Origin of the sequence: Thauera sp., assembly GCF_047601425.1 — a bacterium.
Classification (GTDB): Bacteria; Pseudomonadota; Gammaproteobacteria; order Burkholderiales; family Rhodocyclaceae; genus Thauera.
The window spans coordinates 954,119-1,011,789 of record NZ_JASGJL010000001.1; the positions used below are offsets into that span (position 1 = coordinate 954,119).

General features: G+C 68.5%; 44 protein-coding genes and 1 tRNA gene (2 of these 45 running past the window's edge). 19 read left to right on the forward strand and 26 right to left on the reverse strand.

Annotation, left to right across the window (positions count from 1 at the left end; translation table 11 throughout):
- The 6 genes from QM748_RS04645 to QM748_RS04670 all read left to right on the forward strand — a co-directional run.
- Window positions 1-207, forward strand: the end of a protein-coding gene (locus QM748_RS04645) for an ABC transporter ATP-binding protein (protein ID WP_415245878.1). Its footprint begins 597 nt before the window's first position; only the last 207 of its 804 coding nucleotides appear in the window; its start codon lies beyond the left edge, outside the window; the stop codon is at window positions 205-207.
- Window positions 204-923, forward strand: a complete 720-nt coding sequence (locus tag QM748_RS04650; RefSeq protein ID WP_415245879.1) for an ABC transporter ATP-binding protein — start codon at window positions 204-206, stop codon at window positions 921-923. The genes QM748_RS04645 and QM748_RS04650 overlap by 4 nt, the downstream gene beginning before the upstream one ends.
- A 365-nt stretch (window positions 924-1,288) precedes the next feature.
- Window positions 1,289-3,649, forward strand: a complete 2,361-nt coding sequence (locus tag QM748_RS04655) for an ATP-binding protein (protein ID WP_415245880.1) — start codon at window positions 1,289-1,291, stop codon at window positions 3,647-3,649.
- Between the two features lie 18 nt (window positions 3,650-3,667).
- Window positions 3,668-4,108 (forward strand): response regulator, encoded by a 441-nt coding sequence (locus QM748_RS04660; protein ID WP_415245881.1) that lies wholly within the window; start codon window positions 3,668-3,670, stop codon window positions 4,106-4,108.
- Window positions 4,105-6,159 (forward strand): putative bifunctional diguanylate cyclase/phosphodiesterase, encoded by a 2,055-nt coding sequence (locus QM748_RS04665; protein WP_415245882.1) that lies wholly within the window; start codon window positions 4,105-4,107, stop codon window positions 6,157-6,159. The genes QM748_RS04660 and QM748_RS04665 overlap by 4 nt, the downstream gene beginning before the upstream one ends.
- 164 nt (window positions 6,160-6,323) lie before the next feature.
- Complete coding sequence (locus QM748_RS04670; protein ID WP_415245883.1) at window positions 6,324-6,968, forward strand: O-methyltransferase; 645 nt, start codon at window positions 6,324-6,326, stop codon at window positions 6,966-6,968.
- 46 nt (window positions 6,969-7,014) lie between these two features.
- On the opposite strand, the gene QM748_RS04675 is transcribed toward QM748_RS04670, so the two are convergent.
- Window positions 7,015-7,347 (reverse strand): hypothetical protein, encoded by a 333-nt coding sequence (locus QM748_RS04675; protein ID WP_415245884.1) that lies wholly within the window; start codon window positions 7,345-7,347, stop codon window positions 7,015-7,017.
- Window positions 7,348-7,549: 202 nt separating this feature from the next.
- Here QM748_RS04675 and QM748_RS04680 point away from each other — a divergent pair, with 202 nt between their 5' ends.
- Entirely contained in the window at window positions 7,550-9,253 is a 1,704-nt protein-coding gene (locus QM748_RS04680) for a VRR-NUC domain-containing protein (protein ID WP_415245885.1), read from the forward strand.
- Window positions 9,250-11,550 (forward strand): helicase C-terminal domain-containing protein, encoded by a 2,301-nt coding sequence (locus tag QM748_RS04685; RefSeq protein ID WP_415245886.1) that lies wholly within the window; start codon window positions 9,250-9,252, stop codon window positions 11,548-11,550. The genes QM748_RS04680 and QM748_RS04685 overlap by 4 nt, the downstream gene beginning before the upstream one ends.
- 79 nt (window positions 11,551-11,629) lie before the next feature.
- Here QM748_RS04685 and QM748_RS04690 read toward each other — a convergent pair whose 3' ends face one another.
- The 23 genes from QM748_RS04690 to QM748_RS04800 form a co-directional block, all read right to left on the reverse strand.
- Complete coding sequence (locus tag QM748_RS04690) at window positions 11,630-13,105, reverse strand: phospholipase D-like domain-containing protein (RefSeq protein ID WP_415245887.1); 1,476 nt, start codon at window positions 13,103-13,105, stop codon at window positions 11,630-11,632.
- A gap of 205 nt (window positions 13,106-13,310) precedes the next feature.
- Window positions 13,311-16,733 carry a DUF4157 domain-containing protein gene (locus QM748_RS04695; protein ID WP_415245888.1) on the reverse strand — a complete coding sequence of 1,141 codons (3,423 nt, stop codon included), beginning with the start codon at window positions 16,731-16,733 and terminating at the stop codon, window positions 13,311-13,313.
- Window positions 16,714-18,999, reverse strand: coding sequence for a DUF4157 domain-containing protein (locus QM748_RS04700; RefSeq protein WP_415245889.1), 2,286 nt, complete (start codon window positions 18,997-18,999; stop codon window positions 16,714-16,716). Before QM748_RS04700 ends, QM748_RS04695 begins: the two co-directional genes overlap by 20 nt.
- Entirely contained in the window at window positions 18,996-21,050 is a 2,055-nt protein-coding gene (locus QM748_RS04705; RefSeq protein WP_415245890.1) for an ATP-binding protein, read from the reverse strand. Before QM748_RS04705 ends, QM748_RS04700 begins: the two co-directional genes overlap by 4 nt.
- Window positions 21,047-22,666 (reverse strand): hypothetical protein, encoded by a 1,620-nt coding sequence (locus QM748_RS04710; RefSeq protein WP_415245891.1) that lies wholly within the window; start codon window positions 22,664-22,666, stop codon window positions 21,047-21,049. The genes QM748_RS04705 and QM748_RS04710 overlap by 4 nt, the downstream gene beginning before the upstream one ends.
- 4 nt (window positions 22,667-22,670) lie before the next feature.
- Window positions 22,671-24,581, reverse strand: a complete 1,911-nt coding sequence (locus QM748_RS04715; protein ID WP_415245892.1) for a hypothetical protein — start codon at window positions 24,579-24,581, stop codon at window positions 22,671-22,673.
- A complete protein-coding gene (locus tag QM748_RS04720) occupies window positions 24,578-26,302 on the reverse strand; it encodes a hypothetical protein (RefSeq protein ID WP_415245893.1) in 1,725 nt (574 codons plus the stop codon). The genes QM748_RS04715 and QM748_RS04720 overlap by 4 nt, the downstream gene beginning before the upstream one ends.
- A gap of 16 nt (window positions 26,303-26,318) precedes the next feature.
- Window positions 26,319-28,832 carry a methyltransferase type 11 gene (locus QM748_RS04725; protein ID WP_415245894.1) on the reverse strand — a complete coding sequence of 838 codons (2,514 nt, stop codon included), beginning with the start codon at window positions 28,830-28,832 and terminating at the stop codon, window positions 26,319-26,321.
- Window positions 28,833-28,841: 9 nt separating this feature from the next.
- Window positions 28,842-29,780 (reverse strand): hypothetical protein, encoded by a 939-nt coding sequence (locus QM748_RS04730; protein WP_415245895.1) that lies wholly within the window; start codon window positions 29,778-29,780, stop codon window positions 28,842-28,844.
- A gap of 22 nt (window positions 29,781-29,802) precedes the next feature.
- The gene (locus QM748_RS04735) at window positions 29,803-32,247 is read right to left on the reverse strand and encodes a phage tail protein (RefSeq protein WP_415245896.1); all 2,445 of its coding nucleotides are present in this window, start codon (window positions 32,245-32,247) and stop codon (window positions 29,803-29,805) included.
- A gap of 10 nt (window positions 32,248-32,257) precedes the next feature.
- Complete coding sequence (locus tag QM748_RS04740; protein ID WP_415245897.1) at window positions 32,258-34,456, reverse strand: putative baseplate assembly protein; 2,199 nt, start codon at window positions 34,454-34,456, stop codon at window positions 32,258-32,260.
- Between the two features lie 32 nt (window positions 34,457-34,488).
- A complete protein-coding gene (locus tag QM748_RS04745; protein WP_415245898.1) occupies window positions 34,489-34,881 on the reverse strand; it encodes a GPW/gp25 family protein in 393 nt (130 codons plus the stop codon).
- Between the two features lie 2 nt (window positions 34,882-34,883).
- Entirely contained in the window at window positions 34,884-36,536 is a 1,653-nt protein-coding gene (locus tag QM748_RS04750) for a hypothetical protein (RefSeq protein WP_415245899.1), read from the reverse strand.
- A complete protein-coding gene (locus tag QM748_RS04755; protein WP_415245900.1) occupies window positions 36,533-37,174 on the reverse strand; it encodes a phage baseplate assembly protein V in 642 nt (213 codons plus the stop codon). Before QM748_RS04755 ends, QM748_RS04750 begins: the two co-directional genes overlap by 4 nt.
- A complete protein-coding gene (locus QM748_RS04760) occupies window positions 37,171-38,220 on the reverse strand; it encodes a phage late control D family protein (protein ID WP_415245901.1) in 1,050 nt (349 codons plus the stop codon). Before QM748_RS04760 ends, QM748_RS04755 begins: the two co-directional genes overlap by 4 nt.
- Window positions 38,207-38,371, reverse strand: a complete 165-nt coding sequence (locus tag QM748_RS04765) for a hypothetical protein (RefSeq protein ID WP_263461789.1) — start codon at window positions 38,369-38,371, stop codon at window positions 38,207-38,209. Before QM748_RS04765 ends, QM748_RS04760 begins: the two co-directional genes overlap by 14 nt.
- Entirely contained in the window at window positions 38,371-39,069 is a 699-nt protein-coding gene (locus QM748_RS04770; protein WP_415245902.1) for a hypothetical protein, read from the reverse strand. The genes QM748_RS04765 and QM748_RS04770 overlap by 1 nt, the downstream gene beginning before the upstream one ends.
- A gap of 10 nt (window positions 39,070-39,079) precedes the next feature.
- Complete coding sequence (locus tag QM748_RS04775) at window positions 39,080-39,541, reverse strand: phage tail protein (protein ID WP_415245903.1); 462 nt, start codon at window positions 39,539-39,541, stop codon at window positions 39,080-39,082.
- A complete protein-coding gene (locus QM748_RS04780) occupies window positions 39,534-41,156 on the reverse strand; it encodes a hypothetical protein (RefSeq protein WP_415245904.1) in 1,623 nt (540 codons plus the stop codon). The genes QM748_RS04775 and QM748_RS04780 overlap by 8 nt, the downstream gene beginning before the upstream one ends.
- 4 nt (window positions 41,157-41,160) lie before the next feature.
- Window positions 41,161-41,619 carry a phage tail protein gene (locus QM748_RS04785; RefSeq protein WP_263461785.1) on the reverse strand — a complete coding sequence of 153 codons (459 nt, stop codon included), beginning with the start codon at window positions 41,617-41,619 and terminating at the stop codon, window positions 41,161-41,163.
- 17 nt (window positions 41,620-41,636) lie between these two features.
- Complete coding sequence (locus QM748_RS04790) at window positions 41,637-43,352, reverse strand: phage tail sheath family protein (RefSeq protein WP_415245905.1); 1,716 nt, start codon at window positions 43,350-43,352, stop codon at window positions 41,637-41,639.
- A gap of 38 nt (window positions 43,353-43,390) precedes the next feature.
- Window positions 43,391-44,158, reverse strand: a complete 768-nt coding sequence (locus QM748_RS04795; protein WP_415245906.1) for a hypothetical protein — start codon at window positions 44,156-44,158, stop codon at window positions 43,391-43,393.
- Between the two features lie 5 nt (window positions 44,159-44,163).
- Window positions 44,164-44,748 (reverse strand): DUF4255 domain-containing protein, encoded by a 585-nt coding sequence (locus tag QM748_RS04800; RefSeq protein ID WP_415245907.1) that lies wholly within the window; start codon window positions 44,746-44,748, stop codon window positions 44,164-44,166.
- Between the two features lie 342 nt (window positions 44,749-45,090).
- Here QM748_RS04800 and QM748_RS04805 point away from each other — a divergent pair, with 342 nt between their 5' ends.
- Together QM748_RS04805 and QM748_RS04810 are read left to right on the forward strand one after the other, a co-directional pair.
- Window positions 45,091-45,582, forward strand: coding sequence for a hypothetical protein (locus QM748_RS04805; RefSeq protein WP_415245908.1), 492 nt, complete (start codon window positions 45,091-45,093; stop codon window positions 45,580-45,582).
- 16 nt (window positions 45,583-45,598) lie between these two features.
- On the forward strand, window positions 45,599-46,147 hold the full coding sequence (locus QM748_RS04810; protein WP_415245909.1) for a hypothetical protein: 549 nt from the start codon (window positions 45,599-45,601) through the stop codon (window positions 46,145-46,147).
- A 42-nt stretch (window positions 46,148-46,189) separates the two neighbouring features.
- On the opposite strand, the gene QM748_RS04815 is transcribed toward QM748_RS04810, so the two are convergent.
- Complete coding sequence (locus tag QM748_RS04815) at window positions 46,190-46,990, reverse strand: inositol monophosphatase family protein (RefSeq protein ID WP_263461780.1); 801 nt, start codon at window positions 46,988-46,990, stop codon at window positions 46,190-46,192.
- A gap of 84 nt (window positions 46,991-47,074) precedes the next feature.
- On the opposite strand from QM748_RS04815, the gene QM748_RS04820 reads away from it, so the two are divergent.
- The 5 genes from QM748_RS04820 to QM748_RS04840 all read left to right on the forward strand — a co-directional run bounded on the left by QM748_RS04820 (window position 47,075) and on the right by QM748_RS04840 (window position 51,959).
- Entirely contained in the window at window positions 47,075-47,809 is a 735-nt protein-coding gene (locus QM748_RS04820; RefSeq protein ID WP_415245910.1) for an RNA methyltransferase, read from the forward strand.
- 101 nt (window positions 47,810-47,910) lie between these two features.
- Window positions 47,911-49,410 (forward strand): glycolate oxidase subunit GlcD, encoded by a 1,500-nt coding sequence (gene glcD, locus QM748_RS04825; RefSeq protein ID WP_415245911.1) that lies wholly within the window; start codon window positions 47,911-47,913, stop codon window positions 49,408-49,410.
- A 189-nt stretch (window positions 49,411-49,599) separates the two neighbouring features.
- Window positions 49,600-50,478, forward strand: a complete 879-nt coding sequence (glcE, locus tag QM748_RS04830; protein WP_415248017.1) for a glycolate oxidase subunit GlcE — start codon at window positions 49,600-49,602, stop codon at window positions 50,476-50,478.
- Between the two features lie 17 nt (window positions 50,479-50,495).
- Entirely contained in the window at window positions 50,496-51,716 is a 1,221-nt protein-coding gene (glcF, locus tag QM748_RS04835) for a glycolate oxidase subunit GlcF (RefSeq protein ID WP_415245912.1), read from the forward strand.
- Window positions 51,717-51,883: 167 nt separating this feature from the next.
- Window positions 51,884-51,959: transfer RNA gene (locus QM748_RS04840), tRNA-Gly, on the forward strand.
- Between the two features lie 143 nt (window positions 51,960-52,102).
- Here the strand turns inward: QM748_RS04840 and QM748_RS04845 are convergent.
- Window positions 52,103-53,395, reverse strand: a complete 1,293-nt coding sequence (locus QM748_RS04845) for a hypothetical protein (RefSeq protein ID WP_415245913.1) — start codon at window positions 53,393-53,395, stop codon at window positions 52,103-52,105.
- 429 nt (window positions 53,396-53,824) lie between these two features.
- On the opposite strand from QM748_RS04845, the gene QM748_RS04850 reads away from it, so the two are divergent.
- From QM748_RS04850 to QM748_RS04865, 4 genes are all read left to right on the forward strand, one after another.
- Window positions 53,825-55,375 (forward strand): phospholipase D family protein, encoded by a 1,551-nt coding sequence (locus QM748_RS04850; protein ID WP_415245914.1) that lies wholly within the window; start codon window positions 53,825-53,827, stop codon window positions 55,373-55,375.
- A 290-nt stretch (window positions 55,376-55,665) separates the two neighbouring features.
- Window positions 55,666-56,517: a transporter substrate-binding domain-containing protein gene (locus QM748_RS04855; protein WP_415245915.1), complete on the forward strand. Its 852-nt coding sequence runs from the start codon at window positions 55,666-55,668 to the stop codon at window positions 56,515-56,517.
- A 22-nt stretch (window positions 56,518-56,539) separates the two neighbouring features.
- The gene (locus QM748_RS04860; RefSeq protein WP_415245916.1) at window positions 56,540-57,193 is read left to right on the forward strand and encodes an amino acid ABC transporter permease; all 654 of its coding nucleotides are present in this window, start codon (window positions 56,540-56,542) and stop codon (window positions 57,191-57,193) included.
- Between the two features lie 4 nt (window positions 57,194-57,197).
- On the forward strand, window positions 57,198-57,671 hold the 5' portion of the coding sequence (locus QM748_RS04865) for an amino acid ABC transporter permease (RefSeq protein WP_415245917.1). It continues 192 nt past the right edge of the window; the window shows 474 of its 666 coding nt (coding positions 1-474); the start codon lies at window positions 57,198-57,200; its stop codon lies off the right edge, out of view.

The following is a 57,671-nucleotide window of genomic DNA, read 5'->3' on the forward strand; positions in this document are numbered from 1 at the left end:
CGCCTGAACGCGCAGGGCATGACGCTGGTGATCGTGGAGCACGACATGCATTTCATCCGCGACGTGTGCACCCGCTGCGTGGTGCTGGACCGCGGCCACATCGTCGCCAGTTGCCGCCCGGACGAACTGGCCAGCAACGAGCGCGTGCTGCAGGCCTACCTGGGCACGGCAGGGGCCAAACCCGTTGCGATGGAGAACGCCGCATGATCGACATCGACAGCGTGGTGGCAGGCTACACCGCAGAGATCGACATCCTGCGCGGCATGACGCTGAACGTGCAGGAAGCCGAGATCGTCACCTTGCTCGGCCCCAACGGCTGCGGCAAGAGCACGTTGCTCAAGACCATCGCCGGCTTCCTGCTGCCGCGCAGCGGCACGGTGTCGCTGCGCGGCGAGGACGTCTCGCAGATCCCGGTGCACCGCAAGATCCGCCATTGCGGCCTGGGCTTCGTGCCTCAGACCGAGAACGTGTTCAGCGCACTCAGCATCCGCGAGAACCTGCAGGTCGGCGGCCACTACATGGACAAGGCCGACTGCGCGCGGCGCATGGAAGAACTCTGCACGCTCTATCCCGTCCTCGCCAGGAAGTTCGAAGCGCGTGCGTCGTCGATGTCCGGCGGCGAACGGCAGATCCTGGCGCTGGCGCGCGCGCTGATGCCGCGGCCCGGCATCCTGCTGCTGGACGAACCCTCGGCGGGCCTGTCGCCCAAGGTGCTGCACGAGGTCTTCGACGCCATCGTCCAGGTGCGCGAGCAGGAGCGCGTGACCATCCTGATGGTGGAGCAGAACGCGATGGAGGCGCTGCGCATCTCCGATCGCGCCTACGTGCTGTCGATGGGCACCGTCGCGCTCACCGGGCGCGCCGACGAACTGCTGCGCGACGAGAAGGTGCGGGAGCTGTACCTGGGAGGACGCGCGCACTAGGAATCGAGTTCTCCAGGGATCGTTCCATGCAGCGCCCATCCCTTGGCTGGCGGCCGATGGGCTGGCTGGTAAAGGAGCAGGCTGCCTCGTATCACGGGATCGAGGGATTCCGGCAGGGCAGGGGGAGGGGCAGCAGACCGTCGTTTCGCGCGATATCGCACGCTTACACTTTTCTCATATCCAGCAAAGCGGTTTATGCTTTCCCCATCGCTGTTGACGGCCGAGCAGTCCATGGAGTTCGAGGTTTCATTCCCCGCAGGGCACCTGGAAATCGCCATTCCCGGCCATCTCCCTTCATTCTTGCCGCCCTTGTCTATCGCCATCTTCCGGCTGGCTGCCGCCCGCACCGGAGCAGGGGCGCGCGCATGAACACCATCGTCCACGCGATCGAGGAAAGCTTCGCGGCCGTTCCGCTGCCGCTGCTCGAAGTCTGGGGCCGGCTCGGCTATTGGCTGGGCTTCGGGCTGATGCTGCTGGCCTTCGGCAGGTTCACGCTGCGGCCCGGCGGACGCTGGAGGCTGGGCCGGGAACGCCAGACCTGGAATACGAAGGCCTTCTCCAGCATTCCGCTGACCTTCGTGCTGATCATCCTGACCGGCTGGCTCGGTTCTTTCTTCGTGCTTGTGCCGGGGGCGCAGACTTTCGAGTCGCTGAAGGATCTGGTCGTGTTCCTGTGCATCGTGCTGTTCGGCTACCCGGCGCTGATCACGGTGCCGTTCGCCTACGGCCTGTCCGACCTGATCGAAGGTGTGCCGCCCGGTTTCCTGGTCGATTGGCTGCCCGGGTATTTCATCAATGCGGCCTGTTTCTGGGTCGCCTATCAACTCATCGGCAGGAACCCGGACTTTCGGCGCGCCCGCACCTGGGGCGCCTACCTGGGCTTCGTACTGCTGTTCCTGGCCATCGAGCCGGTGCTGTGGGGCCATCTCAGTGCGGCGCAGTTCACGCCGGAAATTTCCTACCGTACCGTCACGCCGGCGCTGATCTTCACGACCGGCGTCACCTGGGTGCTTGCACCGCTGATCATGCTGGCTGCGCTGCCGCTTGCGCGTCGATCGGGTTTCTTCTGGGCCGACATCGGCGGCCATGTGAAGCAGCGGTCGCTGGGCCAGAAGCAGTGGATCTGGGAATCCGGCCATGACCGGCAGGACACGGCGCCCGGCGCGGGGGAATCCGGCGTTCCGCTGCGCATGGTGATCCTCGCCCCCTTCATCGTGCTGGTGCTGTTGATGGTCGGCGCGACTGCCTACGTCACGCTGCGCAGCGCTGCGCAGGATGCGAACCGGCTGGCCGAGTGGCTGCATCAGGAAATCACCGAGAACATCGATCTGCGGCTGGACGAACAACTGTCGCGTCCGGGCGCGGTGGGCGACATCGCTGCCATTGCCGGGCTGCTCGGGGAACTGCCGGTCGCCGCGCACGGCCGCGCCTTCATCGTGGACCGGGCCGGCAGCCTCGTCGCATCGTCGGCGCCTGGCACGGATCCGGTGGTGGCCACGGCGATCGGCCATCTCGCGGGGGGCCTGCAGCAGCTTGCGCCGGATCACCAGTTCCGTTTCGTCCAGATCGACCCCAAGCCCCTGTCGCGTGAAACCTGGCTTGCCCGTGCCAAGGCCTATCAGGACCGCAGCGGCGGCCACGACGACTGGATCATGGTCACGGCCATGCCCGAGTCGTACTACCTGAGCGGCATCCAGACCGGCAACAGCCGCTCGGCCATGATCTTCGCGCTGGCCTTGTTGCTGTCGCTCGCAGTCGCCGCGGTGCTGGCCTCGAAGCTCACCGCGCCGATCCGCCGCATCTCGCGTGCCACCCGGGCGCTGGCCGCCGGCGACCTGGCCCAGCAGCTGCCGGGCAGCCCGCTGGAAGAAATGGACATGCTGGCCCGCTCCTTCAACGACATGGCCGAGCGCCTGAAGCGGAATTTCGACGCCCTGTCCACCGAAGTGGAGATGCGCACGCGCGCCGAGAGCACGCTGCAGCAGGCCCAGATCCAGCTGCTCGCCTTCAATGCCGAGCTCGAGCAGCGCGTGGCCCAGCGCACCTGGGAGCTGCAGGCCTTGAACCACGAGTTGGAGACGTTCTGCTATTCCGTTTCGCACGACCTGCGCGCGCCCTTGCGCGGCATCGCCGGCTTCACCGAGGTCCTGGCGAAGAACCATGCCGGCGCACTCGACGACAAGGCACGGGGCTACCTCGGCCGCGTGCAGGCCGCGACGAACCGCATGGGTGAACTGATCGACGACCTGCTCAAGCTCTCCCGCGTCTCGCGCGACCAGATGCAGCGCGAAACGGTCGATCTCAGCGCCATCGCCAACGAGGTGCTCGGCAACCTGCAGAACGCCGCCCCGGAGCGCGAGGCCGAGCTGTTCGTCGAAGAGGGTCTGGCGGCAGAAGGCGATCCGCGCCTGCTGCGCATCATGCTGGAAAACCTGCTCGACAACGCCTGGAAGTTCACCTCGAAGACGCCCGTTGCCCGCATCGCCTTCACCGCCGACAGCGAAGACGGCGCGCCGCTCTTCACCGTCCGCGACAATGGCGCCGGCTTCGACATGCGCTATGCGGACAAGCTGTTCGGGCCGTTCCAGCGTCTGCACCGCATGACGGAGTTTCCCGGCACCGGTATCGGCCTGGCCACGGTCCAGCGTATCGTGAACCGCCATGGCGGGCGCATCCAGGCCGAAGCCGAGCTCGGCAAGGGCGCGACTTTCCGCTTTTCACTATGAGATCGAGGGCATCGACCCATGACCGACAAGACCATCCTGCTCGTCGAGGACAACCCGGACGATGAAGAGCTGACGATCCTCGCGTTCGAGGAAAACCGCATCTCCAATGCCATCACCGTGGCGCGCGACGGTGCCGAGGCGCTGGATCTGCTGCTGGGGCCCGACCGCGAGGGCGGCAGCGTTTCGCCCTCCATCATCCTGCTCGACCTCAAGCTGCCCAAGATCGACGGGCTGGAAGTGTTGCGCTGCATCCGTGCCGATGAGCGCACCAAGCTCCTGCCGGTCGTGATCCTGACGTCCTCGCGCGAGGAGCAGGATCTGGTCTCCAGCTACAGCCTGGGCGCCAACAGCTACGTGCGCAAGCCGGTGGACTTCGCCCAGTTCATCGAAGCGGTGCGCCAGCTCGGCCTGTACTGGCTGCTGCTCAACGAGCTGCCGGCCGGAAAATCCGCACCATGACGTTGCTGCGTGCCCTCATGGTCGAGGACAACGAGGACGACTCGATCCTCGTCCAGGAGGCCTTGCGAAGTGCCGGCTACGACGTGCGTGCGCAGCGCGTCGAGACCGAGGACGATCTGCGCCACGCGCTGCGCAGCGGGCCGTGGGACATCGTGCTGTCCGACTACATGCTGCCGTCCTTCGATGCCCGGGGTGCGCTCGGTGTGATCAGGAACAGCGACGCCGGCCTGCCGGTGATCGTGATCTCCGGCACGGTCGGCGAAGACGTCGCGGTCGAGACGCTGAAGCTCGGCGCCGACGACTATGTGCTCAAGGAAAACCTGACCCGCCTCGTTCCCGCGGTGGCGCGTGCGCTCGATGCGGCAGAGAACCGGCGCCAGCAGAACCGGCTCGAGCACATGAAGACGCTGATCCTCGAGAATTCGCTGGATCTCATCTGTACGCTGGATACGCAGGGGCGCTTCCTCGAAGTCAGCGCCGCGGCACAGGCCATGCTGGATTACGAACCCGCCGAACTGATGGGCTCTCACATCGAGAGACTGATCCATCCCGATGCGCTGCGGCCCTTCCAGCACGAATTCCAGGCCGTGCTGCAGGGGCAGCGCATGCGTGATTTCGAATGCAGCTTCGTGCACAAGTCCGGCTGGGTCGTGTTCCTGACCTGGTCGGCCGTGCTGTCCCGGGACCACGGCGTGATCGTCTGCGTCGGCCGCGACGTCACCGAGCGCAAGCAGGCCGAGCAGCGCATCCGCTACCTTGCCACCCACGACGGCCTGACCGGCCTGCCCAACCGCAACCTGGTGCAGGACCGCATCCAGCAGGTCATTGCGCACGTGCGCCGCAGCGGCCGCCTGCTCGCGCTGCTGTTCCTCGATCTGGACCGTTTCAAGGTCATCAACGACTGCTACGGCCATCCGTTCGGCGACGCGGTGTTGAAGGCCGCTGCCAGGCGGCTGGCATCGCTGGTGCGCGAAGGCGATACCGTGGCCCGGCAGGGCGGCGACGAATTCCTGATCCTGCTGACCGATCTGCGCCAGACGGCGGATGCCCATGAGGTCGCACGGAAGATCGTCCAGGCACTGAAAACCCCGCTCGTCGTGCAGGGCCGCGAGGTTCACCTGACCGGCAGCATCGGCGCCGCCGTGTTTCCGCAGGACGGCGAATCCGCCGATGCCTTGATCGGCAACGCCGACGTGGCGATGTACCGTGCCAAGAGCCTGGGCCGCAACACCTGCCAGTTCTTCACGCGTGAAATGAGCATGGAAACGCAGCGTCGGGTCAATCTGGAAACCAGGCTGCACGACGCCCTGGCGCTGGGCCAGTTCCAGCTCGCCTACCAGCCCAAGGTGGATCTGCGCACCGGCCGAATCACCGGCTGCGAAGCGCTGCTGCGCTGGCACCATCCCGAACTGGGCATGGTGCCGCCGGGCCAGTTCATTCCGATTGCCGAGGATTCCGGCCTGATCGTGCCGATCGGCGACTGGGTGCTGCGTACCGCGTGTGCCCAGGCCAAAGCCTGGTGCGAGGCCGGACTGCCCCCGGTCACGGTGGCGGTGAACATCTCGGCGCGCCAGTTTCTGCAGCAAGACGTGGTTGACTGGGTGACGGGCACGCTGCACAGCACCGGCCTGCCGCCCGAACTGCTGGAACTGGAACTGACCGAGAGCCTGATCGCCCAGGACGTCGAGAAAGTCATCGCGACCTTCGGCCGGCTGCGCGACGCCGGCGTCAAGCTGTCGATCGACGACTTCGGCACCGGTTACTCCAATCTGGGTTATCTGAAGCGCTTTCCGGCCGATACGCTGAAGATCGACCAGTCTTTCGTGCGCGACATGCTGACCGACCCGGAGGACGCGACCATCGTGCTGGCCGTCATCTCACTGGCCCACAACCTCGGCTTCAAGGTCATCGCCGAAGGCGTGGAGACCGAAGCGCAGCGCGACTTCCTGAGCCGCAACCGCTGCGACGAGATCCAGGGCTACTACTTCAGCAAGCCGGTTTCGGCAGCAGCATTCGAGGATCTGCTGCGTGGCGACAAGCGCCTGCCTTGAATGCATTCGCCTGCTGATGAATGCCGCGCGTGAGCGACGGCAAGCGCGGCAGCCAGGGGAAGGGCAGATGCGCGGATAGCGAAGCCTGCCGGGTGAACGTCAGCGGGAACGTAGGCGCAGCAGACGGCTCCAATGCGCATCGCCACCTCCGCAGGGAGTTGCCCATGGCTCGCATCGCTCACATTGCTGCCGTTCTCCTCGCCGCCCTGATCGCGCCGACCGGTGCATCGGCGCAAGCCGCTGCCGACGTCGAACGCGACCGGCGTGTGCAGACCTTCCTCGACGAGCGTCGAGGCAGCTGGCGGGATCTGAACATACCCGAGATCGATGGACGGACGATGCACGAACTGATCGTCGACAATGGCTTTCGCAACGCCGTGGAGATCGGCACCTCGACGGGCCACTCTGGAATCTGGATAGGCTGGGCCTTGAGCAGGACCGGCGGCCGTCTGACCACCATCGAAATCGATCCGCGGCGGCACGGCATCGCCGTGGAGAACTTCGCCGCGGCGGGGCTGGATGGCGTCATCGACGCGCGGCTGGCCGACGCCCACGAACTCGTGCCGCAGCTGGAGGGGCCGATCGACTTCGTGTTCTCCGATGCGGACAAGGACTGGTACATCAACTACTTCGATGCGCTGTGGCCGAAGATCGCCCCCGGCGGCTGCTTCACCGCGCACAACGTGTCGATGAACCAGCGCGGCATCCGCGAGTTCCTCGACCACATCCAGCGCGTGCCGGACGCCGTCACCATGATCGACACGCGCAGCCGGGCGGGGCTGTCGATCACCTGCAAGCGGAAGCCGTAGCTCAATGGCCGTTCTTGTCGACTGGACAGATTACCCGTCAATCCGCTCATGTCCCCGGCGTTGGCTGCGCCGATACTTCCACGTCGCACGGAAGGCGCTTTTCCACCCGCATCAGGCCGGGTTCGCTGCAGGGGGCGATGCGCCATGTCCGTGCCGCGACCGTCGTCCTGCGTTGGGTGCGGTAGCCGGGCATCTGCAGCACCGCTGCACCCGATCCTGATTCTGCCTCCAGCAGGCGTCCGCTGACGTGCATGCCGTCGCTGAACTCCACCACCAGGTCATCGCCCGCCGAGAAGCTGGCGTCGCCGGGGGCGTCGAGCCGGCGCAGCAGAGCGCCGGGGTACAGGTGCGTGTTGTTGGCAGAGAAACGCCAGAGCATCGGAACCTCCTGTCGTGCCGGTCACCATTCGTGGACCGCCTTGCCTGTTACGTCATCATAGTCCGGGAATCAGCGCCGATGCGCGCTTGGGCCGAGCGTGCAGCGGATGCGTGAATACTGTATATTAAGACAGTTAAAGTGGTCTGGAGAGAAGCATGCGGATCAGCGCGATCCACGAGATGAATAGCGGGATGCATCAGGCTTGAGCACCCTGCCTGTCGCCTTGCCGGCATCGATGTTCCCGCCTCACCGCTACTACTACCTGCACAATTTCCAGCGAGCGCTGGCCTGGGTCGGCGAGCGCTACGACGATCTGCTGGATGAGGCCGGGCACAGCTTCCTGCAGCGGTTCGAGCAACTGCCCCAGCCTTCTCAGGCATTGATAGTCCGCCTGCTGATGCGCCGTGGACCGTGGTTCCGCGCGGACAGGCTCGCGTACGAGGAAATCCCGGACATCGGCGGCGCAGCCGGACCGCTGCTCGAACTCGGCTGGCTTGATGAGGATCAGCCGATGGGCCTGGATGAGTTGTTTGCGCTGCATACCAAACCCGAACTGCTGCGCCTGTTCGCGCGCGAGCCGATCCATACGGGGATGCGCAAGGCAGAGATGCTGGCGGCGCTGCAGGCCATTCATGCAGACCAAAAGAGCTACGCCGAATGGAACCCACAGGCATCGGCGGCGGCTTGGCGGGTGACGGTGGGAGAGATCTGCGAGCGCTTCCGGCTGATGTTCTTCGGCAACCTGCACCAGGACTGGTCGGAGTTCGTGCTGGCCGATCTCGGCGTGTTCCGCTACGAGACGGTGGAGTTCGATGCCGCTTCGCGCGCTTTCCAGTCGCGCGTGAACGTGGACCGCTATCTGGCGCTGCAGGCCTGCCGCCAGGCGCTGGATGAGGGTGTGGAGGCTGCTAGCCTGCTGCAGGCCGTTGCACAACATGCCTGTTCCAATCCCTGGCTGGAGAATCGCCGTGCAAAGGTATTGCTGCGCATCGGCCAGGCCTGCGAGAAGGCGCAGGATTGGGCGCTGGCCGAACAGGCTTATGCGTCATGCCCTTATCCCGGCGCGCGGCACCGGCGCATCAGGGTGTATGAGCGCATGGGGCGCTCCGCCGATGCCCTGGCGCTGGCGCTCGCCGCCCAGGCTGCGCCCGAGAGCGACGAGGAGAGCCAGCGTGTGGCGCGCATGCTGCCGCGGCTGCGGCGCAGCGTGGGGCAGGGCGGGCGTGGGCGTTCGGCCAGCCTCGCTTCCGAGGTGGCGCAGATGCGCATCGAACTGGAACTGGACTGGCCCGGCCAGCCGGCATCGGTCGAATTCGTGCTGAGCGAGCACTGGCACGGCGAATCCGCGCCGGTGTTCTATGTGGAGAACGCGCTGATCAATTCCTTGTTCGGCTTGCTGTGCTGGCCGGCGATCTTCGCGCCGCTGCCGGGCGCTTTCTTCCACCCTTTCCAGAGCGGGCCGGCCGATCTCGGTGCGCCGGATTTCGTCCAGCGTCGTGCGGCGCTGTTCGATGCCTGTATGTCGCGGCTCGACGACGGCAGCTATCGTGATGCGATCCGCCAGCGCTTTGCCGACAAGCAGGGGCTGCAGTCGCCGTTCGTGTTCTGGGGCACGCTGAGCGAAGAGCTGCTGGGGCTGGCGCTGGACTGCATTCCGGCCGCGCACCTGAAGCTGTTCTTCACGCGCCTGCTGCGCGACGTGAAGGCCAATCGCACGGGTTTTCCCGATCTGGTGCGCTTCTGGCCGGATGAGCGCCGCTACGAACTGGTCGAGGTCAAGGCGCCGGGCGACCGGCTGCAGGACAACCAGATCCGCTGGCTGCAGTATTGTGCTGGGCACGGCATTCCGGTCAGCGTCTGCCATGTGCGCTGGCGCGGGCAGAAGGCTGTGGAGGGGGTAGCGTGAGCTACACGGTGGCCGTGCGAGCGCTGTGCGAGTTCACCGCGCGCACGGGCGACCTGGACCTGCGCTTCACGCCTGCGCCCAGCGCGCTCGAAGGCATCGCCGGCCACGGCGTGGTGCGCTCGCGCCGCGGCGAGGGCTACGAGAGCGAGATCGGCCTGACGGGGGCCTACCGCGACCTGCAGGTGCGTGGCCGCGCCGATGGTTTCGATGCGCGGGCTGGGCAGGTCGAGGAGATCAAGACCTACCGTGGCCGGCTCGATGGCATCCGCGCCCACCACCGCGCGCTGCACTGGGCGCAGGCCCGCATCTATGGCCATCTGCTGTGCGAGGCGCGAGGATTCGAGCGCCTGCGTGTGGCGCTGGTGTATTTCAACGTCGGCACCGGCGAGGAGACGGTGCTGGCCGAGACGCAGGAGGCCGCGGCGCTGCGCGCCTTCTTCGAGGAGCAGTGCGAACGCTTTCTGGCCTGGGCGCAGGCAGAGGCGGCCCACCGCAGCGCGCGTGATGCGGCACTGGCGGCGCTGCAGTTTCCGATGGCGGGCTTCCGCACCGGGCAGCGCGAACTGGCGGTTGCCGTCTGGCGCTGCGCCAGCCAGCAGAGCGGCGGCCAGTGCATGATGGCGGAGGCGCCGACCGGCATCGGCAAGACCCTGGGCACGATCTTCCCGATGCTGAAGGCCGCGCCGGGGCAGGGGCTGGACAAGCTGTTCTTCCTCACCGCGAAAGGCACCGGCCACAACCTCGCGCTGCAGGCGCTGGCGGCGGTGGACAGGCAGTTCGCCGCGCAGGCGCAAGCCTTCCGCCTGCGCGTGCTCGACGTGCAGGCGCGCGACAAGGCCTGCGAGCATCCGGACAAGGCTTGCCACGGCGAGTCCTGTCCGCTGGCAGAAGGGTTTTACGACCGTTTGCCGGCCGCGCGTGCCGCAGCGATCGCCCAATCCCAAACTTGGGATGCGCCGGCGATGCGCGGCGTGGCGCTCGCGCACCGGGTCTGTCCCTATTATCTGGCGCAGGAGCTGGTGCGCTGGAGCGACGTCGTCGTGGCCGACTACAACTACTTCTACGACAGCACGGCGATGCTCCATGCGCTGACCGCGGCGCAGCAATGGAAGGCCGGCGTGCTGGTGGACGAAGCCCACAACCTGGTCGATCGCGCGCGGCGGATGTATACCGCCGAGCTGTCGCAGTTCGCGCTGGCCGATGCGCGCAAGGCGGCGGCCGGTGCGGCGCGCAAGGCGCTGGACCGGCTGCAGCGCTGCTGGAATGCGCTGAACCGGGCGCAGACGGAAGACTACAAGGCCTATGACGAGGTGCCGGATGAGCTGCTCGGTGCCCTGCAGCGCGCCATCGGTGCCATCGCCGACGACCTCGCCGACAAGCCGATCCCGCCCGGCGATCCGGTGCTGGGCTTCCATTGGGAGATGCTGCGCTTCCTGGCCTTGGCCGAGCAGATGGGTGGCCATGCCCTGTTCGATCTCAGCCTGGCGGCCGGCCATGCGGGGCGCCAGCGGACCCCGGCTTCGACGCTCTGTATCCGCAACGTGGTGCCGGCGCCGCACCTGCAGGAACGCCATGCGCTTGCCCACGCCAGCGTGCTGTTCTCCGGCACCCTGAGGCCGCAGCATTTCTACCGCGACATGCTGGGCCTGCCCGCGGACACGCACTGGATCGAAGCCGATTCGCCTTTCCAGGCCAGCCAGCTGGAGCTGCGGGTTGCAGGGCACATCTCCACCCGCTACCGCGACCGCGAGCAGTCGCTGCAGCCGATCGCCGAACTCATTGCGGATCAGTTCGCGCGCCGGCCCGGCAACTACCTGTGCTTCTGCAGCAGCTTCGACTACCTGCAGCGGGTGGCCGACACCTTGCAGCGCCTGCAGCCGGAACTGCCGGTCTGGCGGCAGACGCCGTCGATGGACGAGGCCGGGCGCAGTGCCTTCCTGGAACGCTTCACCGAGCAGGGGCAGGGCATCGGTTTTGCGGTGCTCGGCGGCGTGTTCTCCGAAGGCGTCGACCTGCCCGGACGGCGCCTGATCGGCGCCTTCGTCGCCACGCTGGGGCTGCCGCAGCTCAACCCGGTCAACGAACGCATGCGGCAGGCAATGGCGGCATATTTCGGCGCCGACAAGGGCTACGACTACACCTATCTCTACCCGGGCCTGCGCAAGGTGGTGCAGGCCGCCGGGCGGGTGATTCGCAGCGAGCAGGATCGCGGCGTGGTGTTCCTGATCGACGACCGCTATCTGCGCAGCGAAGTCCGTGCGCTGCTGCCGCGATGGTGGCGGGTGCAAGGCCGATGAAGGCAGCTCCGCTGCTCCGGGTGATCCATGGCTGCGATGGCGCCAGCCGGCGACATGGAATCCCGCCGCCGGCCGTGCTTCAGGCCTTCCGCCGCCAGTGCGGAAAATGCCAGCCCTTGAACAGCTTGCGCTTGTGCAGCGGCTCGAACATCGCGTCCGGCCCTTCGGGGTCGAGGATCTGGTTGTCGGCGATCCATTCCTCGGTGTCGCTGAGTTCAGGAATCTCGTAGTCGATCAGGGTCCGCCCCTCGCCGCGCAGATGGTCGATGGCGGCGATCAGCGAGCCGCGGCGTTCATGTTCCTCGGCAACCTTCTCCGGCTCCGTGCCCAGGTGCTCGGCGATGAGGTCGTAGCGGATTTCGGCGATGCGCTTTCGCTTTTCCTCCGCCTCGGCGCCATCGGCGGACAGGATCACGTCGCACTCGGTATCGAGCCGCAGCGAGCGGTTGTTGAAGTTCGACGAGCCGACGCGCAGGTAGTCGTCATCCGCGATCATGATCTTGGCGTGGACGTAGATGTCGGTACCGCCCTTGGTCCGCGGATGGTAGATGCGGAATCGGCCACGCTTGTCGATGCGATGGATCGCCTCGACGAGGCGGGCCCTGGCCGTATCCATCGCCATCGGTTCGAGCCAGCCTTCGGCGCCGACCGGGTTGATGACGACGATTTCCGGGCCGTCCTCCTCCGCCAGCCGCTGGGCGATCGCCCGTGCGATCTTGCGCGAGGCGAAGTACTGGCTCTCGGCATAGATCAGCCGCTTCGCCTGCGCGATCAGATCGATGTACATCTGCTCGATTTCATGTATCGCGTCCTCGCCGTCGAGCTCGGGCTTGGTACGTGCGATGCCGAGCCGGACGTCGTGGAAGCTGGGTTCCAGCCCCTCCGGCCAGCAGTCATGGGCGTCGTCGACCGGCATCAGGCGTTCATCCGAGGCTGCCAGCCAGCGGTCGCGCGCCAGATCGCCGATCGCGCGGGCGGCAGCGCCGTCGAAGGCGCTGGTCGCGTCATGCCAGGGCTCATAGGGTTTGCCGCCCGGATCGATGCGCTGCGGATCTTCGTCTTCGTGTTCACGCCGGTCCCAGCGGCACATCGTCATGTCGATGCCGCCGCAGAAAGCCAGGCAGTCGTCGATGACGACGATCTTCTGGTGATGCGAGCCGGCAAAGGGGTGGGCGGCGTCCAGCCGCAGCGTGATGCGGCGGTGCATCTTCCAGCGCAGGATGGTCAGCAGGGTCTTGCCGCGGAACAGCGCCTTGAAGGCGCCGGTGTCCCAGCGCAGCAGCCGGATTTCCAGTTCGCGCGAGCGTTTGGCCAGCCACATGACGAAATCGCCCAGGTTCGCCGGGCCTTCGTCCTTGCGATCGCCCAGGTCGATGCGGGCATCGAAATCCCAGCCGACCAGGAAGATGCTCTTGCGCGCCGCCAGCATCGCCTTGCGCGCGACGACGAAATAATCGGCCGCGTCGACGATGAAGGCGAAGCGGTCGGCCTTCTCGACCCGCCAGCAGTTCTCGCCGGGACGGAACAGGCTCCCCTCTTTGTTCTTCTCGCTCATGACATCCCCCAGTGCTCAACATGGTTTATGGATGGAGCCAGGCGCCGAGAACCTTCGTTCACCGGCCTTGCCCATGTACTACCACGAATGCCTGCCCGCGGGCCACCGGGGATATCCCGCGGAAAAGTCTGCTTGCATTGTTCCGTTCTGAACATGCGTTGCATCCCGCAGGGTGAGCCGCATGCGTGGCGAGGCGCAGCACGCTTCAGAAGAGTTGCGCGCTGAGTTGGTCGACCAGTGCGACGGGATCGACATCGGGTATGTCGAATTCGAGATCATCGAGCGAAAGATCGAAAGGCTCGCCTTCACGATACCTGACCGGGAAGCGCACGCCGAATTCGAGGCCGGAACCGAGTTCGAGGGCAGCGAGCTCGAAGCGCTCGTCGTACAGGCTGGCGCCGAGCGCGGTGACGGCGACATAGCCGGATACGTCGAAGCGGAAGCTGGGCTGGGCGTGAAGGGCCGCCTCGGCATCGATCTCCAGGCCCTGCGAGGGCATCCAGTCGATATGCACGCTTGCCTCGGCGGCACCCGAGATGCCCAGCATGCCGCCGATCTCCAGGCCACCGGTGGCGCTCGCGCCGGTGATGCCGAGACCGATACCGGCGCGGGCGCCCAGGCGCAGGCCGGCCTGGGCCGGCACGTTGAGATGGGCGTCGCCGGTGACGTGGGTGTTCTCCTCGTGCGAGGGGTTGTACTCGATGCCGATCCGTAGCTGATCGAACGCACCCGGGCCGACGCTGGCGTTGGCGCTCAGGTTGCCGCCCACTTCGGCGACGACGCCGGGGACGATGGGGATCTGCGTCGCCAGGCCGAACAGGCGCTTGTCGTATTCGAGCTTCGAGAAGATTTCGAGCTGGCCCGGCAGTCCGATTTCGCCCGACACGGTGACCTCGCCGTTCGGATCGAGCCGCAGGCCGGCCGTCCCCTGCAGCCATGGCGCGATGCGCACCGTCGCCGAACCGCTGCCGTAGACGATGATGGGCGCGCCGGGCGCCGCATCGCCGCTGGGCTGGCCGTCCTCACCGATGCTGCGGTTGGTCGCGCCGGCGGTGATCCGGCCCGACAGCATGCCGCGGCTGAAGGCGCCGCTGAAGCTGGCGTCGAAGGCGCCGTCGGCGTAGCTGACGGAGAGCTCGGAATCGACACCGGGAATGGCCGGCTGCGCCGTGCCGCTGGCCGAGACTTTCCATCCGCCCTCGGACTGTTCGCACTCGACGTGGATCGAGCCGGAGCGGATCGCCGGGTTGGCCGCGAGCCGGACGTCGCCGGCGATGTTCAGGCCGTTCTCGCCCTGCGTGATCGCGATCGAGGCTTCATCGACGCCGGGCACCGAAAGCGCCGCGCTGCCGGCGAAGGCCCAGCGGCCTTCCTCGACGCTGACGGTCGCGGTCGCGCTCTCGATGCCGCGGATCTTGTCCGGCGTGTCGATGCCTATGGTGCCGTCGGCACCGAACTGGCCGTTGCGCCACCAGGCCCGCACCCGGGCGCGATCGAACAGCGAGGGCTCGAAGGTGAAGCCGCCTTCGAACACGAGGCCGCCGGTCGTGGATGACGACGCGGCAAGCTCGCCGCTGCCCGCGCCTTCGATCGAGAAAAGAATCTGGCCGCCGACGCCCAGGCCGCGCATGGTCGAATAGAAGATGCTGACGTAGGCGTCGTCGATGGTGGTGCGCGGAATCGGCAGGCTGACCTGATCGGGGCCGTAATCGAGCGAAAACGTCAGGTCGCGTCCGCGCAGGCGCACGGTGATCGGCGCGTCGAGGATGGGAATCGACGGGGTCAGCGTGCCTTCGGCGGAGAGCTCGCCGTCTTCGGTCGATACGTTTTCGAACAGGACCGGACTGAGCTTGCTGTATTCGAGCTCGAGTGTGGGCAGGGCGGAAGGGTAGCCGCAATACTCGCCGTCACCGTTCAGCGAAACCGTGACCATGGGAGTCTTGGGCTGCCAGTCGGGAGGCAGATCCCATTTCGCCGACATCGAGCCGATCGGCCCTTCCGGGTTGCCCGTGTTGTCGGTCAGGCTGATCGCGGTGATCTCCAGGCCGGCCAAGGCGCGTGCCTGGCTGCGGCCGACCACCGGTGCGGCGCCGGGGCTGTGGCGGAAACGGCCGACGGTGATGCCGCCGGGGCCGGAAGTCAGGACGAATTCCTCGGCCGAGCCCTGCGCGTCGCCGTCCTCGGCCGGATTCGGTGGGCTCGCGGTGCTCAGCGGATCGGCGCCTTCGATCTCGGTCTTTGTCCACCAGGCCGAAGCGCCCGCAGCCGAGCCGGCGCCTGTGGCGGCGACGCTGGCGAACACGAGATCGTGCCGGCGCAGGAAGCTGGCGCGGTCAGGCCTGGGCTCGAAAGTGTCGAGGAAGGCATCGACCTTGCGGTAGATACCACTGCGTATCGTGCCGCCGGAACTCGAGTTCGACGGCTGGTCCAGAAGCTCCATGTTCTGGATGCTGTTGCCGACGCCGGAGCCCATCTGCCCGGAGACCTGCAGTTCGACGACGTGGTCGACCTGGAACTGCGCGATCTTCCTGCCGTTGCGATCCCAGCCGGGGATGCGCAGCAGGGTCTGCAGCTCGGACAGGCGTTTCGTCCCCGGCCGTGCGCCGCGATGCAGCTTGAGCCGGATGCGACCGCCGGCATCGGCAGGCACCGGGATGTTGCGTTCGCCGAGGCGTGCGCGGATCGCATCGGCGCCGACTTGCGCCTGACTGTTCCAGACGGAGCGCTGGTCGGCGCCGTCCCGGCCATAGCCATGCACGCGCTTGAGGTTGCCGGCCGAGGCAAGGCCGCTGTACAGCGGCAGGTGGCGCGACTTCACCGCCGGAATCTCTAGCCGCTCCAGTGCCTCGAGTGCGGCAGTGGTCCGAGCGCTTTCGTGGTAGCGGGTGGGCATCTCGGGTGCGATCGCACGCGCCAGCACGGCTGCCGCCTGTCCATCCTGCTGCACGACGTGGGCGAGTTCGTGGGCGAGGAGGTGGCGGCCGTCGGTCGAGTCCGGCGTGTAGGCGTCGGGTGCGACAAGGATGTCCCGTCCCGATGTGAACGCGCGTGCGCCCAGTGCGGCCGTCAGGCGCGCTGCCTCGGTATCGGTGTGGATACGAACGTCGGCGAAGTCGCGGCCGAAATAGGCCTCGAGTGGCGCACGCGCGTCCTTCGGCAGCGGCTCGCCGCGGCCGCGGCGAGCTTCGACACGGCTTGCAGCATAGGCGGGCAGAGCCGCAGCGGGCTGTGGTGGGGAGGACATGCCGGTTGCGGATGTGCCGGTCGCCGCAGTGCCGGCCGCGGATCTGGCATATGCGTGGGCCGATGCGGCTGGGTTTGCACTGTCGTCGGCGGCGGCTGCCGGAGCCCCTGGAGCGGGCGCCGACGACGGTGTCGGATCGGGTGTGCTGGCGGGCGCGACGGCGTCGGCATGCTGTTCGGCTTCGCGCTCGATGGCCTCGCCGGGTTGGCTGATGCGTGCGGGAGGCGAGGCATAGGCGGGCAGGGCAGGCGGCGCTGCGGCGACGGAAGCGGGGGGCGGCGTCGACGCCGCCGGCCGTGTCATGCCGCTGCGGGAGGCGGCAAGCGGCGCTTGCGCCGGCCGCTCGCTCGGCCGCCGTGCGAATCTAGGCGACGGCGTTTCCATCGCTGCTGTCCGGCTGCCCATGGGGGGCGCCGTCCGGTGCGCGCGGCGCCGGTGTCGGCCAGTCGCCCGGCGGCGACGGCGCGCCGCATTCCATCGCCACCTGCCATTTCGGCTTGCGCAGGCCCAGCGACCAGGGCGACTGTGCGGTGATGGTGGTCAGCGCGTTGTGGAAGGTGGCGTAGTGATGCGGCCTGACTTCGTTGCCGAAGGACATGATGCCGCCGTTGTGTTCCCGGATCGCCCCGGGCAAGGCGTTGCCGCTCGCATCGGTCATCGCCTTGACCATTTCGTCGTGGGCGACCGGGTCGCCGACGTCCGTACCGTCGACGACGTACTCGTCGTCGAGACCAAAGGCGTGGCCCCATTCATGCGCGGCGGTGATCATGCGTTCGCCGCCGTCGACGATCAGATCTACGCGGCGGTCGCTTTCAAGCTGGGGCCGGGCTTGATCGGCTTCGGTTTCGCCGCGCGGGCCGAGGGTCACGCGCGAGGCCATATTCGCAAATCCGTTGCTGGCAAGATAGTTGCGCACGGCTTGTGCCCGACGCTGCGACAAGGCCATGTTGTACGACTCGCTGCCCGAAGCGCTGGCATGGCCGACGATCTCGACCCGCACTTCCTGGTGTGCGGCATTGCCGGTTGCGCCGTTGAACAGCCTGATGAAAGCATCGAGCGTGGCCCTTGCCGGGGGTGTGAGTACGTCCGAATCGTGGCCGAAGTGAACGGACTCCCGCAGCAGGTCGACTTCTTTCGGGCCGGTCGTGGTGCTGGCGAGCCGCATCGTCTGGTCGTGTGCGTCGTCGTCATCGCCGCGGTTGACCTTGTGCGAGATGTCGTAGCTGCGCAGGCTCTCGCCGGTCGGCATCTTGTACGTCTCGGTCAGCATGTGATCGCCGGCTGCTTTCGCCCGGGCGCCGATGTCGAGCGTGATCCGCACGTTGACACCCAGCCAGTTCCAGCGCGGCTTGTTCAGGAAGAAGCTGTGGCGGCCGCCCCAACTCGTTTCGATCAAGGTCTTCAGTTCATCGATCCACGGCGTGCGTTCCGCCGGCGTCCATTGGTAGGAGGCGAGCGCGGCATTGCGTTGGGGAATGGGAGTCGCGTTCAGACGGGCGGCCAGCGCGGCAATGGCCGGGGTGGCTGGCAGGTCGGGATGCGGCACGATGGTGCCGCCGCTGACGACCAGCGTGTCCTTGAACTCGATTGCGACGCCCTGCGTGATGTCGAGCATTCCGTTGCCTTCGGCCGGATCCGCCGTGTATTGCGCATCGAAACCGCCGCGGCCGCCGGCGCCGATGATGGCTTGTGGCGCGGCCGGATAAGGGCCGGCCCTGGCCCAGTCCTCGGCCTCTTCGAGCTCATTCCTGCACGCCGCCATCGGATCGGCCGGTGCTCCGCTGCCGCCGAACAGGTCGTCCCACCAGTCGCGCTGCAGCTTGGGTGCGGCGCTCCGCGGGCCGCCGGCCTCGGCCTGCTGACCGACGTGGGCGAGTTCGTGGGCCAGCAGTTCCAGCCCCGCATCGCTTTCGGGCGCGTAGCTGCCGGTCGAGAAGTAGATGTCGTTGCCGACGGTGAAGGCGCGGGCGTGCATCTCCTCGCACATCGCCTCGGCTTCGGCGTCGGTGTGGATGCGGACCGCCGACAGGTCGCGGCCGAGCTGGGTTTCCAGCCTGGCGCGCAAATCCGGGTCCAGCGCGGCGCCCTGGCTGCGGCGCGCGGCGATGCGCTGCTCGGTGCCGGCCGGCGCGGTGTTGCCGGCGAGCGCATCGGCGCCGCCGCCGTGCCCGGTGTCGGCGGCTTTGCCGGTGTCCGCTGCTGCCGTCTCGTTCTTCTCTCCATCGGCCTTCGCGCGGAAGAGCTTCGGCGACAGCACATCCTTCTTCGGCGGCGTGATCGCGGGCTCCAGGCTGCCGCGCGGCGCCGCGCCGCTGCATGCCGGGCAGGCCTGCGTGCCGCCCGTCGGCGAGCGCAGCGCGCGGCGGACTTCGCCGGCGACCTTGTCCGCCTCCTTTTCCTCGGCATCCTGCGGATGGCTCACCGCCAGCTTGGCCTGCAGATAGCCCGGCGTGTCCGGCGCTGTCTTCGCCGTTTCGCCGGAGAGATCGTTCTCGGCCTGCCTGTCCTGCGGCTTCATGGCGCTGTCGCCGGGCGACCCCGCAGCCGGTGTGTTCTTCCCGGCTGCCTGCGATCCAGCCGCGGCGCTCTGCACCTTGCCATTGGGCGCGGGTGCCGGCTTGCGGCGCAGGCCTGGCGTCAGGCGGCTCATGATGTCCCCCTCGCATGCAGCAGTTGCGGCGGCGGACTGCGGCCGATCTTGCGGTATTCCTCGATCAGCGCGGCGACGAGGCGTTCGGCGGCGATCGGCGCCGGATCGCCGCCGTCGGCCGGGTCGAGCGCCGCGGCCTGCAGCACCGCATTGCGGATGTAGCCGCCGGGCAGCGTGCAGTAGCTCGCGAGCTGCCGGCACAGCGCGGCATCGGGGGCGCGGCGGCCGAGATGGGCGTGCCAGATGCGCAGGCGTTCGGCCGCGCCCGGCGGCGGGAACTCGATGATGGCGTCGAAGCGGCGGGTGAAGGCGGCGTCGATGCGGCCGCGGTTGTTGCTGGTCAGGATGACGATGCCGGGGTGCTGCTCGATGCGGGTGAGCAGGAAGTTGGTCAGCATGTTGGCATAGCGCTCGCCGGTCTCCTTGCCTTCGCCGCGGCGGCCGAACAGCGCATCGGCCTCGTCGATCAGCAGGATCACGTCCAGCGCGGCGGCCTCGTCGAGCAGGCGGCCCAGGTTCTTTTCCGATTCGCCGATGTACTTGTTCATCACCGCCGACAGGTCGACGCGGAACAGCGGTGCGCCGAGCACGCTCGCCAGCCGGCTCGCGGCCAGGGTCTTGCCGGCGCCGCTTTCGCCGCAGAACAGCGCGCGCACGCCCGGCATCGGCTCCGACAGGCTCGTTCCCAGTCCGTCGGCGAGGGCCTCGCGCTGGCGGCAGCGTGCGACCAGGGCGTCGAAGCGTTCGAGCAGTTCGTCGGGCAGCACCAGTTCGTCCGGCCCCACTTCGCGCGCAACCGGCTGGGCAAGCTGGCGCAGGCGCTCGCTGCCGAAGCCGCTGCGGGCGCGGCGCAGGTGGGCGAGCGACGGCGTCTCGCCGCGCACCCTGGCATCGAGGCGGATGCGCTCGGCCAGGCTGCGTACGGTCGGGCCGTCGAACAGCGCGTGGCCGGCGAACTGGTCCACGAATTGCTCCAGTCGTGCATCCGGGGGCGCTCCGCCATCCGGCGCGGCATCGTCGGCTTGCCTGTCCTCGGCGGTGAGCGCAGCGCGCCAGGCAGTACGGCGCTCCTGCGCGGAGAGCGGCGGCAGGTCGACCTCGACCAGCGCCTCGCCTTCGACTGCGCCGTCGCGTCCGGTGACGATCAGCATCGGCACGGCAAGCGCAGGGTGGGGAGGCAGCAGGTGGCGTTCGCCGGGGCCGAGTTCGAGCGTCAGCACGGGCAGCCAGCCGGCATAGCGGCAGGCTGCCGCCAGCGCGGGCCGGCTGCTCCAGGCCGCGGCTTCCAGTTGCAGCGGCGGGCGGCCCACCTCGGCGGCCAGCCGCGCGGCGGCGGCGAGGCCGGCGCCGCGGGCGCCGCGGAACACCACATGGCGGGTGAGGCCACTGCGCAGCATGTCGGCGAGCGAGGGCAGGCGCTCGCAGAAACGCTGCGGCAATACCGCCTCGCTCGGCGCCAGGGGCGCGGTGTCGCGCCAGGCGCTGACGTCGCCGCACAGCAGCGCCCACAGTTCGGGCACGGTCGCCAGCGTGCGCGTCGGCAGCGGGCCGTCGCCGACGATGTCGAGCACGCCGGCGCGCACCAGGCGGTGGTTGGGCAGGGCGAGCGGCGCCAGCGCCGCTCCGAACAGAGCTTCGCCGGCGGCGGCGATCAGGTGCAGGCCCGGCCGCAGCGCGCCGGGCGACTGCAGTTCCGCCAGCGCGAGGTTCAGCAGGTAGCTCGATTCGTTCTCGCCGCACAGCGCCAGCGCGAACCATTCGTGCAACTGCAGCTTCATGTCGGCCAGCAGGCGGCCGAGCGGGCCGCGCAACTCGGGCGCGATGTGCGCGAGCGCGAGGCAGGCGGCGCGCCAGTCCTCGCGCGGGGTGCCGAGCAGGGCGGAGAGGTCTTCGCCGGCCTGCTCGGCGGCCAGCGCGTCGAACACCGCCGAAGGGGCGCCGAGGCTGAGCCGGGCGAATTCGATGATCCCGGCATGGACGAAGGCGCGCGACAGGCGGGTGCCATCGGGTGGCGCTTCGGCCTGGGCATCGTGCAGTGCGGGCGCGTTCATGGCGTGAAGCCTCCGCGGTCGTAATGGAAGCGCACGACACAGCCGAGCCAGGGCAGCCAGCCCGGGTCGATGTCCAGGCCAGCGCGGCGGATATCGAGGCTGACGTCGGCAAGGCGCAGGTGCAGGTCGACGCGGCTGGCGGTGGCGCGCACCCTGGCCGGGCGCTCGACACGCAGCGCCGCCAGTGCGGCGTCGCCGTGGAAGCGGCGGGCCGCGGCGTCAACGGCGCCATGGCCAGGCCCGAGGGCCGCCAGCGCGGCAAGCGGGTCGCTTGCCGGGTCGAGGCCGCAGGCGTCCGCGAGGAAGGCCGCCAGCGGCGGGTCGATCGGGATCTCGATGCGCGAGGCGAGTCGCACCAGTTCGCGCCAGCCGGCGCGAGGCTCGGCGAGCGCTGCCCGCCATGCGCGCAAGGCGGGCAGGTTCAGCACGTTGAGCAGGAAGAAAAGGCCGCCGCTGCGGCTCAGGAAGTCATGTTCCACGGCGGGCGGAAGCGGCATGGTCGGTGCCGCGCTGGAGGAAAATGGAGGCGGCACAGGGGCGGAGACACTGGATGGTGCAGCCTCCGCTCCGTCCGGAGGCCCAGGTTCGGCCGGGCTTGCTGCCGTCGAGGCAGGCAGAGCAGCGGCCGGAGCCGTGTGGGGCGCTGGCGCGGCCGGCGCCACAGGCGTGGCGCTAGCCAGCGTGTGCGCGGCATCGCGCAGGCGCTCGCCCGCGTTCGCAGCGCCCAGCGTGGCCGGTGCGCTGGCCCACAGCTCGAGCACGGCCTGCAGCACGGTGCGAGGATCGTTCCGAGGCAGGCCGGCGGTGGCCTGCTCGGCGCCAGGCATCGCGTGCCAGCGAGGCGCCCGGGCTTGGTGCGTGCCGTCGGGCGCGCCCGTGAGGCCGGCGACGGTAGGAGAGACGGGTGATGGAGGTGGCGGCGTGCGGACGGCCACATCGGCAGCCGGGTTCGTCGTCGAGGAATGTGGTGTGCTCGATTCAGGCTGTGGATGGCCGGATGCGTCTCGATCCGGCCCGCTCTGCCGTGATGCCCGGCGCCCGCCCGGCGGCGCATCGAGCGCAGCGGCGATCGCAGCGCTCCAGCCGGTCGCGGTGCCGATGGCATGCAGCAGCACGCGGGCGGCCGGCGCATCGAGTGTGTGCCACAACGCAGGCAGCGCTGCGCGCAGGCCGGGGTGATCGAGCAGCGCGGGCAGCGCCAGCGCATCCTCCGTGAGCAGGGCGGCAAGCGCATCGGCCAGGCGAAGCGCCGGCAGCGCCGCGCGGTGGCGCCACAGCCAGCGCCGCGCGGCAGTGCCGGCGAGCAGGTCGCGGATGAGGCAGGCGCGGTAGTCGAGCGCGTCGCGAAAGCGCACTGCGTCGGCGCCGTCGGCGCCAGGGCTCCACGGGTCGGCGGCGCGGCGGGCGATCTGCGTGGCCGCGGCGGCCGCACGCGCCGGCAGTTCCGGCAGCGTGCCGCTGACGGCGACGCGGCGTACGACCAGGATCGCATCGTCGCCGGCCGCCGGCCAGCGGCTGCGCGCCAGCGCGGCCGGAAGTTCCGCGCGGGCGCGGGTGGCGGCGCCGGCAGTGCCGCGCACCACGACGCGGCCGAGGCGGAGATCGGGGGCGTTCATGCCTTCAGCCCCGGTTGACTCCGCTGATGCGCAGCGCCGTGCTCAGGATCGCGGCCGGCTCCCGTTCTAGGCGCGGATCGAGAATGCTGGCGACGGACGCAAGTGTGCCCTGCTCATCGTGGTCATCGACGCGCAGCGTGGCGATGACGCGCTGGCTGTCGTCGAAAAGCTGCAGCAGCGTACCCGGCGCGGCCTCGCGGTTCAGCGTCAGGCGCAGCGCGTCGCCGAGGCGGAAGCGGCCGGGGAGGGTCTTGATGCTGCCCTGGACGAGCTGCTGCGGGTCGTCGCTGGCGGCGAGCAGCAGGCAGGCACGCACGAGGTTGCGCATCGCGCTGCGCGCTGCGGCGGAGGCGTCGGTGTCGAGCTGGCGGAACCACCAGGCGACCAGTTCGACCAGCGTGCGTATGCCGTTGAAGTCGCGCTCCTCGGCGCTGGCGAGACCGGGCCAGCGTTCCGGGCTGTCCACCGCCAGGCGGTTGGCCTCGGCGGCCGTGGCCCAGTCGAGGCGGATGGACGGCGAAATGGCGCGCAGGCGGGCGAGCAGGCAGCCGGCGGCGGCGTCGAGGCGCTGGTGCAGCGCCCGCGCCGGCTCGCGCAGCAGCGGCGACGGAATCGCGAGCAGGTCGTCGAGCGCGAGGATCGCGCTGCCCTGGCGCTGCAGCTCCGTCAGCGCGGCGGCGTCGAAGGGGCGCATCGCGACTTCGCGCATCAGCGCGTCGTTCTGCTGCGCCAGTCCGGCGAGCACCGGCGTGGCGAAGGCGGCCGCCGCCGAGCGGTTCAGCTGCAGCGTGATCTTCTGCCGGCACGCGTCGACGAGGCCGGCGAGGACTGCCCGTCCCGGCAGCAGGTGGCCGAGCGGGCGCAGGTTTGCCCAGTCGCCGGCCGGGATGGCGTAGACCGCCTCCATGAAGGGCAGGAGTGCAGCCGGCAGCGCGGTCTCGCGTCCGGCGCAGCCGGGCACGAGGTCGTCCGGGCTCGACGGGCGCAGCTCCAGCGGATCGGGCAGCGTGCGGCCGAGCGGAGTTTCGCGCACCTTGACGTAGAACAGGCCGAGATGGCTTTCGATGACGCGGCGGCGCTCGGCATGGGCGGCTTCGATCTCGCGCCAGTGCTCGGCCAGCAGGCGCTGCGCGACGGCGTAGTCGTCGAGCGTTTCGGCGCGTTCGCGTTCGCGCACGTCGAGCTGGCGGATTTCGCCCGGGATGTCGGCCTCCAGCGCCGCGAGGCGGGCGCGCAGGTCGTCGGCGGTTTCCTGGTGGCGGCGGCGCAGTGCGACCAGTGCGCCGCGCAGCGCCTCGATCTTGCCGATGTCGTCGGCGATGGTCTTGCCGGCCGAGAACAGCGCCGATTCGTCGTTGTGCGGGGTGCCGTCGGGCCCGGTCTCCCCCGGCTTGGCGAGGGGGCGGTCGAGCCGGGGGCGCAGCAGCAGGCCCGCGGCAGAGTGGAGGTCCGGGGCGATGCGCAGACGGAAGGCGGGCGCTTCCTTGTCGTCGGTGATGACGCCGAGGCGGCGCAGTTCGGCCGGTTGCAGATGGTCGTCGAGGAAGTCGCAGATGCGGTCGATCAGCGACCTTGCCTCGTTCCGGCGTGTGTCGGCTTTGTTGCGCAGGTCGAGCAGGTCGCGCTGCACATTGAAGAAGCTGTCCCTGATCAGGTTGACGTGCGACAGCACGCCCTTGCCGGTGGAGGGGGCCTTGTTGAAAACGGGTTCGGTGAGCGGCTCCTTGGGCTGGGCGAATTGCAGCGGCAGCGTGCCGAGCGCGGCGAGGGGGCCGGCCGAGAGCATGCTTTCCTGCTGCAGGATGCCGGAGAGCAGGGTGTTGGTGGTGAAGGCGCCCGTCTGCTGTGCCGCCGCAAGCTTCGGTTCGTTGAAGTTCACCGTTCCGCTGGCGAAACTGTTGAAGAGTTCGCTCATTTCGGATTCTCCGTCCTGGCCACAGGGGTGAACTGGGCTGCCGTCGTCCAGCGCACCAGTTGCGCGCCCAGGCCGTCACCGGCCACGCCGCCCGCGAGCGCGCTGAAGGACACCGTCAGCGCATCGAACTGCTGGCGCTGCAGGCCGAGGAAGTCATTGACCTCTTCGAGCAGGCGGAAGCTCTGGTCCAGCGCGCTCTCCAGATGGCGGATGTCGTCGCGCAGCTTTTCGCGCTGGAACAACAGGCCGTCGCCGTCGGGCGCGGCGGGGGCGACGCCGCCGTAGCCGTCCGGCGCGGGATGCGGTTTGGCGCGGTGGCTGGCATAGGGTTCAGGCAGCGCTTCGGGCGGCAGGCTGCCGGCGCGGTCGCTGACGAGCTTGTTGCGATACTGCGCCGGATCGGGCGGCGGCGAGGCGATCAGCCGCGGCGCGCGCAAGGCCTTCAGCTGCGCGGCGGAAAGACCGTGGAACAGCACGTACCACTGCTGCTTCCATGCCTCGTATGCGCTGGCGGCCGTCTGCGCGCGGCGGAACAGCTCGTCTTCCAGGCGCGTGTCGCGCGGCGGCAGGTCGAACAGGTCGCGGCGGTAGTCGAGGTCGGGAATCGCCAGCAGCAGGCGGATGCGTTCGCCCAGGCCGTGGATCAGGTCGACGCTGCCGCGCGGCAGTTCGTCGGCGACGACGTCCTCGATCGTGCTGGCGGGCACCGGTGCCAGTTCGACTTGCAGGTCGGCCGGCAGGAAGGCCAGCGACGGCGCCCTGGCCGCCGGATCGCGCAGCAGCGCGGCGGGCAGTGGCCCGGCGGCCGGCAGGTAGTCGAGGCCGAGCAGTTCGGCGAGGGTCTGCGTCGGCGCGTCCGGCAGCGGCGCGGCATGTTCGCGCTGCCAGGCTTCGAGGGCCGCGACCGTGTGCGCGAGCAGGGTGTGGGCGGCAGCGTCCGGTTCGGCCAGCAGCCGGCCGGCGAGCGGATCGAACCACACCGGCAGCCGGTGGACGATCTTGACCAACCCCAGCGGCACCGCGCCGCTGTCGCTGCGGAACGGCGCTTCGCGCAGCAGGCGCACGCCGATGCGGTTGGCCGCGCGCGCCTGCGGCATCGCCATCAGCCGCGGGCTGCCTGAGATGCGCTGCAGGCCCAGCAGGCTGACGGTATCGATGCGCCGCTCGGCAAGCGGATCGGCTTCGCTGCGGGTGCACGGCTCCTGTTCGGCCCTGTCGTCGATCGGCTCGACCGCGCTGCGTATCGTCAGCAGAAAGAGGCCATCGCGCAGCGGGCTGTCCTGGTCGCGTTCGGCCTGCGCGGCGAGGTCGGCCCAGGCTTGGTCCAGCGGGTGGAACAGGCGGATCAACTGCCCCGCGGCGCCGACCGCCAGGCCCGGCTGCACGCGCACGCGGGTGTCTGCGCCGCTGCCGGAAAAGGCCGTGGCGAGGCCTTCGACGATGCCGGGCGCGAGGCTCGCCAGCAGCGGTGCGATGCGGTCGTCGACATAGGCCTGCAGGCGTTCGAACTCGCGCTCGCCGAGCGCGCGGCCGGCAAAGAGGTTCAACCGGCGCGGATCGCCGGCGCGCCGTTCCGGTTCGTGCAGGCGGATGGACGGCGGCACGCGCGGCAGCAGCGTCAGCGCCGGACGCACAGCCAGTGCGGCGAGCAGGCCGGGCGGCAGCAAGGATGACGAGGTGAGCAAGGAGCGGCGCGAAGAGTGGGGCGATACGAGGGCCATGATGTTCTCCTTGCCGTCAGCCGGCGAGCGACTCCCACAGCCTGATCTGGGCCGCGGCCAGTCCGTAGTTCTTGCCTTCGCTGACGAAGAACTTGGGCAGATCGACCGCGCTGCCGAGCTCGAACAGATGGTCGCGGAGTTTCTCCAGGAGCGCGGCATCGGCCCTGGCGATCGCCTGCATGCTCGGCCACAGCGCAGGATCCAGGCGGCGGTCGGCCAGGCCGGCGATCTGCGCCGCGGCGATGCGTGCTTCGGCAGCGGCGCCGATCAGCGCGTCGGCAGCGCCGGCGGCCTTGATGCCGGCTTCGTTGGCGCCGCGCGCGCGGGCGAGGCTTTCGAGTGACAGAGCGGCTTCGAGGTCGGGTGCGCGTGCGCCATCCTGCTTCAGCTTTGCGATTTCCGCGTCCGCCTTCTTCACCCGCTCCTCCAGCGCCGTGCGCTGTGCGTCCTGGGTTCTTGCCTCGCTTTCCGCCTTGTCGAGTGCAGCCCGCAGCTCTGCCAGGCTGCTGTTGCCCCTGGTCTCGCGCTCCAGACTGGCCTCGAGCCGGCTGCGGGCATCGGCGAGCTCGGCGTCGGCGTTGTCGCGTGCCTTGCGGATGTCGCCGATTTCCGCCTTCAGCTTGTCGATTTCCTCACGCGCGGCCTGCAGGTCGGTATCGGTGCCGCCGGCGGTTTCCAGCCTGATCCTGGCCTCCTTCAGCTCGGCTTCGAGCTGGGCGATCTGCAGTTTCGCGGCCTTCAACTGGGCGGCAAGCGTGGAGCCTTCCTTGTCCAGCCCGGTGGATCGGGCGCGTTCGTCGTCGAGCATCCTGGAAAGCTCGTCGATGCGCCGCTTCACGGTTTCGTCGATCGGCGATGCAGTGGTCTTCAGGCGCTCGATCTCGGCACGCGCGGCGTCGAGATCGGCTTTCAGCTTGTCGATCTGTGCGCTGGTGGCTTCGAGGGCGTTGGCGAGCACGGCGGCGTTGCGCTGGTCCGACTTCAGCGCCTCGATCTCCTTCCGCGCGGCCTCCAGTGCCAGCGCCAGGCGCTCGATCTCGGCCAGCGCGTCGGCCAGGCGCTGGTCGCCGCCGAGGGCGACGGCCTTCTCCAGTTCGGCGATGCGGATCTTCAGGCGTGCGGCTTCGGCTGCCAGCGCAGCGCGCGCTTCCTCGGCCGTGTCTGAGGCCTCGAGCGCGGCGTCCAGTTGGTCTTCGAGCCGGGCGGCATCTGGGGGCAGCGTCGCAGAGGGCGGCGGCAGCGTGGTGCCGAGTGCCAGCACGACGGCGCTGACGGCAGTTTCGGCGGTGCGCGGCGGGCGGCGCACGTAGAGGATTTCGTCCGGATTCGCCTCGGCCCAGATCGCGCGCCAGACGTCGGCGTCGGCGTCGATGCGGTGGATGGGCGGCTGCGGCAGCACGCGCAGCGCGAGGCGGTCCAGGCGCGCAAGGCGGCCGAGCGCGCGCGGCACGACCTCGGCCGGTGCTTCGAGCTGGCGGGCGCGCAGTGCGAAGGCCGCGTCGCTCATCGGCGCCAGCACCATCACGTCGCAGTCGGCGTCGCGTTCGAGGTCGATGGGGGCGAGATGGGCGGAATCGGCCAGCACCGCGGCCAGTTCGCTGCGGCGCACCGGCGCGATGCTGACCTCGAAATCCTTGGGGAAGAACTGCTGGCGGCCGTCGACCGGGTCGATCGAATCCTGCGGCAGCGAACCCCAGGGCGGCAGCACGCGGAAATACTGGCTGGCTGCGAAGGCGCCGCGCAGTCCGCTGCTGCGCCGCGCCGCGAATACCGCCTGCAGCAGTTCCTGGTAGTGTGCGGCGAGATCCTGCTGGACAGCGTTGGGGGTGTTCAACGCGCGCTGCGGCCGGCGCAGCAGGCCGCGGTCCAGCCACAGGATGCGGCCACGCTCGACGGCGAGCAGGCCCAGCGCCACGGCGTCGTCGGATGGCAGGGCAAGGCGTTCGCCGCTGCCCAGCAGCTCGCGCGCGAGGTTCGCGCGCACGGCGATTTCGTCCTGCTGTGGCAAGGGCAGGGGCAGCGGCATCAGGCGCAGTTCCACGCCCTCGGCCCAGGCCGAGACGTGCGGCGTGCGCGCCGCGGCGAGGTCCTTCGGATAGGCTTCGGCGACGCCGTCGATGGTCTCCGCATGCGTCAGCGCCAGCGCGTACAGGCCGCGGGCGTAGCTGCGGAAGCGGCCGTCGTTGAGCGTCGCGATCAGCCCGCTGTCGAGCAGGTCGATCGTCAGCGGTCCGCCGTTGAGCTGCAGCACGCGGCCGGACGGCGCGATCGCGATGCCGGGGGTGACTTCGACGACGTGGCCGGAGCGCAGGCTGGGCTCCAGCCCGCGCACGATGCCGGCGCCGAAGACCTGGCCGAGTTCGAGCAGGCGCTCGTCGAGGTAGATCTGGTCGCGGTTCAGGTCCGAGGCCTTCAGCAACTGGCCGTCGAAGTAGTTGGTGCGCGACAGCAGCGGGTCGATGCTGGAGATGCGTTCGCCGGCCGCGTTCGTCGTGCCGGCACGCAGTGGAGTGAAGCGTATGTTGGCCATGGCGGTTCCTTAGCTGCGGATCAGCCGGGCGAGGGCGGCGGCGTTGAAGAGGAAGGGGCGCACGAGGTTGTCGACCTCGATGCGGCGCGGGTTGACGACGAGGCCGGGCTCGGGGGCCGGCGGCGTGAGGCGGATCGCGATGCGTGCGAGCAGGGTGCGGGCGAGCAGCGCCGGATCGGTCAGGAAAGCCTGGCGGGCGAGCAGCGCCTGGTTGTCGTCGCCGAGTGAATGCAGCAGGCGGGCGCCGAGTTCCAGTTGCCCGCGCGCGGCACCGCTGCTGGCTTCGATGTGGCTGCGCTCGCGCTCGCCGAGTCTGTCCTCGATCTCGCCGAAGGGCCGGATGCGGGCATGGGCGGCGAAGAGGTGTTCGTCGTCGGCGACGTCCTGCGGGCGTTCGGCGGCCAGTTCGAACAGCACGCAGTCCGCGACCCGGCTGGGCTGCACCGGGTCGGTGCCGGCGTTGATCTCGGTCGCCAGCACCGGCTGCAGGCCGCTGGCGCAATCCTGGTAGCGCATCGTGACCTTGAGCCACAGCAGGTTGTCGGGCTCGGCATAGCCGTCGCGGATCAGCACGCCCCAGGCCGCCTCGTCCTCGAACTGGGCGGTGAGCCAGGCGCCGAGATCGACGCAGTAGGGCTCGGCGGCGCTGACTTCGCGGCCCAGGCCATCGACGCCGATGCCGGGGCTGACGACCAGGCGCACGCGCACGTTGTCGGTGTCGTTGCCGGGGTCTTCCGCGCGCATGCTCACGCGCAGGCCGGCCACGGTGCCGGCGCCGTGCAGCCAGTAGCCGTGGCGCGTCGCGCGGCGGCGGTGGTAGTCCTGTTCGGCACGTGTCGCTTCCAGCCCGAGCAGCATGCCGGGCTGGTGGCTCACCCGCTTCAGCGCCTCTTCGAAGCGGCCGTCGCTGGCGAGGCTGGCATCGCAGTTGTCGTCGGGCTTGTTCATGCCCTTCTCCTTTTTCGGTCCCTTACGGTCCTTCACCGGCGCTCGCGCCGACGGTCGTGGCATGCTCGGGGTCGAGCGCCACCGGGTTGTGCAGCAGATCGCCGCGGCCCAGGCGCGTGCGGTCGAGCACGACGCGGCCGGCCGGCGGCCTCGTTTCCAGCCAGGTGTCGATGCCGAGCAGCGGCGACAGGCCGAGTACGAAGGGGTGCTCGCTGCTGCGGATCGCCCACTGCACGGTCGCCGGCACCAGCGCCGGCAGGGCGTCGCGCACCACGGTCTGCAGGCTGCGCGCCGGACCGTGCAGGATCACTGTCAGGCGCCGCGAGGCTTCGTCGAAGAAGCGCTCGACCACGGCCGCCTCGCCCTGGCGCTCGGCCACTTCCGGTGCGAACAGGGCGAGGAATTCGCGCGCCGCGTCGTCCGACAGGATCAGGCTGTCGCCGACGATGCTGTTGCCCGACAGGCCGGTGCCGAGCGTCAGCGGATGGCCGCGGTCGTCCATGTCGATGCCGAGGATGGTCGCCATCGTGTGGCGCAGGCGGAAATGCTCGACCGGGATCACCGCACCGCGCGCGACCGCGCCGTCGGTCAGGATGTCGAGCGCCAGCAGCAACCCGCGGTAGCTGCCGTGCGCCTGCTGCAGCGCGCCCTGCGAGGCGAGCCAGCGGCGGCGTCGCGCTTCGGGCCAGTGGCCGGGCAGCGCCGTGCCGAGGAAGCCGGCCAGCCAGGGCAGGCGTTCGGCCGGTGTCGCCGTCGGATCGACGAGGATTTCGCTGGCGGCGATGCGGTCCTCGAGCGGCGTCAGCATGCCTTCGAAACTCGCCAGCAGGCGTTCGCGCAGGTCGGCGCCGTTGGCCGGCACGGTATCCGTGCCCTCTTGCGGCTGCGGACGTTCCTGTTGCTGGAAGTGGTCCGGCAGGTAGTTCGTCTGCCACGAGAAGCGCGGGTAGTGGATGCGCAAGGCGAAGATCGCCGGGCTGTGGCGGCCGTCGCCGTGCAGCGTGAGGCGCAGGCGCAGGTAGCGGCCACGCACTTCGCGCACCGCGCCGCTGCCGCGCTGGATCAGCACTTCGTACAGGCCGGCGTGGGGATCGTCGGGCGGCGCTCGGCCTGCTGCGAAGGCCAGCTCGGATGGCTGCGGATTCCGTACGCCTTGCGGCTGCGCGATCCATTCCTCGGGCAGGCGGCTGCGGTCGTCGCCCGCCTGCACGGCGATGTCGATGCGGCAGCCGGGCGGGATGCAGGCGTCGAGGTAGAGCCGGTCCCACAGCGTGTCCGGCATCGCCGAATCGAAGGTCTCGCTGAGCGTCACCGTGCCGGACGGCGCGAAGCGGGCCTGGGCGAGCCGGTAGAGGCGGAGCGGGCCATCCGCGCTCAGCGTGCGCGGCAGGCCATCGCGATGGCGAACGAAGCGGACCGCGGCCGGCAGCGCGGCTTCCGAACGGCGAGGCCAGCGTTCGGCGACGGCTTCGGCGCGGGCGGCCGTTCCGTTTCCTTCGCCATCCTCTTCGTCCGGCAGCACGAAAAGCGGGCAGTCGCGCTGCCGGCCGCGCCGTTCGCCTTCTTCGAACGGCAGCAACAGCAGAACACGGTTTTCGCCCAGTGCCTCGATGTCGGTGGCGAGCGGTAGTTCCGTCGGCAACGGGTGGATGCGGAAGGCGGCATCGGGCCCGGCGGCCAGCGGGCGGCTGAAGATCTGCATCCGTGCTGCGGTGTCTGCGCTGTCGGGGCGCTCGGCGAGGATGTAGAGACGTTCGCCGTCGGCAGCGAGGCCCAGCAGGCCGCGGTGCGGTGGCAGTTCAGCTTCCCACAGCAGGCGCAGCGGGTCGGGGTTGGCCTGAAGCGGCTCGAAACGTTCCGGGCGGCCGGCATAGGGCCGCGGCAACGGGGCGCCGCCGGCAAGTGCCAGCCGCGTTTCGCCGAGCAGCCAGATACGGTCGGCGCCAGTGCTTGATTCGACGCAGGCATGGCGTGGCGCGAAGGCCAGTGTGCAGTGCGTCTGCCAGCGCTGGCGCAGATGCACGACGGTGAGGCCGTGCGCATTGCCACCGTCGCTCCACGGCAGTGCGGCGAGGCCGCTGCCGCCGAAGGCGAGATCGGTGAAGCGGCCATGCGGTGCGTCCACCGGGTCCAGCACCAGGGAGGCGAGATCGGGCGCGCCGGTTTCGGCATCGTCGAGCGCGGCAAGCACTGTTCGCCATGCTGTCGGCGGCCAAGTGAGCGCGTATTCGAAGCGGTGTCCGTCGTCCGACAGGCGCCCGAGCTGGCCGTGGTCGTCGATCATCCATGGCGTCGCCGCGGCGTGGAGTTCGCGCGCACGGGCCGGCGGCAAATGCGGAATCCTGGCATCGTCCTGGCGCGTCAGCGTGAATGCGCGCTGCCCGGCGTCCCAGCTGCATTGACGGCTGGCGTTGCGGAAATCCGCGGCGCCATCGAGGAGCAGGAAGCGGGTGGCATTGCTGTTCATCACGGTGTGCTCAGCAGAGGTCGGGAACGATCGGCACCGGCACCAGCGCCGTGCGTGTGCCGCCACCCGGCTGTGCCGGACCGGGGCCGAAGCCCCGTGGCGGCGCGGGGCGGTCCTCGCCGGCGCTGATCGCGACGGCCATCAGTTCGGGAAGCTGGAAGTCCAGCAGCGGCAGTGCCTGCGCGGCGGCGAGCTCAAGCCAGACGGGGGCTTCCTGCTGCGTGTCCTGGTAGAACAGGCGCAGGGCGTTGACCGCTTCGATGCCGTCGACCCGTCCTGCCTGCGTGCGCAACTCGTTGATCTCGACCGCCTTGCCGCGCGGCCAGCCGGCGCCGCGCGGTCCGCCCGGCGGCAATGCCCACAGGTAGCGCAGCAATGTCCGTTCAACTTCGGCGTGTACCTGCTGCTCGGTGGCCGGATCGACGACTTCGAGCGATACCGCGACGGCGACCGGCACGAATTGCGGCGACAGCACGTACAGTTCGGTGCCGAGCATGCAGCGTGCCGACAGGTAGTCGTACACATCGGTCAGCAGACCCACCGTCGGCCGCGGCGCGGCGGCCAGCGCCTGAGGCGCGGGCGGCAGCACGAACACGCTGACGACGCCGGGCAGCTTGCGGCGCACCGCCTTCAGGCTGGTGCCGGGGAAGAAGCCGGCGACCGCTTCGGCGCGTGCCACCTGGTTGATCGGGTTGTCGCGCGCGAGCACGCCGTAGTCCTCGGCGGTAACGGCGCGGTCGCGATGGCTGAGAAAGGCGGGAATGCGGCGTTCGGCCTCGTCCAGGGTCTCGGCATCGACGCCGCCGCGTGTCGGCCATTCGTGGCGCAGCGCGAGGCGGGTGCTGCCGCCGTGGATTTCCTTGATGCTGTCGGGCGGCAGGTTGCCGCCGCTGCCGCCGCCGTGGCGATAGAAGGCCGCGCGGATGCGTGCGTTGGCGGGCGGGCGCCGGCCACGGATGCCGTCGCCGAAGCGCACGCCGCCGCTGGCCGCATCGACGGTGAAAACCGGGTCGTCCGGTCCGCTGCCGGCGAAATGCGCCACCCGTGTCCAGGGCTGGAAGGCGCGCAGGTGCTCGACATCGACCTGGACACTGTCCGGGTCAACGTCCGCATGCGGCAGGGCGAAGGCCTGGTCCGGGCGGCCGTTCCCGGCGCCGAGCACGATGTCGCGGGCAATGCCCTGGCCGATGACGTCGACCGCGTTGAGGCCGATGTAGCCGAGTTCGAGAACGGCTTCTTCGGTGCAGGAGACGCGCAGCCAGAACAGCAACTGGCCGGGGCGCAGCTCGGCGGGCGCTTCCGGCGGTGTGTCGCCGAAGCCGGCGAATTGCGGGTCCTGTGCGGCGGCGGCGCGCAGCAGCGCGGCATTGCGCGGCAGGCGCAGGCGTGCGACGCCGGTGCGGCGTCCGCCCGCCGAGCTGTCGGCCACGAGTTCGAGCGGCAGGTACTGCACCGTGCCGGGGGCATCGTCGGGGTCGGGCCACCAGGCGAGCTCCCAGTCCAGCTTGCGCGGCCGCAGGCCGGTGGCGAGTTGGCCTTCCAGTTCCGCCAGCGGCGCGAGGCCGATGTTGAGCACGATGCCGGCGAGATCGCGCCGCAGCAGATCGGCCTGGGCGATGAAGGCCGGCCTGGCGAGCACGATCGCGAGATGGAAGGCGCCGTCGCGCGTGCCGGCGGTGCTCAGGACGTCGCGCCCCGGCAGCAGGGTCACGGGACGGAAGGCGGCGGGCTCGACGCCGTACTGCGTGCGCAGCTGTTCGAGGCTGATGCCCTCGGCGGCGAGGGCTGCGTCGTCGAGCGTGCGCTTGACCAGGACGTGCAGCGCGAGCGGCGTCGGCTGGACTTCGCCGACGGTGGAAAAGCTCGTCGTGCCGGCCTTCAGCAGTGATTCGGCGGCGAGCAGCGGCGGCAGTGCGCGGCTAGTGGCGTCGATGCAGACGATGCCGCTGGCCGGGCGGGCGGGGCGGAGCGGAATCTGCAGCAGGTTCAGGAAGGCGCGGCGCTGGCGGTCCGGAATCTGGTTGGCGCGGTAGATGATGGTCTCGGTGAGCCAGGCGAAGAGGTCGACCAGGGCGTAGACCGGGTCGCCCGGCGCGAGCGGGGCCATTTCCGGCACGTGGCGGGCGAGGCGGGCCTGCAGTTCGGCGACCAGTTCGTCGAAGCGGCGGTCGTCCAGGTTAGGGACGGGAAAATGTGTGGGAAGCGGCATGTGTTCGGCTCCCTGTCATCCGGTCGTGATCTTCATGCGCCCAGTGCCAGCGCGAGCGAGATGACTTCGCGGCGGTCGTCGGCGAGCAGCCGGTAGCGCACTTCCAGATTCACGTGGGAAAGGCGCTCGCGGTCGGCCACGACGCGCACTTCGTCGATGCTCACGCGCGGCTCCCAGCGTGCCAGCGCGCGCCGGGCGGCGTCCGCGATCAGCGCACGGGTGGTTTCGTTGTTGGGGTAGTGGATGAAGTTGCGGATGCCGGCGCCGAAGTCCGGGCGCATCAGGCGCTCGCCCGGCCGCGTCAGCAGGATGTTGAGCATCACTTCGCGCACGCTGGCGTTGCCGCGGCGCCATGCGGGGCGGCCGTTCTCGGCAAGGCCGGCCAGCAGCGGAAAGCTCGTCAGCAGGGATTCCGGCGTCGGCATGTTCATTTTCCTTTCAGCGCTTTCAGGCACAGCCGGGGCAGGGCGAGGAAGGCCCAAGGCAGCCAGCCGAGAAAGAGATTCAGCAGGTTGATGACGACCATCAGCAGCAGCATTGCGCACAGCGTGATCGCCGGCAGGCTGAAGCCGAAGCTCCAGCAACTGCCCGAACGGTTGCCGGGGCCGCCTTCTTTCATGTCGATGCCGGGCTGGATCCTGCGCAGCACGTCGGCGAGCGATTTGGATGTGAGCATCGCGACGCCGCGCGGCAGGCCGCGTCTGAAATCGTCCAGCGAAGGCAGCACGATGGTGGTCGGGCGCTGCGCATCGGGGTCGAAGGGCGAAGCGACGCGGAACATCGGGCTCGCCGGCCCCCAGGCAACGCGTTCGCAGCCGCAGTCGTCGGCCCAGCGCACGAAGGGCACGGCGACGAAACGGTCGCCCTCCGTCTGGCCGTAGCGCGGCAGCGCCAGGCCATCGTCGAAGCGTACCTGGGCGCGGGCCAGGCGCAGCGCGACGAGGCTGCGCAGATCGGCGGCCTGCTGCTCGGAAAGGACGAGATAGTCGTTGCGCGTCTGGCTGCTGTTGCCGGCGGGCAAGGCAACCGAGCCGGGTATGGCGTCGTTGCGGGCAATCCGTGCAAAGAGCGCGATCAGGCCTGGCGCACTCCGGTCCAGCCATGCGAGTACCGTCTCGCCGGGGACCTGAACGAGACGAGATATCAGGCTGTCGTCGATGCGCTGCTCCAGCGCATGGAAGCGCAGCTTGCCGAGCAGCGTGCGCAGTCCGGCGTTATCGGCGTCGGCGGCGTCGTTGACCTGGAACCGCGCGACCAGCGTCTGCAGCAGTTCGATGAAGCCGGCGGTCGCGATGCCGTCCGTGACGAGCTGCCCGTCGCCTGCGCTCCACGTTCTTGCTCCCCTGCTGCCGAGCGGCCAGGCGTGTTCGAGGCCGAAGTCGGGCGCCTGGTCGCCGCCGGCCTGCGGCAGCGGCGTGTCGGCGGCTTCGCGTGCGCTGCCGCCCAGCGGCAGGTAGCCCCACAGCAGGGTGTGGCTGCGCACGGTGCCGTTGGCATCGCGGCGGCGGACCAGCAGCGGGTGCAGCGGCGTGACCTCCTCGCCCGAATGGGGCGGCTCGGGGAAGCGCCGCGGCAGCAGGCCGCGGGCGGTGAGGCGGTGCACGTCGTCCGGGTCATGGTCCGGAATCGGGTCGCCGCGCCAGCCCAGCGGCTGGCCGTCGGCGATCATCCAGCGCTGCGGCGGGCCGTCGGCCGGCATGCGGCGCACCACCATGCCGGCGCCGAGGATCTTCTTCGGATCGAAAGCCGGCGCGCCGGGGATCAGGCACTGCACTTCGGCGCACAGGACGTAGAAGCTGCGATGCATCGGCAGGCGCAGCGTCGGTTCGTTCCTGAAGCGGCCGAAACGGTCCTGGCCGAACCAGGGCTGCGCCGTCATCCTCGTCAGGCGGCCGCTGCGGGCGTCTTCGAGGAAGCGGGCGACGAAATCGTCGTCCAGGTAGCGGTGCAGCGTCGCACCGTCGCCGGCGCCGGCGAAGAAAGGCGCGGCCACGCGCGGTTGGTGCATGCCAGTCGTGCCGGCCGATTTCGCTGCGCGCCGGGCTTGTTCGGCCAGCAGGGCGTCTTCGACAGTGCTCACCATAGGTTTCCCGCTCCCGGCGAGTAGCTCGCCGACACGACCGCGTTGCTGATCAGGGTGTCACACTGCACGACACCGGAAAACTTGCTCATGCCGGCGTCGACCTTGACCATGCCGGCCGACACCGTGAGCATCGACGCCTCGATCTTCACCTCGCCGGCGCTGCTCACCTTGATGCTGCCGGGCGACATCTCGACCTTTTCCCCACCCTGCTCGACGGTGATCCTGCCGCCGCCCTGGTCGGTGATCGTGAGGTGGTTGCCGGCCGGCGTTTCGATGCGGACCCTGGGTTCCTGGTCGTCCAGCAGCACCTTGATGCCGGCCGGACTCTGGATGAAGTAGCGTTCTTCCACCGGTTCGGCGTCGCCGGGCTGGCTGCTGCCGCCGCTCCATACCGCGCCGAGCACGATGGGCAGCTCCGGGCTGACGAAGGCGATGATCACCTGTTCGCCGACGCGCGGCAGCAGGCTGATGCCGTAGCCGCTGCCGGCGCCCGGCACCATCACCGCTGCCCAGGTTTCCAGGCCGGTCGCCGGCAGGCGAAGTTTCACGCGGCCGCGGTGTTCAGGATCGGCGTTGTCGAGCACCACGCCGAGGTGCAACTCGTGCAGGGTGCCGGGGCTGTGGTGGGTGTTCATGGATTCCAGTCCGGACGTTCGACGCGCAGGCGGGTGGACAGGCCCTGGGTGTTGTCGAAGTGGTGCCAGCATTCGGTGATGCGGTAGCGGCCGGCCAGCCGCGGCGACACGCCGGCCAGCTCCAGCTCGCGCCCGGCGTCCAGTTCCGGGGTGCCGGTGCAGACGATCTCGCCGTGCAGGAAGCGCTGCGCGTCGCGCCGGAAGGCGCCGCGGGCCAGGGCATCGGCTTCGGCCTGCGAGCGTGGGTAGGGATGGGGGCGCGGCGAGCGGCCGTCCCAGCCGAGTTCGGCCAGCGTCGCCGCGGCGGTTCGGCCGGATGGCGACGGGGCGAGCGCGGAACTGCTGCCGTTCGCGTCGGCATCGGCCGCGAGGTTGTGGCCCGTGGCCAGCACTTCGCGGGGCTGGCGGTTGAGGTCGGCGACGATGCGCACGCGCTGGGCGTTGGCGGCAGGATCGACGCGTATCGGCCTGGCGTCGGCCTCTTCGGCGCGTGCGCGCAGGCGGCCGTCCTGCATGCGCAGCGGAATGCCATGCGGGCCCAGCAGGCGCAGCAGGAAGGCGAGATGGCTTTCGTTGTGCTGCAGCCAGTCGGCGCTGCCGGCGTCGACATCGACGTCGGCCTGCAGGCCGGCTTCGCCGGCGATCGCGCGCACGACCTCGCCCAGACCCTGGTTCTCGAACACGCGGCTGGCGCGGCTGCGCGCGAGCTTGTGCAGGGCGTCCTCGGCGAGGATCACGAGTTGCGGCGCACCATCGCCGTAGCGTTCTTCCAGCGCGGTGATGTCGCCGGAAAACACCGCGCTGTCCCCGGTCTCGCCGAGCAGAATCTCCAGCCGGCTGCCCAGGCGCAGATGCTGGAAGGCGAAATCCGGCGCGCCTGAGTCGCCCGGCAGCCAGTTGATCACCCGCAGTTCGGCGCTTGCCATGCCGCTGGCAGGCAGATGCACCGACAGCGCGAGCGCCGCCTCGCCCAGTGCGGGCAGCGTGCTGCCGTCGATGCGCAGGCGCGGACGGGCGCTGACGAAGGCGGGCTCAGTCGATGACAAGGCGGGCCTCCCGTTCGCGTGCGATGGCGAGCAGATCGAACAGCGTCTCGCCCGGCTGGCCCTGGGGAGGGCGGACGTCGGCGCCGGCGTTCTGCGCGGGGTTCGGCTCGGGCTGAACTTCGGCCACGAGTTCATCGATGATCAAGGGCATCATCGGCCTCCGAAGGGAAGCAGCACGGCACCCGGCGGCGTGAAGCGCGGGTTGTCGAGCTTGTTGAGATCGGCCACGCCGCGCCAGTCGCGCGGGTTCCGGCCCGCTGCCTGCGCCACGCCTGCCGCGCTCTGGCCGCCGGCGGCAAAGCCCGGTCGGGCGGCGGCCTGCACGGCAGGATCGAGGTCGAACTGGTAGCGGTCCTCCTTGAAGGTCAGCGCCAGCGTCGCGCGCAGCGGGATGCCTTCCGGGGCGAAGAAATCGAGCGTTTCGGAATAGCTCGACAACATGCCGGTGAACTGGAAGCTGCCCCACTGGAAGCGGCAGCGTACCGGGGCCTTGGGGCGCTCCGAGCCGGCATCCTGCGGTTTCATGAAAGCTTCGGCGATGCGCTTGGTCAGCGTGCGGACGTCGGTGTTGGCGGCGACCGTCTCGCGTCTTTCCGCGCCCAGCTCGGCGGTGACGCTGGTGTCGAACACCAGTTCGACCGCGAGCGTGGATTCGCTCTTGTCCACGTATTGCGCCGCTGCGCCGCTGCCGCCGCTACCGCCCTTGTTGTCGGCCTTCAGGGTGTTCGACAGCGTTACGCGCAGCGTCGCCGGGTTGAACTGGACGTCGATGTGCTTGCTCTCGTCGGTCTCGACCTGATCGCCGTTCATCGGGATCAGCTTGGCGCGGGCGATCTGCATGGCGGGCATGGCTGTTTCCTCAGGCGCGCTCGAGTTCCAGGCCTTCGTGAACGAGCTGCAGTTCCTCGATGGCGACCTGGTTGGCCGTCGAGGACAGATCCGGCCCCTTGAAGCGGGTCGGCAGCGCGTTGGTGATGCGCCAGCGCAGCAGGGGCTGGTCGGGCTTCTCGGGGTGGAACACGTCGATGGTGCCGTTCATGCGCAGCGCGTGGTTGGACTGGCGGGTGGAGACGTCGAACCAGCGCCACAGGTCGGCCACCGCGGTGATGCCGCGCTTGAGGACGATGGGCGCGAAGGTCGTCGGGCCGGCAAGCTGCACCTCGCCCCAGTTGCGTCCGCCTTCCTTTAGCGCCTTGGGCGCCATCGTCGCTTCCAGCCCGCTGACTTCGCTGAAAGCGCCTTCGCACAGCAGGCCGCCGCCCTCGCCGTCGTACAGCGCGACGTGGAAGCGGAAGGGAATGAATTCGGCATGCTCAGCCATCGATCGCCTCGATCCGTGTGTCCGTCCCGCTGGCGTGGCGGTCCTGCAGGAAGGTGATGCGTATCCGGTCCAGCGGATAGGCGAGGGCGACTTCGATCTCGAAGGCCAGCGCCGATTCGGCCTGCGGCAGTTGCCGGATGCGGAAGGCGTCCTCCGGGCGGGCGCCGCGCAGCGCACCGGCGGCATGGAGCCGGCCGAAGAAGGCGCGCAGGGCGATTTCCGCTCGTGGGTCGCGTGGGTCGATGTCGAACGCGAGCCGTTCGCCCAGCGCGCGCAGTTCGCGCCGCAGCCAGCCCATGAAGCGCATCGCCTCGGCCGAGCGCCAGTGGCCCAGGGCGCGGGTGGCATCGTTCATGCGGTCGAGGTCGGCAGCGGGCAGGCAGGGCGTGCACAGCGTTTCGTCGTCCACCTGGAGTTTTCCGGCGCGCATCAGCAGTACCGTGACGCCAGGGTCGTCCCGCAGATCGGCCGCACGCTGCTGCGTGACCGGCGGCCAGGGCTGCAGCATGCCGGGCAGCGGACGCCCGCCGATCGAGCGCCACGCTCCGAAACGCTGGGCGACGCGCGCCTGCATGCCGGCGACGAGCCCGCAGGGCGAGCCGAGCTTGCGGTCGTCGCCGCGCAGATAGGGCCAGACGAACTGCAGGTGGCGCAGCCGGCGGAATCCGGCGCGGTCTTTGCGGCCTTTCGTGTTGCCGGCGTCCTGCTCCGTGTCAGGGTCGCTCTCGCCGCGCAGCAGTTCGAGGAATCGGGGCGAGGGCGTGGGCAGTTCGTCTTCGGGACGCGAGTCGAGCGGCAGTGCGAGCAGGCATTGCAGGTCCGGCCGCAGCCGCGCCAGGGCGTGCGCGATCTCGGCGACGATCTGATTCGGATCGACGGTTTCGTCCACGGCCGGCATCTCGTCCGGGTTGCGGCGTTCGCGGTGGGTGTCGTCGATTTCGGTGCCGCAGGGCAGGAAAACCGGCTCGGGGTTCGCCAGCCGCAGGCGCGGCACGTCGGGCAGCGCGGCGGGAACGAGCAGGCGTTCGAGGTCGGGCAGGGCGACGATGCCTGCGCGCGGCACCAGCAGCGCGTGCTCGAAGGCGCCCAGCGTGTCCGGCTCGACCAGATCGGCGCCGGGGCGCGGCAGGAAGGTGCCGATGCCGGCGCGCTCGGGAACGCGGATGATCCACAGCGTGCGGGTGTCGGGCGTGCCGGCGTAAGCATTGCTGCTGCTGGTGCCGGCGAAGAAATCCTGCACCGCCAGCGGCAGCCAGGCTGCCCGCCCGGCGAGGGTGCTGCGATAGCCGGTGTCGGTATCGAAGGCGAACGGAAACAGCGCCTGGAAATGGCCGAGCGAGCGGATCGGGATCGGCAGCCGGTACAGCGCGAGCAGGTCGGCATCGTCCGCAGCGGCCAGTTCCGGCCCATCGAGGAGCCGGCGCAGCCGCGCGATCTGCCTGGCGAAGCCCAGCGCCTCGATGTCTGCCAGCACGACGGCGTCGCGTGCGAGTCGCTGCCACTGCGCGCCGCCGTCGGGCGACGGGCAGTGGCCGATCATCACGACCTCGACGGGCGCAAGCCGCCCCGGTTCGGGGCGGGCGTCCAGTTCGATGCGGCGGTCGGCGAGCAGCATGGCTTCATTCCTGCTCGATGGTCTCGACGGACAGCACCAGTTCCTCGATGGCGACGTCGCCGCCGCCCTTGGCGGTCAGCGTCGGTCCGGTCCATTTGATCGGAATCGCGCCGCGCAGCTTCCAGGTCAGCACGGTTTCGCTGCGGTCTTCGGACTGCAGCTTGATGGCGATGTCGCGCTTGGCCTCGGAAATCTTGCCGATGCGGCCCAGTTCCAGCCATTCGTAGAGATTCTGCGCCCCGATCACGCCGCGCTTGAGCGTGACGTCGCCGGCCTTGTGGATGCCCGGTACCTTGCGCACGTAGTTCACGCGGTCGTTGCCGGCGCGGTATTCGGCGATCGTGACTTCGGCATTGAGGCCCGACACCTCGGAGAAGCCGGCGCGCACCTCGCTGCCCTGGCCGGGTTCGAGGTCGACGAGGAAGTTGAACGCCGAATATGGGGTTTCACGGAAAGTGGCCATGACTCTTTCTCCGGTTTTCAGGCGTCGGCGGTCTTCTGACCGATGCGGAAGATCACGAATTCAGCCGGCTTCAGCGCGGCGACGCCGACGAGGCACACCATGCGGCCGTTGTCGATGTCGTTCTGCGTCATCGTCGAGCGGTCGCAGCGGACGAAATAGGCTTCCTTGGGCGTGCCGCCGAGCAGCCGGCCGTTGCGCCATTCGTTGAACAGGAAGTCCTCGACGCTGGATCGGATGTTGGCCCACAGCGCCTCGCCGTTCGGCTCGAACACCGCCCACTGGGTGGACTTCTCGATCGAACGTTCCAGGTAGAGGAAGTAGCGCCGCACATTGACGTATTTCCACTCCGGATCGCTGGTCAGCGTGCGTCCGCCCCATACGCGATGGCCGCGTCCGGCGAAGGAGCGCAGCACGTTGATGCCGTTGGGGTTGAGCAGCTCCTGCTGGAAGGCGTTGATCTGCTGGTCGAAGCGCAGCGCGCCCATCACGATCTCGTTCGCGGGCGCTTTGTGCACGCCGCGGTCAACATCGGTGCGGGCGTAGATGCCGGCGATGAAACCGGAGGGCGGCACGGCGATGTCCCGCTGCCCGCCGGTCGGGTCGGGCGTGACGACCCAGGGGTAGTAGAGGGCGAGGCGGGAGTCGTCGAAATTGCCGGCGAAGGCGCGTACCTCGCTGATGCTCTGGTCCTTGCGTGAATCGACGAGGCCGATGCGATAGCGCATGCGGCGGCAATGCTTCTGCATCTCCAGCACGACGGCCTTGTGCACGTCCTCGCCGGAGGCAGCCGCTGCGGGCGTCATCACGATGGAGACGTCCTCGATGTCTTCGAGCGCCTTCAGGCCGGTGCTGCCCTTGACTTCGTCGGTTTTGCCGGCGTAGTCGATGGCCGCGGGTTCGCCGCCGTCCGAACCGCCTGCGAGCGTGATCAGGTAGCGCGGGCCATCGAGTGAAGTGGCCTGGGGCGTGATGGCTGCGGAATCGCATAGCGCGATCAACGCGCTCCGAATCTCTTCCTCGCTTGCTTCCTCGTTTGCTTCGGCTGGCTTGATGACGACCGAGATTGGCGAGCTCAGCGCTTCGGCACGGCGCTCGGGCTCGGCCGGCAGCGCGGCGGCAAGGCTTCCGGGGGCGATGGAGAGTTCGGCGTAGGTGTAGATGACTTCGCCGTCCTTGCCGCCGCTGCGCACGTCCAGGTCGAAGCGGCGCCGGTCGGGGTCGCGCCAGCGCAGCTCCAGCGTGTATTCGCCGGCCTTGCCAGGGAAGCGGCTGAAGAAGGTGACGATGCCTTCGGCGCTTTCGGCGTCGTCGGTGTCTTCGGGCGGCTCGGGATCCTCGGGCGGTTCGGGATCCTCGGGAGGCTCGGGCTCGGGAGGTTCGGGGGTTTCCGTGTCCTCGGCGCTCGTCCTGGTGCTGGCGGCCGTGGGCTGGGTCCCGCCAGCGGCCACGCGCACGACGAAAAGCTGCTTGCCGCCGTTGTCGAAGAAGGCCCGTGCCGCGTGCGCGGTGTAGTTGGGCACCGCGGCGCCAGCCGTGCCGATGGCCAGATCCTGCGCGTCGCCGTAAATGCGTTCGAACTCCGCATAGCTCGTCAACACCTCGGGCAGGCCGCGTAGCGGCCCGCTGCGAGTCGGCCCGATCAGTGCCGCGACGCTGGTGCCGACACCCTCGATGGATTTGTTGCGGAAACTCGTCTCCTCGACGAAGACGCCAGGTGCAAGGTACTCGGGCATGTCGCTTCTCCTTCGGGGGCGTTGCGTTTCTCGGGCGTTCAGGAAAGCCGCAGGACAAGGGCATCCCGTCCCGGGCTGGCAAGGGTGGAGATGCGCCCCGGCGCAATGTCCACCGCGAGTTCGGTCTTGAAGGCGCCGCCGCCGCTGCTGGTGCCGCGCACCTGTACTGCGGGCAGGGAGTCGGGATCCGTGCCGTCTGCTGCGGCCTGCAGCGTCAGCGTCGCGGGGTAGGTCTGCGCCGGTGCGTCCCGGGTCAGTGAGGGCAGGCGCTCGAGCGACAGGCGGAATTCGCCTCGTCCGTCGCTCTGGGCGATGAAGTCGAGCGGCTCCGCCAGCGGAGGCGTCACGCGCAGGGTCAGCAGTACCCACGGTATAGGCGTGCCGTCGTCCAGCGTGGTGCATCCGTGCAGGCCGCCGGCCGGGCCGAAGCGCGTACCCAGCGGCGAGCGGAACAGCCGCAGGCGGCGCCCGACACGCCCTCCGGCATCGAATGCGAAATGCCGCGGCAGGAAGAGGCCCTTGCGGTCGCGCACTTCGCCGGCGAGCGGGTACAGCGCCTCATCTGGCGGAGCGAGGTCGGCCGGTGTTGCCTCGCCGTCGACGAGCAGGCCCAGCTCCTCGGGCTCCCACCGCCACAGGGCGGTGCCGGCAGTCTTGTGGATCAGCTTCAGATCGCTTGGCCCCTGCGTGATGCGCACGTCGAGGTCCCGTGCCGGCAGCGTGCGGCGTGCGAGCGCCTGCGGGCCGCTCGCGTCCAGCCATTCGATGAAGTCGCTGGCATGCAGGACGAGGGTTTCGGCGATCATTGCGCTCACCCTCCGCCATTCACCGGAAAGACCAGCGTGCGCACCGGCGGCCCCTCGTCGGGGTCGATGTCGGGCGCGAGACGCACCGTTTTGACGAGATATGGGGCGGACAGGCGGTAGTCGCCGGGCAGGCTGTCCCACAGCCGCATCAGGTCTTCGGTGCTCATCTCCTCGGGCAGCACCTGCACGCTGTCCTCGTCGCCCCACGATGGGTCGGCAAGACTCAGGTCGGCGCTGGTGAAGGACAGGCCACCGCCGATGATGCGGATTGCCGTGGAAAGGAATTCGATTTCCTGTTCGGTGTGTGTGCACCAGGCGATCAGCAGCAGGTGCAGATTGACCGGCAGTTCGGGGCGAGGCAGGCGGCGGCCTTCGACGGCGGGGAGGTGGCGGTTGCGGCTGAAGGGGTCGACCGAGATGCGATGCAGGTACAGTCCCAGCGTGTCGGTGTTCGGCAGCGGCGTGCCCGCCAGCGTATGCGAGCCCAGAATCTCCACCTGCGGGTTGCCGCTCAGCCGGGCTGCCATGCGAATCGACAAGCGTTCGCGCAAGGCCTGCAGCACTGCGAGGATTCCGTGATGCGAGGCCAAGCTGTCCTCCCCCCGAAACGGGCGTGGGCTTGCGAGACGGTACGGCGTGAATGGGCTGAGCTTGCCCTGTCGGCGGCAGGATGACGTTCGAGAAAGGCAGGCAGTGCCGATGTGTGACAGGAAGTTACACTCTGATCGTAGTGCGGGAATGTCGAATGTCGAGATAAAAATATCTATTGAATTTGCGTCGATTCTGTTGCCATATGCATGATCTGCGGTCGGGGCAGCGAGACATGCTTGCGGAGCAACGGGATTTGAATGCTCCAGCCTTCGATCCCGCTGATGGCACGATGGCGGCAAGATCGCCCATGCCGATCGTTTTTTTGCCAATGGAGGTGGTGAATGGGCAGCAGGTTCTTTCGCTCCATGCTGTTCGGGAGTGCGATCCATTGCCTGATCGTTTTCAGCGTGCAGGCCGCTCCGCCCTTGCCGGCGCTGGGCGCCGACGCGAATGCGGTGACGGTGTCGGGGATATCGTCCGGCGCCTACATGGCGGTGCAACTGCAGGTCGCACATTCCGCGATGGTGAAAGGTGCGGGTGTGATCGCCGGCGGCCCCTACGAATGCGCCCAGGGCAGCGTCTGGCGCGCCCTCAGCAACTGCATGGAGCCCTCGACGCCGGCCAGCGTGCCCTCGGTGAGCGATACCGGCTCACGCATCCAGGCGCGGGCACGCGCCGGCCGCATCGATGATCCGGCAGGTTTGGCCGACGACAAGGTGTGGGTGTTCTCCGGCAGCGCGGATCGTACGGTCGAGCGGCCGGTGGTTGAACGGGCTGGTGTCTTTCTACCGCAGCCGCCTGCCTCAAACTGCCGTGCAGTACGTTCAATATGAGGGAGCCGGGCACGCGATGATCTCGGTTGCCGATCCGGCAGCGAATGCCTGCGAGACTTCGGCTCCGCCTTTCATCAACCGCTGCGGCGATCTCGATGCAGCCGGCGAATTACTGACTCATCTGTATGGTCCGCTGGCGCCGCGCGTGGACCGGCCGGCAGGAGAGGTGATGGCATTCGACCAGCGCGAATACACCGGCATCGCGCCGTTCGAGCTGAGCATGGCGGAGCAGGGCTATGTCTATGTGCCGCAGGACTGCCGCGCGGGTGGCTGCCGGCTGCACGTTGCGCTGCACGGCTGCCGCCAGACCGAAGGCGATATCGGCCGTCGCTTCGTCGACACGGCTGGCTACAACGAGTGGGCCGACGCCAACAGGATCATCGTGCTGTATCCGCAGGCGGCGGCGCGCAGCGGCCTGGCCTTCTGGTCGTGGCGCTGGGTCTACAACCCCAAGGGCTGCTGGGACTGGTGGGGCTACACCGGGCCGGAATACGCGACGCGCGATGGAAGCCAGATTCGCGCCATCCGCGCGATGCTCGACCGCCTCATCGAGCCCTCCAGGTAGTGGCGGGCAGGGCTCGGAGATGAGGCGGGAGTCGGGGGCAGATCAGGCCTGCATGTTGGCCGGGCGGTAGGCCTGGATGACCGGCAGCAACTGGCCGAAGACCTTCGGCGTGCCGGCGACGACGTTGCCGGTGGCCATGAAATCGGCCTCGCCCGACAGGTCGGACACCAGGCCGCCGGCTTCCTGGATCAGCAGCACGCCGGCCGCCATGTCCCACGGCGACAGGCCCATTTCCCAGAAGCCGTCGAGACGGCCGCAGGCGACGTAGGCCAGGTCGAGCGAAGCCGCGCCCGGGCGGCGGATGCCGGCGGTCTTCTGCGTCAGTTCCTTGAACATCGCCAGGTAGGCATCGACGTTGTCGAACTGGCGGAAGGGGAAGCCGGTGCCGATCAGCGACTCGTTCAGGCGGGTGCGGCGCGACACGCGGATGCGGCGGTCGTTGAGGAAGGCGCCGCTGCCGCGCGAGGCGGTGAACATCTCGTTGGTGTTCGGATCGTAGATCACCGCATGTTCGAGCACGCCGTTCTTCGTTTGCGCGATCGACACCGCGTACTGCGGAAAACCGTGGATGAAGTTGGTGGTGCCGTCGAGCGGATCGATGATCCAGTTGTACTCACTCTCGGGACCCGACTCGCCGGACTCCTCTGCTAGAATCCCGTGCCCCGGGAAGGCCTCGCGCAGCACTTCGATGATCGCCTGCTCGGCAGCGCGATCGACTTCGGTGACGAAGTCGTTGGGCGTCTTGCTCTGCACCGTCAGCAGGTCGAGCTGCGTGGAAGCGCGGTTGATGACGGTCGCAGCGCGGCGGGCGGCCTTGACGGCGATGTTCAGGGTGGGATGCATGCGGGATCTCGGTCAAAGAGCGGGGCTGCGCCGCGCTATCGTGCGCGCCGGCCCGGCGGAATTCGGAAAACGCGGAATTTTAATATGAATCGCCCCCTTGCGCTCGACCGTATCCGGGTCGTGCTGTCGCGTACCAGCCACCCCGGCAACATCGGCGCCGCCGCCCGCGCGATGAAGACCATGGGGCTGCGCCAGTTGTGGCTGGTGTCGCCGGCCGTTTTCCCCGACGAGGTTGCCACCGCGCGGGCGTCTGGCGCGGTCGACATCCTCGAGTCCGCCCGCGTGGTCGATACCCTGGAACAGGCACTGGCCGACACCGTGTTCTCGGCCGCGCTGACCGCCCGCCGGCGCGAGCTGTCGCTGCCGCGCCGGCATGCGCGCGAGGCGGCGCAGGAGATCGTCGCCCGTACCGTCGATGGCGAGGTCGCGCTGGTGTTCGGCAACGAAACCAGCGGCATGACCAACGAGGAAGTCGGCCTGTGCAGCCTGCCGGTGACGATCCCGACCGACGCCGAATTTTCCTCGCTGAACCTCGGCGCCGCCGTCCAGTTGCTGGCCTACGAGCTGCGCATGGCCGCGCTGCAGCTGCCGCCGCTGCAGGATCTGCAGGCCGAACCCGCGACCCATGCCGATTTCGAAGGCTTCATGGCTCACCTCGAACACGCGGTGACGCTGAGCGGCTTTCACGACCCCAAGAACCCCAAGCGCCTGCTGCCGCGCATGCGGCGGATGTTCAACCGCATCCGGCTGGAGAAGGAGGAAGTCGCCATCCTGCGCGGCATGCTGACGACCTTCGAGACACCGAAGCGGCGCAACTGAAAGCCCGCTGAACCGGGCCGCTGCCTGCAAGGAGGTCTTGGAGCGCGCGGCCGAAGGCCTTAGCATCTGTTGCCAACGAGGACAGGTGGACGGGCCCTGCAATGAACATTCTCTACGACGAGGCGATCGACGGCGCGCTCAACAAGGTCGATGTCGCCGATCTCTTTGCCGAGCTGCGCCGCAGCCTGCCCGATCTCCAGATCCTCCATAGCGAGGAAGACCGCCGCCCCTACGAGTGCGACGGCCTGTCGGCCTACCGCACGCTGCCGATGCTGGTGCTGCTGCCCGAGCGTGTCGAGCAGGTCGAAGCCATCTTGCGCATCTGCCACGCACGCCGGGTGCCGGTGGTGCCGCGCGGCGCGGGCACGGGCCTGTCGGGCGGAGCGCTGCCGCTGGAGCAGGGCGTGCTGCTGGTGATGGCGCGCTTCAACCGCATCCTCGAAATCAATCCGCAAGGGCGCTTCGCCTGCGTGCAGCCGGGCGTGCGCAACCTGGCGATCTCGCAGGCCGCCGCGCCCCACGAGCTTTATTACGCGCCCGATCCCTCGTCGCAGATCGCCTGTTCGATCGGCGGCAACGTGGCGGAGAACGCGGGCGGCGTGCATTGCCTGAAGTACGGGCTGACCGTGCACAACGTGCTCAAGCTCGAGATTCTCACCATCGACGGCGAGCGCCTGACGCTGGGCTCGGATGCGCTGGATTCGCCCGGCTTCGACCTGCTGGCGCTGTTCATGGGCTCCGAAGGCATGCTCGGCATCGTCACCGAGATCACGGTCAAGCTGCTGCCCAAGCCGCGGGTGGCGCGCGTGCTGATGGCGAGCTTCGATTCGGTCGACAACGCGGGCAGGGCCGTGGCCGACATCATCGGCGAAGGCATCATCCCGGGCGGCCTGGAGATGATGGACAAGCTCGCCATCCAGGCGGCCGAGGACTTCATCCATGCCGGCTATCCGGTCGAGGCCGAGGCGATCCTGCTGTGCGAGCTGGACGGCGTCGAGCTGGATGTCGCCGAGGACATCGAACGGGTGCGCGCAGTGCTGGACAAGGCGGGCGCGACCGCGGTCAGCCTGGCGCGCGACGAAGCCGAGCGGGTGAGGTTCTGGGCCGGGCGCAAGAATGCCTTCCCCGCCGTCGGCCGCATGTCGCCGGATTACTACTGCATGGACGGCACGATTCCGCGCAAGCACTTGCCCAGGGTGCTGCGCGGCACGGCCGAGCTGTCGGAGCGCTATGGCCTGCGCGTGGCCAACGTCTTCCATGCCGGCGACGGCAACATGCATCCGCTGATCCTGTTCGATGCCAACCAGCCGGGCGAACTGGAAAGGGCCGAGGAGCTCGGCGGCAGGATCCTCGAACTCTGCGTCGAGGTCGGCGGCACCATCACCGGCGAGCATGGCGTGGGGCGCGAGAAGATCAACCAGATGTGCGTGCAGTTCAACGCCGACGAACTGACTTTCTTCCATGCGGTGAAGGCGGCGTTCGACGCCGAAGGCCTGCTGAACCCCGGCAAGAACATCCCCACGCTGCGCCGCTGCGCGGAGAACGGTGCGATGCGTGTGCACCAGGGACAGATGCCGTTTCCCGAACTGGAGCGTTTCTGATGGGCATCGATACTCGGGATGCCGACCTCGGCGAGGAACTGCTGGGCCAGGTCTGCACGGCGCTTTCCACCGGCACGCCGCTGCTGATCCAGGGCGGCGGCACGAAGGCGTTCTACGGCGGGCAGGGCAGCGGCAGCTTGCTGGATACGCGAGGCCATCGCGGCATCGTCGAACTACGAACCGACCGAACTGGCCGTCACCGTCCGTGCCGGCACGCCCGTTGCCGAAGTCGAGGCCGTGCTCAACGGCGAAGGCCAGACGCTGGCTTTCGAACCGCCGCAGTTCGGCGGGCAGGCCACGGTGGGCGGCATGGTCGCGGCCGGGCTGTCCGGCCCGCGGCGGCCGTGGGTCGGCGCGGTGCGCGACTTCGTGCTCGGCTGCCGCCTCATCACCGGCCATGGCAAGCATCTGCGCTTCGGCGGCGAAGTGATGAAGAACGTCGCCGGCTACGACGTTTCGCGCTTGATGGCGGGCAGCCTGGGTTGCCTCGGGCTGCTCACCGAGGTGTCGCTGAAAGTCCTGCCCAAGCCGCGCAGCGGCTGTACGCTGCGGCTGGAGATGGATGTGTCGACGGCGCTGGATCGTTTCGCCGAATGGGGCCAGCAGCCCCTGCCGATCACCGCCGCCTGCCACGACGGCGAAGCGCTGATGCTGCGGCTGGAAGGAGGCGAGGGCTCGGTGAAGGCTGCGCGGGAAAGCCTTGGCGGCGAGGAGGTGTCGGCGGAGTTCTGGACGGCATTGCGCGAGTTTCAGCTCGATTTCTTCGCTGACCCGGCGCCGTTGTGGCGATTGTCGATGGCCAATGACAGCCGTCCGGACATGCCCGCCGGCGCTCAGCTCGTCGATTGGGGCGGTGCGCAGCGCTGGCTCAAGAGCTCCGCCGACAGCGGAGAAATCCGCCGCGCAGCGGCAGCGGCGGGCGGGCATGCGAGCTGTTTCACGCCAGGTGCCTGCGACAGCCCGCTGCACCCGCTGCCGGCAGCGCTGATGCGCCATCATCGCCAGCTCAAGGCGCAACTCGATCCGCAAGGCATTTTCAACCCCGGCCGCATGTACGCCGGGCTGTAACAGGCAGAGGCCAGGCCATGCAAACCAAGCTGAGTGAAGCCGCGCGCCAGTTGCCCGGCGCCGAAATCGCCGAAAGCGTACTGCGCGCCTGTGTGCATTGCGGCTTCTGCAATGCCACCTGTCCGACCTATCAGTTGCTGGGCGACGAGCTCGACGGCCCGCGCGGACGCATCTACCTGATGAAGAAGATGCTCGAAGGCGGCGAGTTCAGCGCCAGCACCCGCATGCACCTGGACCGCTGCCTGAGCTGCCGCAACTGCGAGACGACCTGCCCATCCGGCGTGCAGTATCACAAGCTGCTCGATGTCGGCCGTGCAGCCATCGACCTGTGGGCGCCGCGGCCGCTGGACGAAACCGCCCGGCGCACGCTGCTGCGCGGCACCCTGTCGCGGCCGACGGTGTTCAAGACGCTGCTGGCGGCGGGTTCTGTAGTACGGCCGCTGCTGCCCGAAACCCTGGCATCGAAACTCCCCCGGCGAAAACCTGCCGCCAGGCCACGCCCGGCACCGCGCCACGCCCGCATCGTGCTGATGCTGGAAGGCTGCGTGCAGCCCGGCCTGTCGCCCAGCACCAACGCCGCTGCGGCCCGGATGCTGGATCGTCTCGGCATCAGCGTCCGGCCGGTGGGCGAAGCCGGTTGCTGCGGCGCGGTCGATTTCCATCTCGATGCTCAGGAGGCCGGGCTGGAGCGCGCCCGCCGAAACATCGACGCCTGGTGGCCGGCGATCGAGGCGGGTGCCGAGGCGATCGTGCAGACCGCCAGCGGCTGCGGTGCCTTCGTCAAGGAATACGGCTACATGCTGCGCGACGATCCGGCCTATGCGACCAAGGCTGCGCGGGTCAGCGAACTGGCGAAGGATCTGGTCGAGGTGCTGCGCGCCGAACCGCTGGACACGCTCGGCGTGCCCGCCGGCAAGCGGCTCGCCTTCCACTGCCCCTGTACCTTGCAGCACGCGCAGAAGCTCGGCGGCGCGGTCGAGGCCGTGCTGGCTGGCCTGGGCTTCGAACTGACGCCGGTACCCGATGCCCACCTGTGCTGCGGTTCGGCAGGCACGTATTCGCTGACCCAGCCCGAGCTGTCGCGCCGGCTGCGCGACAACAGGCTGGACGCGCTCGAAAGCGGCAAGCCCGAACTGATCGCGACGGCCAACATCGGCTGCCAGATCCACCTGGACAGCGCCGGCCGTACGCCGGTGCGGCACTGGATCGAAATCGTTGACGAGGCCCTCGGCGGCTGACGACCGGCCAGTGTTGCGCACGAGGGTGAAGCCCGGTATAGTTCGCCCCCGTCGAGCAGCAGAACGCTGCGAGACAAAAGACGATAGGCTTGTTTCACCGGTGAAAGCCGGCAACGGCAAGGCGCGAATGGTTCTGGAAAACCCGCGCCATGCCGGATCGTCGAGATGCGGGAATAGCTCAGTTGGTAGAGCGCAACCTTGCCAAGGTTGAGGTCGCGAGTTCGAGACTCGTTTCCCGCTCCAGAATTTTCCCTATGGACCACCGCTAACGTCCATGGATGATTGAAAAAGGCCGGAAACTTCGCGTTTCGGCCTTTTTCATTTCCGATGGGAAATTGACGTCGTCAGTCAGCGTCAGCTTCGTTTCCATGTCGTCGGTCGCAGGCTTATTTTTTTTCGGATGCAGCCTTTTGCTTCAGGCGAACCGCCCTGGCCTCTTGGCAACGAACGAGCAGCAGGGCTGCGTGCTGGACCAAGTAATGGCGCACGTGGAGGATCAGCGTTGCCAAGATTTTTAGCGACGCCATTGCTTTCCTGCCGGCAAACCTGATGGCGGTGAGTATCCACGACGGCGGACGGACCGAGTCGTTTTTGAGCATTGCTCTTGAGGCGTTGGCCAGTTTTCCTCCGGCCAGAATTGCCACGATCAGGAAGACGAAGTAGCGTAGATTGTGTCCGCGCTCAATCTCGTGGATCCGCTGGTCGGATTTTTCCATGGATGCGTGAAACCGCTGAATTGCTTCTGCATAGTTGGGCGGTGGAAAGACCAGGGGTGCATCAAGATCCTGAATCGACAAAATGGTGTCGATCGGGATTTTCTGGCAGTGTGCCGGCTGCTGGCCCTGAGCGCAGGCCCAGTTGTTGAGCGCTCCAATCTGGCGCGCCAGCGCAGGATCGCTGGCGAGAGCAACAACCCAGCCGGGCGGCTCGATCCTTGCGCGCAGATTGTCTTTCATGTCCAGGTAGCCGGGCACGCCCCATTTCAACTCCGGGGCCAGCACGCACAGGGCGGGGGCAAGCTCCTCCATCCCGGGCCGGACGCACAGGACCTCAAGGCGTTCTGCTGCCGTTCGGAACAGCTGAAGGGTACGAACCATGCGGTCATCGGCGTGCGCCAGGTCCTCCTTGTACGAGGGAAGGCCGGCATCCACCACGAAGTACAGGGCGGCGATCAGACCAAGGGGGTACCAGATGTGGTCGTAGGCGTTTTTGAAGCTGTCTCTCTTCCACCGCGAGCTGAGCAGCAGGATGAGTGACCAGCCGCCGACCAGGCATATGAGCAGATTGGCCGCAGCCGACTCCATGCTGCCGGGGAAGCCTACGCCGAATCGGAATACATCCGGCCCCATGCCGCGAATGTCCGGCATATAGCCGAGCATACTCAGCAGTCCGGGGAGCAGCCACAAAATCAAGCCGGCATGGCCGACCCGTTTATTCAGGTAGAAGCAGGCGCGGATGTTCAGCAGGAACACGGCCACGAGGATGCCAGTGAGGATGATGGACAGGTTGACGACGCCCTTCGTCGGGTCCAGAACCAGAGGATGGAGGACGGCGCCGCCCACCTGCATCGGCGAGGAGTTCAAGTAGGTAAACAGCCTCAATCCCTCGAGGTTTTGCGCCAATCCCCAGGAAGCCAGGTGGCAAAGCATCAGATATGGCTGGAAGAACTGGAAAAGCATGAACGGCCTGTGGTGAGTATCTCGGCAAATGCTGTATTGCGGTAAGGACGCCATATAAATCGATTGCTGCCCCGATCATTGAATCAGCTCCTCACACCGAAAGCCACAAGGACCCGGAGTGCCTGAAGCGCATATGCCATGGAGTGGGGCCTTACATGGGATCTGGCTGGGAAAGCCGGTTGTTTGGCTGCAGCATGCCAGCGTTGACGGATCTTGGAGAAGCCGGGAAGCTCCGGTCAAACACGCAGCTTGAATTCGGCGACGCCAGGCGTCGAATCGAAGCCATGCTCGTTGGGGAAAAAGCCCCGGCACCGGTCTGATGCAGTTCGTGCTGCGGGGCGATGCCTGCAGATCCAGTGCCGAGGGAGTCGGCGTCGTGCCGAGTTACCGTGTGCTCAACCGTCCTGCGCACAGCACCGAGAGATGGACATGATCCGGTACATCCTGCTTGCCTGCCTGTGCTTCGTAGCCGCCTCGATGCTCGCGACCTGGCTCTACGGCATCTTCGCGATCCGCGTTCAGGGAGAAGCCTCCAACGCGCTGCAGGTACGGGACGGGCAGACGCTTCTCGACCGGCAGATCGGCGCGGCGACGAATGCGCACCCAGGCAGGAGTGGCCTGCTGCTGCTCGACGAGAACCTCGATGCCTTCGCCGCGCGTGCGCTCTCTGCGCGCAAGGCCGAGCGTTCGCTCGACCTGATGTACTACATCTGGCACGAGGACCTGACTGGCCATCTCCTGCTCGCCGAGGCACTGGCCGCGGCGGAGCGTGGCGTGCGGGTGCGAATCCTGATCGACGACATCGGCACCAGCCACAGCTGGGACGTGATGATCGCAACGGCCCATCACCCGCAGATCGAGATCCGCATCTTCAACCCGACCCGGGCGCGCACGAGCGGCCTGCAGCGCGGAATCGAAATGATGTTGAGGGCATACAGCATGACGCGGCGCATGCACAACAAGGCCTGGATCGTCGATGGGCGCCTGGCGATCCTGGGCGGGCGCAACATCGGCGACGAATATTTCGACGCGGCCGAAGACACCAATTTCCGCGACATGGACGTGCTGGTGATTGGGCCTGTCGTCGCGCAGACGGAGAAGGTGTTCGACGACTACTGGAACAGCGGCGTGGCACTGCCGATCGACAGGCTGTCGCCGCTCGAGGATTCCAAGGGCGCACTGGCACGGATTGCTTCCGGGTTGGGCGCCACCGTCAATGAAGCGGCAGCGCGCCCATATCTGCAGCGCCTCGCCGAACGGCTTTCGCTCATCGATCCCGAGGTGGAGCGTCCATACTGGACGGAAAGCGCCAGGGTCATCGCCGATCCGCCGGACAAAGTGCTCGGCAGGAATGGCGAGAACTGGCTGATGCACGAGCTGCTGCCGGTGTTCGAGGGCGCACGCGAGCGGCTCGAGATCACCTCGCCCTATTTCATCCCGGGAGAGCAGGGCACGGAGATCCTTGCCGCCATCGCCGCAAAGGGAGTGTCGGTTTCAGTGCTGACCAATTCCCTGGCCGCGACCGACGTGGCTGCAGTGCATGGCGGCTATGCGCGTTACCGTGTTCCGTTGCTGGAGGCGGGCGTCAGGCTCTGGGAGCTGCGCCCCGAAGCCCAGGACAGGGACTTCTCGCTGCGCGGATCGAGCAGCGCAAGCCTGCATACCAAGGCCTTCACCGTCGATGGCCACCTTGGCTTCATCGGTTCGATGAATCTCGATCCGCGCTCGACCTCGCTGAATACGGAAATGGGCGTGCTGTTCGATTCCGGGGCGCTGGTCGCGAAGATGGGGGAGGTCTGGCAACGGGAAACCGCCCCGTCGAGCAGTTATGAAGTCCGGCTGACGCCGGCGCGCAGCCTGGAGTGGAGCGCAAGCCGGGGAGGCGAGATCGTCCGCTATGAGCGGGATCCCGAGACGTCCTTGCTGCGCCGGCTCGCCGCGCGAATCATCGGCATGCTGCCGCTGGAGTCGCAGCTCTGATCCGCGGCTGACGGCGGCCGCCGGGTTGCCGGAAGCAGTGGCGCAGCGCCCGTTGTGCCCGCGGACAGCGGCGGGCAGGCATGGAGCTTCCGGCGGGCTATTTCCTGCACCAGTCTGAAGCGCATTGCTGCTTCCTTGCCCCATTCATGCACCAGAACGGCCCTCGCTCGAGCCCGTAAACACCGCTTTCCCCTTGTTTGCCGCCTGGCACGGTTCATGCTGAATTCACGTTATTCAAGTTACTTGAATTTTGTGAATACCGTTTGAACCACTCTCGCAAAGGAAGGCATATGAAACGGGGTAAACGCGTACTGGCGGCAACGCTGATCGGTCTCGTGCTCGGGGTGTCGGTCGGCCAGGCAAGCGCCGCCGACCTGCTCGACAAGGTCAAGGAAAAGAAGGTTCTGACGCTGGGCACCGAGGCGCAGTTCGCGCCGTTCGAGTACGTCGAGAACGGCAGGATCGTGGGCTACAGCGCCGATCTGCTGGACCTCGTCATGCAGGACCTGCCCGGCGTGAAGGCGGTGCGGCAGGACGTGCCGTTCCAGGCGATCCTGCCCGGACTGGCGGCGCGCAAGTTCGACTTCATCGTGACCTCGGTGACCGTCACCAAGGAGCGTGACGACAAGTTCGCCTTCACCGTGCCGATCGCCGAGGCCACGGTGGCCATTCTCAAGCGCGCGGACAACAGCGCGGTGAACGCGCCGGAAGACCTCAACGGCAAGGTGGTCGGCTCGCAGGCCGGGGCCGCGCAACTGCAGGTTGCGCGCGACTTCGACAAGCAGTTGAAGGCCGCCGGCAAGCCGGGCTTCAAGGAAATCCGCGAATACACCTCCTTCGATGAAGCCTATGCCGACCTGGTGGCGGGGCGCCTGGACGCGGTGACCCAGTCGCTGTCCAACCTGGGTCCGCTGGTGAAGGGGCGGCCCGACGTGTTCGCGGTGGTGCAGCCGGCCATCGGCCCCAGGACCTACTACGCCTGGGTCGGGCGCAAGGACGCGGATAGCGCCAGCCTGGTGAAGTTCTTCAGCGACGGCATCGGCAAGGCCAACACCAGCGGCAGGATGCAGGAACTGCAGCAGAAGTGGTTCGGCTTCACGATGGACGTGCCGGCCGACCACCTGCCCAAGCCCGAGATGTAAACCAGGGCGCGGAAGAGCTGCCATGTCACTCGCACAACGACTCTCGTCCTACATGGAGCCGCTGGCCTCGGGCCTGCTGGTCACCGCAGGCCTGTCGGCCACCGCCATCGTGCTGGGCTTCGGGCTGGCGTGCCTGCTGTACCTGGCTCGCACGCACCTGGCCAGGGCGGGACGCGCGGCGGTGGGGGTGTATGTCAGCTTCTTCCGTGGCACCCCCTTGCTGGTGCAGATCCTGATGCTGTTCTACCTGCCGGGCCAGATCGGCATCGACCTGAACCCGTGGGTGGCTGCCGTTGCCGTGCTGGCGATGAATTCGGCGGCGTTCCAGAGCGAGATCCTGCGCGCCGGCTTCGATGCGATTCCCGCCGGGCAGATCGAAGCCGCACGGGTGTTCGGCCTCGATCGCGCACGGATCTTCCGCCATGTGGAGCTGCCGCAGGTGGTACGGCTGACGCTGCCGGCGCTGGTGTCGGAGTCGATCGACATCATCAAGGGTTCCGCGGTCATCTCGGTGATCGCGATTGCCGATCTGATGCGGGTGGGCAAGCAGCTTTCCGCCACCACTTACCGGCCGCTGGAAGTCTATCTGTGCGTGGCGCTCGCCTATCTGCTGCTGACCAGCCTGGTTGCCTGGCTGGGCAAGCGTGCGGTCAGCGCCTCGACCTTGCGGAGCTGAGGCGATGGACTGGCAACTATTGATCGAGATCCTGCCGGCCTTTGCCGAGGCCACCGGCATGACCTTGCTGGTGTCCTGCGCCGCGGCGGTGCTGGGCATCGCCGGCGGCTTCGTGCTGAACATGGCGCGGGAGTTCTGGAAGGGCTTCCGCCCGGCATACGGGGTGTTCGTGTGGCTGTTCCGCGGCACGCCCTTCCTGATCCAGTTGTTCATCTTCTATTACGGCTTTCCGCAGATCGGCATCCGGCTGTCGCCGATCGCGGCGACCGTCATCGGCCTCGGCCTGTATGCCAGTGCCTACTTCGCCGAGATCTTCCGCCTGAGCTGGCAGGGCGTGCCGGCGGGGCAGCTCGAGGCCGCGCGCGTGTTCGGCCTGACGCGCTGGCAGGTACTGCGCCACGTCCAGGCGCCGCAGGCGCTGCGGCTGGCGCTGCCGATGCTGACCAACCAGTTCATCCTGGTGCTCAAGGAATCGTCG

Excerpts from the sequence above, each read along its gene's own strand:
- QM748_RS04650 (WP_415245879.1), top strand. The coding sequence starts at position 204 with ATGATCGACATCGACAGCGTGGTGGCAGGCTACACCGCAGAGATCGAC.
- QM748_RS04655 (WP_415245880.1), top strand. The coding sequence starts at position 1,289 with ATGAACACCATCGTCCACGCGATCGAGGAAAGCTTCGCGGCCGTTCCG.
- QM748_RS04660 (WP_415245881.1), top strand. The coding sequence starts at position 3,668 with ATGACCGACAAGACCATCCTGCTCGTCGAGGACAACCCGGACGATGAA.
- QM748_RS04665 (WP_415245882.1), top strand. The coding sequence starts at position 4,105 with ATGACGTTGCTGCGTGCCCTCATGGTCGAGGACAACGAGGACGACTCG.
- QM748_RS04670 (WP_415245883.1), top strand. The coding sequence starts at position 6,324 with ATGGCTCGCATCGCTCACATTGCTGCCGTTCTCCTCGCCGCCCTGATC.
- QM748_RS04675 (WP_415245884.1), bottom strand. The coding sequence starts at position 7,347 with ATGCTCTGGCGTTTCTCTGCCAACAACACGCACCTGTACCCCGGCGCT.
- QM748_RS04690 (WP_415245887.1), bottom strand. The coding sequence starts at position 13,105 with ATGAGCGAGAAGAACAAAGAGGGGAGCCTGTTCCGTCCCGGCGAGAAC.
- QM748_RS04695 (WP_415245888.1), bottom strand. The coding sequence starts at position 16,733 with ATGGAAACGCCGTCGCCTAGATTCGCACGGCGGCCGAGCGAGCGGCCG.
- QM748_RS04700 (WP_415245889.1), bottom strand. The coding sequence starts at position 18,999 with ATGAGCCGCCTGACGCCAGGCCTGCGCCGCAAGCCGGCACCCGCGCCC.
- QM748_RS04705 (WP_415245890.1), bottom strand. The coding sequence starts at position 21,050 with ATGAACGCGCCCGCACTGCACGATGCCCAGGCCGAAGCGCCACCCGAT.
- QM748_RS04710 (WP_415245891.1), bottom strand. The coding sequence starts at position 22,666 with ATGAACGCCCCCGATCTCCGCCTCGGCCGCGTCGTGGTGCGCGGCACT.
- QM748_RS04715 (WP_415245892.1), bottom strand. The coding sequence starts at position 24,581 with ATGAGCGAACTCTTCAACAGTTTCGCCAGCGGAACGGTGAACTTCAAC.
- QM748_RS04720 (WP_415245893.1), bottom strand. The coding sequence starts at position 26,302 with ATGGCCCTCGTATCGCCCCACTCTTCGCGCCGCTCCTTGCTCACCTCG.
- QM748_RS04725 (WP_415245894.1), bottom strand. The coding sequence starts at position 28,832 with ATGGCCAACATACGCTTCACTCCACTGCGTGCCGGCACGACGAACGCG.
- QM748_RS04730 (WP_415245895.1), bottom strand. The coding sequence starts at position 29,780 with ATGAACAAGCCCGACGACAACTGCGATGCCAGCCTCGCCAGCGACGGC.
- QM748_RS04735 (WP_415245896.1), bottom strand. The coding sequence starts at position 32,247 with ATGAACAGCAATGCCACCCGCTTCCTGCTCCTCGATGGCGCCGCGGAT.
- QM748_RS04740 (WP_415245897.1), bottom strand. The coding sequence starts at position 34,456 with ATGCCGCTTCCCACACATTTTCCCGTCCCTAACCTGGACGACCGCCGC.
- QM748_RS04745 (WP_415245898.1), bottom strand. The coding sequence starts at position 34,881 with ATGCCGACGCCGGAATCCCTGCTGACGAGCTTTCCGCTGCTGGCCGGC.
- QM748_RS04755 (WP_415245900.1), bottom strand. The coding sequence starts at position 37,174 with ATGAACACCCACCACAGCCCCGGCACCCTGCACGAGTTGCACCTCGGC.
- QM748_RS04765 (WP_263461789.1), bottom strand. The coding sequence starts at position 38,371 with ATGCCCTTGATCATCGATGAACTCGTGGCCGAAGTTCAGCCCGAGCCG.
- QM748_RS04770 (WP_415245902.1), bottom strand. The coding sequence starts at position 39,069 with ATGCCCGCCATGCAGATCGCCCGCGCCAAGCTGATCCCGATGAACGGC.
- QM748_RS04775 (WP_415245903.1), bottom strand. The coding sequence starts at position 39,541 with ATGGCTGAGCATGCCGAATTCATTCCCTTCCGCTTCCACGTCGCGCTG.
- QM748_RS04780 (WP_415245904.1), bottom strand. The coding sequence starts at position 41,156 with ATGCTGCTCGCCGACCGCCGCATCGAACTGGACGCCCGCCCCGAACCG.
- QM748_RS04785 (WP_263461785.1), bottom strand. The coding sequence starts at position 41,619 with ATGGCCACTTTCCGTGAAACCCCATATTCGGCGTTCAACTTCCTCGTC.
- QM748_RS04790 (WP_415245905.1), bottom strand. The coding sequence starts at position 43,352 with ATGCCCGAGTACCTTGCACCTGGCGTCTTCGTCGAGGAGACGAGTTTC.
- QM748_RS04795 (WP_415245906.1), bottom strand. The coding sequence starts at position 44,158 with ATGATCGCCGAAACCCTCGTCCTGCATGCCAGCGACTTCATCGAATGG.
- QM748_RS04805 (WP_415245908.1), top strand. The coding sequence starts at position 45,091 with ATGGGCAGCAGGTTCTTTCGCTCCATGCTGTTCGGGAGTGCGATCCAT.
- QM748_RS04810 (WP_415245909.1), top strand. The coding sequence starts at position 45,599 with ATGATCTCGGTTGCCGATCCGGCAGCGAATGCCTGCGAGACTTCGGCT.
- QM748_RS04815 (WP_263461780.1), bottom strand. The coding sequence starts at position 46,990 with ATGCATCCCACCCTGAACATCGCCGTCAAGGCCGCCCGCCGCGCTGCG.
- QM748_RS04820 (WP_415245910.1), top strand. The coding sequence starts at position 47,075 with ATGAATCGCCCCCTTGCGCTCGACCGTATCCGGGTCGTGCTGTCGCGT.
- glcD (WP_415245911.1), top strand. The coding sequence starts at position 47,911 with ATGAACATTCTCTACGACGAGGCGATCGACGGCGCGCTCAACAAGGTC.
- glcF (WP_415245912.1), top strand. The coding sequence starts at position 50,496 with ATGCAAACCAAGCTGAGTGAAGCCGCGCGCCAGTTGCCCGGCGCCGAA.
- QM748_RS04845 (WP_415245913.1), bottom strand. The coding sequence starts at position 53,395 with ATGCTTTTCCAGTTCTTCCAGCCATATCTGATGCTTTGCCACCTGGCT.
- QM748_RS04850 (WP_415245914.1), top strand. The coding sequence starts at position 53,825 with ATGATCCGGTACATCCTGCTTGCCTGCCTGTGCTTCGTAGCCGCCTCG.
- QM748_RS04855 (WP_415245915.1), top strand. The coding sequence starts at position 55,666 with ATGAAACGGGGTAAACGCGTACTGGCGGCAACGCTGATCGGTCTCGTG.
- QM748_RS04860 (WP_415245916.1), top strand. The coding sequence starts at position 56,540 with ATGTCACTCGCACAACGACTCTCGTCCTACATGGAGCCGCTGGCCTCG.